This is a genomic window from Paenibacillus sp. GCM10023250 (genome assembly GCF_042653205.1).
Lineage (GTDB): Bacteria > Bacillota > Bacilli > Paenibacillales > Paenibacillaceae > Paenibacillus_Z.
In genome coordinates, this window is the sequence record NZ_JBHSHY010000038.1 from 1 (window position 1) to 45619 (window position 45619).

Genomic DNA, 45619 nt, shown 5'->3' on the forward strand with positions numbered 1-45619 from the left:
TCTGGGCCGTGTCTCAGTCCCAGTGTGGCCGATCACCCTCTCAGGTCGGCTATGCATCGTCGCCTTGGTGAGCCGTTACCCCACCAACTAGCTAATGCACCGCAGGCCCATCTGCAAGTGACAGCTTGCGCCGCCTTTCCCAGTCTCCCCATGCGAGGAAATTGCGTATCCGGTATTAGCATTCGTTTCCGAATGTTATCCCGGTCTTGCAGGCAGGTTGCCTACGTGTTACTCACCCGTCCGCCGCTAAGCTATCCCCGAAGGAATAACTCCGCTCGACTTGCATGTATTAGGCACGCCGCCAGCGTTCGTCCTGAGCCAGGATCAAACTCTCCATAAAAGTGATCGGCCGAAGCCAATCAGTTTCAGGATGGCTTGTTAGCTCATCGCTGACTTACTTGTTAAAACCTTTTGACAGGTCGCTCATTGTTCAGTTTTCAAGGAACAAATGTTTCTTGCTCGATCGCCCATGTCCCAGCGGCGACTTGATTAATATATCACATCTTATTAATCATTTGCAAGCACTTTTTTTAATTTCTTTCCGCAAACCAAGTTTGCTCTTGTGACGCGAAGATTAATTTAACACATCCGCTTCGCCGAGGTCAAGCCTGCTCCACAGATTTATTTCCCCACCGGTGCGGCCTCTAGAACAACGTCACTTGAAGCCCGAGCACGAGCGCGATGCCCGGCAGTCCCAGCAGCACGACGGTACCAATCGTCGCGGGGTTGAGCGGCACTTCGAACCCCGTCACGACGCCTGAATAATTAAGCAGGTATAAGACCAGCGCGGCCGCAACCAAATGAAGCGCGAACCTTCTTAACCACCTAAAGGACAGTCTGTTGCGCACCACGACGACCAGCAGCAGCATGGCGGAGGCGATCAGCGTAATCATCCATACCGACTTCATTGGGCGACACCGCCTTTCAACGCGGCCCATGGAGCGGACGTCCGTTTCGCCTTGCGGAGCAGCATGCCGTACCGCTTCTCCGCGGAAGCGACCGCAAAGATCGCATAATCGATCTGATCGCTGTCCAACGCATAGTCAAAAAAACGTTGCGCGTTCTCCCACTCCCGCCTCGCCGCGTGGATCTCCTCCAGCAGCTCCATATGCTCTTGACGTTCGCTCTTCTGCACCAGCTCTTTCGACGGTCTCCTCCGCGTCAACCATTTCCACATGTCCCGCTCATCCTCCCGTCCGTCCGCTCCTTGTCCAATCGAAGCGGCGTATAGTTGAATGTATGAGCGGCGTGCGGAATTAGAACAAGCTTCCGTCATCGGCAAGTCCCTTGAACGCAGCAAGCCCCGCAGGAGAAGTAGCTCCCGCGGGGCCAGCGTATTGTACGCCATTTCAATTGTGTCAGCCTAATTCTCTTCGGCCTTCCAGCGCCTTGGACAACGTCACCTCGTCGGCGTATTCCAAATCGCCGCCCACCGGCAGCCCATGGGCGATACGCGTGACTTTAATGCCGAACGGCTTGACGAGGCGCGATAGATACATCGCCGTCGCTTCGCCCTCGATATTCGGATTGGTGGCCAAAATCAGCTCTTGGACGGTTTCGTCACTCAACCTGCGCAGCAGCTCGGCAATTCGGATTTCGTCGGGACCGATGCCCTCCATCGGGGAAATCGCCCCCTGCAGGACATGGTACTGGCCTTCGTACTCCTTGGTCCGCTCCATCGCCACCAAATCCTTGGATTCCTGGACCACGCAGATGACGGACGGATCCCGGCTCTTGTCCTGGCAAATCCGGCACGGATCGCTATCGGTAATGTTGCAGCAGACCGAGCAATAATGCAAATTGCGCTTGACGCTCACGAGCGCCTTCGCGAAATCGATGACATCGTCTTCCTTCATCTTGAGCGTATGAAAAGCGAGCCTAGCCGCCGTCTTCGGACCGATGCCGGGCAAACGGCTGAAGGCATCTATCAGTTTGGCTATCGGTTCGGGATAATACAAGGCGCAGCTCCTCTACTTTAGTTGCGGATTTTAGAACAATCCGGGGATTTTCATGCCGCCGGTGAATTTGCCCATGTCTTTGTTCGCCAACTCGTCGGCTTTGTTCAGCGCGTCGTTGACGGCCGTCAGCACCAGATCCTGCAGCATTTCGATATCGTCCGGGTCGACCGCCTCCGGCTTGATGGAGATGCTTTGAAGGGTCTTGTGGCCCGTCACGGTGACGGTAACGACGCCGCCGCCCGCGGTGCCTTCGATCAATTTCGTGCCGAGCTCTTCTTGAGCCTTGAGCATCTGTTCCTGCATCTTCTTCACTTGCTTCATCATTTGGTTCATGTTGTTCATCGATTGACCACTCCTTAATTAAGTTAAGTATTTAAAGTGCATTGTCGATGCTTCATGGCGCTTGCCAATCAGTTATCTTCGACAACCACGAGATCCTCGCCGAACAGCTTCACGGCTTCCTCGACCCATTCCGGTTCCGGCGGCGGACCACCGCGCTCGTCCTCCTGCAGCATCGTCAGCTCTTCCGCGGGCGAAACTCCCTTCTCCGCCGCGGTCTGCCATTCCTTCAGCATCACGGTCGCGAGCCGGACGGGGCGGTTGTACACTTCGTTCAGCACGCGCTCGATCACCTCGCGATTCGCGGGTTTCTCCGTGGTCTCCCGGTGAATGGAGTTCTTGAACGCGACCAAGATGGTATTGTCCGCCGCGGCAACCGGCTCCCCGTTCACGAACCACGCATGCGTGGAGATGTTGTGGCTCTTCACGCGCTGCAAAATATCGGCCCACTTCATCCGAACCTGTCCCGATGCCGGGCTGTCCGCCGCCGCGAGGAACGGATCCAGCTTGACGCGGGCGATCGAGCCGCCAATGCCGCCCGAACCGGCGCGACTGAAGCTGTTGCCGCTCCGATTGCCGCCGCCGCGGGGCGCGCCTTGTTCCGGCGACGGGTTCCCGGGCCGGGTGCCGGACTGAAGCAGCTGCTCGATCTTGCGTTCGAGCGTATCGATCCGCTGCTGCAGCCTTTGGACTTCGCTGTCGGACGCCGCCGCTTCAAGCGTAGTGGAAACGGCCGCGCGTGCAACTGCCGAACCTTGGTCGTCCGCCTCCCGAAGCGTGCAAATCTTCATCAGCGCGACTTCGAATATCGTTTGCGGCAGCGCGGCCTGGCGAATCTCCAGCTGATTCTGGTTCAGGACGTCAATCATGCGAAACAGCAGCTCCGCGCTGAACGCCCCGGCCATCTCGGCGTATTTGTCCTGATCGACGATGCGTTCCGTGGCTGCTTTGCCCTTCGGCGCCAGCTTCAGCACGAGCAGGTCCCGGAAGTAATAAACCAGGTTTTCCAGGCATTTATCCGCGCTCTTACCGGCTTGCATCAGCCCTTCCACGAGCGGCAGAATCGCGCCCGCGTTCCGGTCCCGGATCGCCTCCGCCAGCTGCTCGAACTGCTCGGCGGCCAATCCCCCGGTCACGTCCACGGCGTCGTTCAGCGTGATGCGCTCGCCGCCGTAAGCCGATACTTGCTCCAGCAGGCTGATGGCGTCGCGCATGCCGCCGTCCGAGAGGCGCGCGATGTAAGCCAGCGCGTCCTCGTCCGCCGAGATGCCCTCTTCCTCGCAGATCTGCCGCAGCCGCTCCGTCTGCTCCGGCAGCGAAACCTGCCGGAAGTCGAAGCGCTGGCAGCGCGAGATGATCGTCGCGGGCAGCTTATGCGGCTCCGTCGTGGCCAAAATAAAGATCACATGCGCCGGCGGCTCTTCCAGCGTCTTCAACAGCGCGTTAAACGCTTCCGACGTCAGCATGTGGACCTCGTCGATAATATATACTTTAAACCGCACTTCAGACGGCGCATACCGTACTTTGTCTCGAATATCACGGATCTCATCGATCCCGCGGTTGGACGCGGCGTCGATCTCCACGACGTCCATCACGGTGCCTGCCGTTATGCCGCGGCACGCATCGCATTCGTTGCACGGTTCCGTCGCCGGCCCGCGCTCGCAGTTGATCGCTTTGGCCATGACCTTCGCCGTCGTCGTCTTGCCCGTTCCGCGCGGACCGTTGAATAAGTATGCATGCGATACGCGATTCTCGCGAATCGCGTTCTGAAGCGTTTGTATGATATGCTGCTGGCCGACCATATCCCGGAACGTCTGCGGACGCCAGGCACGGTATAAAGCGATATGTGACATCGGAGTCGTTCCTTTCGGCTTGCTGTGACCTGCCGAACCGGCTGGCGCCGGCCGTCTCTCTATTATACACGATGCCGTCACCCAACAAAACCGTCGCGCGCACAGATGTGCCGCAGCCGATTAGGCCCGGTTCTACTCTTTCGCCAAGGACACGCGTTCTCCTGCCGGATAAAATGAAAAAACACCCGGCCTGGCTTCTTCAAGCCATTCGGATGTTATCGTCGTTATCATCAAGGACCGTGCACCTAACCTCGATTAAAGCCGCATGGACGGTATTCCCGTTCCCAGCTCTGGCCAAGCACCCCTCCGGCACATGAACTAACCTGCTTATGGCTGCTTCCTTCCGGACCTGACCCGTTCACAAGCGTCCATTGCGGAGGACCCGGCCGTCAACACTGTTCCCGGGCACCAGCCCCACACGGCAAAAACCTACGTTAGGAATTCAACCCCGCTACAGCGGATTGCGAGTTACAGGGCACCGCTACCTCCCCGTCTAGCACGGCAGAGATAAGTATAGCTCGTTCAAACCAAAAGTGCAACTGTCGAATCGATGGAAGACATTCCAGCTCAGCGCGCCATCCTGACGTGGACGTTGTAACGGGGCATGTTCATGCGCAGCACGGAGATCGCTTTCGCCTTGACCTGCTTGCTGTCGTATCCCTTCTGCGGCGTGACCGTAACGTACATGTCGGGCGCCTGAAAGATGATCGTGGCTTTGGCTACGCCCGGAATTTGCTTCAGCTTGCTCTGCGCGAAATCGCCATCCGAGTCCTGGTTCGAAAACTCGCCGTTGCGGTTCGGCAAGTGCGGATTGCTGTTCGACAGACCCATGTAGCCGTCATGTCCGTACGATTTGGCGTTAAAATTGTTCGTCGCGTCCTTTTGCCCGCCGCAGCCGGCAAGCGAAATGGCCGCCGTTAGCGCCAGAATGCCCAGCAGAAGCCGTTTGCTCGACATAAAAAAACCTCCCTTTCACCAATTAGGATGGCTGAGGGAGGTCCTTGTATTCTGCTAATTTCCGCCAAACGCGGACGTATAAGCTTAAATACCGTATTTCTTCTTGAACTTGTCGACGCGACCGCCGGCATCCAGGAACTTTTGCTTACCCGTGAAGAATGGGTGGCAGTTGGAGCAAATCTCTACGCGCAGGTTCTGTTTGATCGAACCGGACTCGAAAGTATTGCCGCAAGCGCAAGTTACCGTCGTGACGTGGTAGTTCGGATGAATTCCTTGTTTCATCTCGTTCACCTCTTTCTGCCCTGGATCAACAGACGGACCCAGAGTTCTATAAAAGACAAAACCGATTATAACACGGCTCCGGCAAGGACGCAATGCCTATTCAAGGGCTCGTCCGTCCCCCGAAAGCCAGCCCCGTCAGGCGCGATTCATCGGCACGGGCGGCACGTGGGTGTACGAGCCGATCACGACGTCCGGCAGCTCCTCGGCGAAGATGCCCAGCATCTGCTTCATGCCGTACACCTCGCCTTGCGCCTTCGGAATAAGCGCCAGGTAGCTCTCGGGATCGATGTTCAGGTTGCGCATCTGGATCAGCTTCAAGCCCGTGCGCTTCGCGAAGCCGATCATCGCCTCGATCTCCTCCTCCCGGTCGGTGACGCCCGGGAAGATCAGGTAGTTGATCGACGTGTACACGCCCTTGTCGGACGCGTAACGGAGCGACTTCTCTACGTTAGCCAGCGTGTAGCCGCGCGGCTTGTAGTACGCGTTATAATGGTCGTCGAGCGCGCTGATGGTGCTCACGCGCATCAGGTCGAGGCCCGCGTCCACGATGCCGCGGATGTGGTCCGTCAAGCCCGCGTTGGTGTTGATGTTGATGTACCCCAGCGACGTGCGGCTGCGCACTTCGCGCAACGCGTCGATGATGATCCGGGCCTGCGTGGACGGCTCGCCTTCGCAGCCCTGGCCGAAGCTGATGATGGCATCCGGCGCGTTCAGATGCTCCATCATGACGTCGACGAGCTCCTGAACCGTTGGCTTGAAATTCATGCGCGTCTGCGGCGCCGGGAAGCCGCTGTCGTCCGGCTGTTCGGAAATGCAGCCGAAGCAGCCCGCGTTGCAGGAAAACGAGACCGGCACGGCCCCTTCCCACCGCTGCAGAAACGTATTGGATGCGGTCAGGCATTCGTACCCGAGCGCGCAGTTCGATAAATGCTGATACAGCCGGTTCTCCGGATACTTGAGCAGCAGCCGGTCCACGCCGGCTTTAAGCTCGTCCGGATCGCAGTTGTTCGGGTTCCAGCGCTCCGGATCGTCGCTCTTCTGCGCGGCGACGTAGAAGCCGCCGTCTTTCCAGACGACCGCCGAGTAGCCGAACAGCGGGAGCTTCTGTTCCTTGTCCGTCTTCATGTAGCCGGGGATGTTCAGCCGGGTGTAGCCCTGCGGCAGCAGCGCGCCGACGGCCTGATAGTCGCCGGGCAGCGGCCGCATCTCGCCCGAAGCGGCGTGAATGCCGATCGGTCGCGTGAAGGGCAGGCCGACCAGCGTCGCGCCTTCCGGCAGCGGGATCAGCTCGTCCTCCATCAGCTCCACGATCATGTCGCCGCTGCGGCCGAGGCCGATCCAATCGGGATGATCGAACAGGTTGCCCTGCTCGTCTGCATATACGAGATTCATGATGTACCTCCTGAAAGCCAAACGGCTTTGCTAAGCGAGAAACGCGAAACGCGAAATTAGGTGACCGTCGTCGAGCGCACGCCAGGTCTTCTGGAGGCGCCGCTGCTTGCCGAGCCGCTGCCCGAAGCGCTTCCGCCGCCGGAGCTTGCGGTCCTGCCGCGGGAAGGCGGCGTCACGCCCGACGTATCCAGAGACGCGAGGAACTCCACGTTGTTCTTCGTATCCGCCAGCTTCTTCAGGAAGCTGTCGACGAATTCCATCGAGTCGTTCATGGTCTTGCGGATCGCCCATACTTTATCCAGTTCTTCCTTGGTCAGCAGCATCTCTTCGCGGCGCGTGCCCGAACGGCGGATGTCGAGCGCCGGAAAGATGCGGCGGTCGGCCAGCTTCCGGTCGAGGTGCAGCTCCATGTTGCCGGTACCTTTAAATTCTTCATAAATGATGTCGTCCATACGGGAGCCGGTCTCCACGAGCGCCGTCGCCAAAATCGTCAGGCTTCCGCCTTCTTCCACGTTGCGGGCGGAGCCGAAAAACCGCTTCGGCCGATGGAACGCCGCCGGATCGATACCGCCGCTCAGCGTGCGGCCCGACGCCGGCACGACGAGGTTGTACGCCCGCGCGAGCCGCGTGATGCTGTCGAGCAGGATCACGACGTCCTTCTTGTGCTCCACGAGCCGCAGCGCGCGCTCTAGCACCAGCTCCGCCACTTTGACGTGGTGCTCGGGCAGCTCGTCGAACGTCGATGCGACCACCTCGCCTTTGACCGAACGCGACATGTCCGTGACTTCCTCCGGCCGCTCGTCGATCAGCAGCACGATCAGCTCGATCTCGGGATTGTTCGTCGAGATGCTGTTGGCGATCTCCTTGATGAGCTGCGTCTTGCCCGCTTTCGGCGGCGCGACGATCAAGCCCCGTTGTCCTAGACCGACAGGGGCGAGCAAATCCATGATGCGCGTAGAAAGTTTGGGCTGAGCGGTTTCGAGCACGAGTTTCTTCTCGGGATAGAGAGGAGTCAGGGCTGGGAAGTGTAGACGTTCGGCAGCGTGTTCGGGGCTTTCTCCATTAACGGCATTAACCTGCAGGAGTCCAAAATAACGTTCGTTTTCCTTGGGCGCCCGGCATTTGCCAGATACCAAGTCACCCGAACGCAGATCGAACTTGCGGATCTGCGAGGCGGAGATGTAAATGTCCTCGGGGCTTGGCAGGTAGTTGATCGGCCGCAGGAAGCCGAAGCCTTCCGGTAAAATTTCGAGTACGCCCTGCATAAACATGAGACCGCTTTGCTCCGCTTGGGCGCGGAGGATCGCGAAGATTAATTCGCGCTTCTTCAACTGGCCGTAGCCTTGGATTTGATGCTGTTTAGCCAGCTTGTACAGTTCCGTGAGCTTCATCGCTTCTAGATCGGCGATCTGAAGTTCGGACATAATATCACCACTTCTTATCAAGGTTCGATTGCCAAGCTTCTTCCATCATTGCCGGAATCAGCCCTCTCTATTCGGACCGACTCCGAAATTGATAGAAAACTAGAGAACTACTCGCGCCACACGTCCGCGCCGAGCATGCGCAGGTTCTCGACCAGGTTGTCGTATCCGCGGTCGATGTATTCCACGCCGGTGATTTCCGTCACGCCATCGTCCACCGTCAGGGCGGCCACGACGAGCGCGGCACCCGCGCGCAGATCGGCAGCGCGGACTTTGGCGGCGTTCAGCTTGCTGCCTTCGATGATGGCCGAACGGCCTTCCACCCGGATGTTCGCGCCCATGCGCGACAACTCCGGCACATGCTTGAAGCGGCTGCTATACACGTAGTCGCTTAAAATGCTGACGCCCTTCGTTTGCGTCAGGAGGCTGGTCATGGGAGATTGCAGGTCCGTGGCGAATCCGGGGTAAACGAGGGCCTTCACGTCGATGGCTTCGTAAGCGGGCTGGCCGACGATGCGAATGGATTCGTCCATCTCGTAGACATGGACGCCCATCTCTTGGAGCTTGGCCGTAATCGCTTCGAGATGCTTCGGAATGACGTTGTCGATCAAGATATCGCCGCGCGTCGCCGCGGCGGCAATCATGTATGTTCCTGCCTGAATCCGGTCGGGAATGATGGAGTGGCGGCATCCGTGCATCCGCTCGACGCCTTCGATGCGGATGGTTTCGGTGCCGGCGCCTTTGATTTTCGCGCCCATGGCGTTAAGAAGCGTAGCTACATCTATGATTTCAGGCTCTTTCGCCGCGTTTTCGATAATCGTGGAGCCTTTGGCCCTGGAGGCCGCCAGCATGATGTTGATCGTCGCCCCTACACTGACGACGTCGAGATAAATTTTCGCGCCGCGAAGCTCGCTCGCGACGATGCGGATGGACCCGTGGTCGTTGGTGACCGTGGCGCCCAGCGCCTCAAAGCCTTTAATATGCTGATCGATGGGACGCGGTTCGAAATTGCAGCCGCCCGGCAAGCCGATCGTCGCTTCCCCGAAGCGCCCGAGCATGGCCCCCATCAAATAATAGGATGCGCGAAGCAGCTTGACTTTGCCGTTTGGCATCGGCTTCGACGTCATGACCGACGGGTCAATCACGATCGAATCGCCGCTCCATTCGACTCTGCCTCCAAGCTCTTCGAGAATCTCGCTGTAGACCGCCACATCGCTCAAATGGGGCAGGTTGTCCAGCGTAACCGTCGTTTCCGCCAGAATCGAGGCGGGCAAAAGCGCGACGGCGCTATTCTTCGCACCGCTGATCTGCACGGTGCCGCGCAGCGGACGTCCGCCGCGAATCATCAATTTTTCCATCGGAATTCGTTATCCTCCCATCCGGTGAGAGCAAAGGACCGAAAAAGCCGGAGCAAGGCACGGCGAACCGCCGGCATCGGTCGCCCGAGGCGGTTCTCCTCCGCACCCTTGCTTCGTAGCACCGGGCCTTTAATGCCAGAAAGCAAGCGCTCCATCTTTCAACGCGAATCTTGAAGGACGGGGCGCCTGCTTATCTTGCGGATACGGCTGTTCGATTCCTTTGACTATTTCGGAAGTTACGCTTGGTTGCTGCTGCCGAACAAACGGATTTTCTCTTGAACGACGGCTTGCATCGCGTTGCGCGCAGGCGTCAGGTATTTACGCGGATCGTATACGGAACCGTTCGCGGCAAGCACTTCGCGGATCGCGTTCGTGCAAGCGACTTGGTTTTCCGTGTTCACGTTGATTTTGCCTACGCCGGCCGCGATGGACAGGCGAATCGCTTCGTCCGGCACGCCGGAACCGCCGTGCAGCACGACCGGAACCGGAATCGCGTCGGCAACCTTTTGAATGATATCGTAATGGATCTTCGGTTCGCCCTTGTACATGCCGTGCGCCGTGCCTACCGCGATGGCCAGGCAGTCTACGCCCGTCTCTTCGTAGAAACGGATCGCTTCTTCCGGTTTCGCCAGGGAAGCATGCTCCTCGTCAACGCTCAGGTCGTCTTCGACGCCGCCGATCGTGCCGAGCTCGCCCTCGACGGATACGCCCATCGCGTGCGCCGCTTTCACGACTTGCTTCGTCAACTCGATGTTCTCTTCGAGGCCGTAGTGGGAGCCGTCGAACATAACGGACGAGAAGCCCGCGCGGATGCATTTCATCGCGACTTCGAAGCTGCTGCCGTGGTCGAGGTGAAGCGCGATCGGCAAGCCGGATTTCTTAGCGGCCGCCTCGGCGATCGCTACCGTGTATTCGATGCCCATGTATTTCAGGGCGCCTTCGGATACGCCGAAAATGAACGGCGATTTCTCTGCGATTGCGGCGTCGGTGATCGCTTGCGCGAACTCCAGGTTGTTCATGTTGAATTGACCGACCGCGAACTTGCCTGCTTTGGCTTTCGGCAGGAATTCATTCATTGACACGAGTGGCATGATTCTCTACTCCTCCTAAAGTGGTATGGGTCGAACGAACGGCTCCATACATTGTCTTTACTATGCGACGCTTCGCCCGCCACCTCTGCCCGATGCAGACGACTGGGTGGGAAGACGTGCGCAGACGGATCTTGCATCACGCTTCGGTTATCGCACCCGGTCATTATACCACATACGCCCTGCGTTTGGTACAAGTCCCGGTAATCGCTCCCCGCAGGGCCCGAAGACAAAAAAGGCGGGATCCTGTTCAGGATCCCACCGCGTACCAGCCGCCGGAATCGCCTCCGCGAAGCTGGAGGTTGACCGCCATTCTCATCTCGTCGATATCGAACGGTTTCGTGAAGTGCATCAGGGCGCCGTGATCGGTCGCTTCCTTGATCATGTCGAGCTCGCCGTACGCCGTCATCATGATGACCTTGATGTCCTTGTTGATCGCCTTGACATGCTTCAAAATCTCGAGTCCGTCCATGCCCGGAATCTTCATGTCCAGCAGGACCAGGTCCGGCGATTCGCCGCGCACGATCTCCAGCGCGACCTTGCCGTTGGGCGCCTGGAACGTCGTGTAACCTTCGCTGCTGAACACTTCCATCAATAGAATTCGAATGCCGTTCTGATCGTCGACGATCAAGACTTTCTTGTTTTCCAACTCGAAACCCTCCCAGGTATGCATGACATGCGCGTGCCGTCCGTCATTAGAATTCCACTTAAAGGGATGATTTCGCGTCCGGACGCCCATTTCCTGCTACGGCTGGAAAAAAACTTTACCCTACCCCGTCCGCGTTACTTCTCGGCCAGCTCGAGCGCGGCCTTCACGAAGCCCCGGAACAGCGGCTGCGGCCGGTTCGGACGCGACGTGAATTCCGGATGGAACTGCACCGCCAGGAACCACGGATGCTCCGGCAGCTCCACCATCTCGACGAGGCGGCCGTCCGGCGACGTGCCGGTAATCTTGAGGCCCGCGGATTCGATCGTCTCGCGGTATTCGTTATTAAATTCGTACCGGTGGCGATGACGCTCGTACACGAGCTCGTCGTTGTATTCGCGCTCGGCCAGGGAACCCGGCTGCAGCTTGCACGGGTAGAGCCCGAGGCGCATCGTGCCGCCCATATCCTCGATATCCTTCTGCTCCGGCAGCAGGTCGATGACCGGGTACGGCGTGAGCGGGTTGATCTCCGAGCTGTTCGCGTCCTTCAGGCCGCTTACGTGGCGTGCGTATTCGATGACCGCTACCTGCATGCCGAGGCAGATGCCGAAGAACGGCACGTTGTTCTCGCGCGCGTGCTTGATCGCCACGATCTTGCCCTCGATGCCGCGGTCGCCGAAGCCGCCCGGCACCAGAATGCCGTGGACGCCCTGCAGCCTGTCCGCCACGTTCTGCTCCGACAGCTCCTCGGCGTTCACCCAGCGCACCTTCACGTCCGCGTCGGCGTCGAAGCCGGCGTGGCTGAGCGATTCGACGATGCTGAGGTACGCGTCGTGCAGCGCGACGTACTTGCCCACGATGGCGATCTCGGTCGTACGGCTCAGCTGCTTCACGCGGCGGACGAGGTCTTCCCATGCCGTCATATCCGGCGGCGGGGTCGTCAGCTTCAGGTGGTTGACGACGATCTCGTCGAGGCCTTCGTCGCGCAGATTAAGCGGCACTTCGTAGAGCGTGGACGCGTCGCGGCATTCCACGACCGCGTTCTCGTCGATGTCGCAGAAGAGGGCGATCTTGCGCTTCATGTCTTCGGCGAGCGGGTATTCCGTCCGGCAGACGATGACGTTCGGCTGGATGCCGATGCTCCGCAGCTCCTTCACGCTGTGCTGCGTCGGCTTCGTCTTCACTTCGCCGGCCGCTTTAATATATGGAATCAAGGTGACGTGGATGTACATGACGTTCTCGCGGCCGATGTCGCTCTTAATCTGGCGGATCGCCTCGAGGAACGGCAGGCTCTCGATGTCGCCGACCGTGCCGCCGATCTCGGTGATGACGACGTCCGAGCCGGTTTCCTTGCCCGCGCGGAACACGCGTTCCTTGATCTCGTTCGTAATATGGGGGATGACTTGCACCGTGCCGCCGAGGTATTCCCCGCGGCGTTCCTTCGTGATGACGGAAGAGTAGATTTTGCCCGTCGTGACGTTGCTGTTCTTGGACAGGTTGATGTCGATGAAGCGCTCGTAGTGGCCCAAGTCCAAATCCGTCTCCGCGCCGTCGTCCGTGACGAAAACTTCGCCGTGCTGGTAGGGGCTCATCGTGCCCGGGTCGACGTTAATGTACGGATCGAACTTCTGAATGGTCACTTTCAGCCCGCGGTTCTTAAGCAGACGCCCGAGCGAAGCCGCCGTGATGCCCTTGCCGAGCGATGACACCACACCGCCTGTTACGAAAATATACTTAGTCACTGATGATACCCTCCACGCCTGTATGGTATTGATTTAGGTTCTCCCAATTCCCGCAGAAAAATGGTCCATAAAAAAGAAAAAAGTGACACCCGCATTGCTACGGGGCACTTTCTAATTTTGGCTTATATCCTATGTCCGAACTTGAAGCCCAAACAATAGTTTACCCGTTGCGCTATCGCCTTGTCAAGGCAAAACGGCCGCCGCTTCTATACGGGCAATCGGTGCTTACTTGTCGTCTTCTTCGCCGTCGAAGTCATCCTCTTCGGCTTCCTCGGCGTCTTCTTCTTCGACTTCGGCTTCTTCGCCCAAATCTTCCTCTTCGATCTCTTCGTCGTCGATCACGACCTCTTCGTCCACTTCCGCTTCTTCCTCGGCGTCGTCGAAAATCTCTTGATCTTCGTCGTAGGAATCGAAATCGTCATCTTCGGCCGTGTACGTATCCTCTTCCTCGTCCGTGTAGATGTCGTCGTCGTCCTCTTCGTCGTTGATGATGCGGGAACGCTTCGCGTTGCCGACCGGATCTTCGTTCCGCTCGACCGGGTACCAGCGCTTTAGGCCCCACATGTTGCTGCCGACGCACGCGAACCGCCCGTCGATGTTGATTTCCGTATATACTTGCGCAATCACTTGGTTGATTTGTTCTTGGGACAGGCCCCGGATCTTCGCGATCTCGTTCATGATGTCGCGATAGTAAAACGGCGTGTTCGCCGCCTTAAGCAATTCGAATGCCAGGTCGACCATGGGCATTTCCCTGATGCGTTCCGGATCGATTTTCAAGACGATCTCGCTGCTCATTTCGGACACTTCCTCTCATGTCAAATCGCCCGCACGTGGCAGGCAATCCATATCAACCTATAGTAAAACCTATTTTTTCTCAAAAAGCAAGCACGCCGCCGGGCCAGGAAACAAAAAGAAAAAGCGAAGGAAACCCTTCGCTTCGACTGTATCCTTCCGGATCGGGCGGCGCGCGCCGGTTCCGGTATTCGAGCCCGGGAGGGACTCTTGGTTTATACTATGTCCCCGCACGGCGAATGACACGGTTTGCCGCCTAATTCCGCGAAAAAAGGCAAGTTGCTCATACGGCTTGTTGCCCTCCTTCATACAATACTTCAGCATGATTCGCCATGGAGGGGAGCCACCTTGGACAGATCCGCAATTCTCCGCCTGTTGCACAGCGCGACTTCGATCGACGCCCCCGCCGCCAAACGGCGAATCGTCCGCTTCCGGCACTACAGCGACTACGAGCGCTTCCTGCTCGAATGGTCCAACTTCGGCGCGGAAGAGGACGCACCCGACGCCGTACGGCACCTTCCCTTCATCGAGGCTTTCTCCCTTCCCGTGACGAGCGAGCTGCTGGCCGCGGCTCCCGCCCACGACTTATGGATCGAGAACGACCCGCAGGTCTCGGTGCACGCCATCGTGCACAAGCCGACCGTCCGCGAGAAGGGCATCCCGTGGGGCGTGCAGGAAATCAAGGCGCCGCTCGCCTGGAGCACGACGACGGGCCACCGGGTCAAGGTCGGCGTCATCGATACCGGCGTCGATTTCAGCCACCCCGACCTCAAGCAATCGATCGGCCGCGGCATCAACCTGCTGAACCGCGGCACGCTGCCGCACGACGACAACGGGCACGGCACGCACATCTGCGGCACGATCGCGGCCGCGAACCAGGTGCACGGCATGATCGGCGTCGCCCCCCGCGCCACGGTCCATCCGGTCAAGGCGTTCGACCATAACGGCAGCGCCTACGTCTCGGACATCGTGCTCGGCATCGATTGGTGCGTGCGCAGCGGCATGAACATCATCAACATGAGCTTCGGCATGAAGACGCGCAGCAAATCGCTGCTGACGGCCGTGACCAACGCGTTCAACGCCGGCGTCATCATCGTGGCGTCCTCCGGCAACGACGGCAAGCGCAAATCGATCGACTATCCCGCCCGCTATCCGCAGACGATCGCGGTGGGGGCGACGAACCGGCTGCGGCGGATCGCGCCGTTCAGCAACCGGGGCATGTATATCGACGTGTACGCGCCCGGGGAAAAGATTCTCTCCTCCTGGCTGCGAGGCAAATATAACGAAATGAGCGGCACCTCGATGGCCACGTCCCACGTCAGCGGCGCCATCGCGCTGCTGCTCGCGCATCGCCCCGGGTTAACGCCGACGGAAATCAAGGCGGTGCTCAAGCGGGCCATGCTGCCCTTAAGAGGCACGAAAGCCCCCCGGCAGACCGGGGAGCTCGATGTGATGCGGATGCTGCAGGCCGTGGAACGGTAGGTTCCCGGCCTTTCGTTATGCGCCGCCCGCCGGCGGCGCGTCCGCGAGGCGAGGCGAGGCGAGCCGCGCCGCGCGTCCGCGGGACAAGCCCGGCGGCGCCCGCCTACATGCGCTCCGGCGCGGAGACGCCGACGAGCTTCAGCACGTTCGCGATCGCGACGCGGGTCGCGCCGAGCAGCGCGAAGCGCGCTTGCGTCTGCGCGGCGTCCTCGGTGATGACGCGTTCCGCGCGGTAGTAGCTGTGCAGCTGGGACGCCAGCTCGTAGACGTAGCGGATCAGGCGGTGCGGGGCGTACTGCGCCGCGGCTTCCGCGATTTCGAGCGGGAGCTCGCCGATCTTGCGGAGCAGGTCGAACTCGTGCTCCGACGTCAATTGGCCGAGGTCGACTTCGGCCAGCGGCAGCACCGCGACGCCCTGCTCCTCCGCTTGGCGGAAGATGCTGCAGATGCGCGCGTGGGCGTACTGCACGTAGAAGACCGGATTCTCGTTTGAGGTCGAAATAGCGAGGTCCATGTCGAAGTCGAGGTGCGAATCCATGCTGCGCATCGTGAAGAAGTAGCGGATCGCGTCCGTGCCGACCTCCTCGGTCAAGTCCTCCATCGTGACGGCCTTGCCGGTACGCTTGGACATCTTGACCTTCTCGCCGTTCTGGAACAGGCTGACCATCTGCGCGATGAGGACGACCAGCTTCTGCGGATCGTTGCCGAGCGCCTCCATCGCCGCCTTCACGCGCGGGATGTAGCCGTGGTGATCGGCGCCCCAGATGTTGATCATTTTGTCGAAGCCGCGCGCGTACTTGTCGCGGTGGTAAGCGATGTCCGGCGTCAAATAAGTGTACGAACCGTCATTTTTCACGAGCACGCGGTTCTTGTCGTCGCCGTACGGCATCGTGTCGAGCCAAGTCGCGCCTTCTTCCTCATAGACCTGGCCGCGGTCGCGGAGCGCCTGCAGCGCCTGCTCGACCTGGCCCGTCTCGTAGAGCGACGTCTCGCTGAACCAGACGTCGAAGTCGACGCGGAACTCGCTCAGGTCGCGCTTGATCTTGGCCAGCTCGCGCGTCAGGCCGTATTCGCGGAAGAACGCGAAGCGCTCTTCGTCCGGCAGCGACAGCAGGCGGTCGCCCTCGGACACGGCCAGCTCCTTCGCGAAGCCGACGATATCTTCGCCGTGGTAGCCGTCCTCGGGCATGCTCGCGTCGAGCCCGAGTGCCTGCCTGTAGCGCGCTTCGATCGAACGCGCGAGGTTCGCCACCTGGTTGCCGGCGTCGTTGATGTAATATTCGCGCGTGACGTTGTAGCCGGCGAAATCGAGCAGGTTGCAGAGCGCGTCGCCGACGGCGGCGCCGCGGGCGTGGCCGAGGTGCAGGCTGCCGGTCGGGTTGGCGCTGACGAACTCGACCTGTACGCGCTGGCCGGCGCCGAGGCCGACGCGCCCGTAATCGGCGCCCTGCGCAGCGGTTTGCGCGATGACCGGGTACAGGTAACTGCGGTCCATGCGGAAATTAATGAAGCCGGGGCCGGCGATTTCGGCGCTTTGGATCGACGCTTTCGCCTTGTCCAGATGAGCCAAAATCGCTTCGGCGATTTGGCGCGGGTTCTTCTTCGCGAGCTTCGTCAGCTGCATCGCCGCGTTCGTGGCGAGATCGCCGTGCGCCTTCTCCTTCGGCACCTCGAGCACGAAGACCGGCAGGTCCTCGCGCGCCGCCAAGCCGGCGGCGACGACCGCGTCGGCGATGGCGTCCTTCACTTGCTGGTGAAGCTGTTCAATTACGTTGGACATATGGATTCCTCCTAAAGTTTTGTGAGGCCGAGCCGGTATTCGGCGAGTGAAAGCAAAACTAACTTCGTAAGCATTCGCTTAGTTTTGTGAAGCCGAGCCGGTATTCGGCGAGATAGAACAAAACTGGCTTCGTAAGCATTAGCTAAGTTTTGCGGGCGCAGCCCGATCCGGCCTAGCCGCCGCTCGCAGCCGCTTCCGCGCGGAGCCGGATGACGAAATCGCCGATCTGCCCGCCGTCGACGAGCAGCTTGTAATGCCACTCCAGCAGCATCGGCAAATTCGGCAGCAGCCGTTCCCCGTCCTGACCGGCGTCCATCAAGCCGCCGAACTGCGCCCAGAGCAGGCTCGTCTCCGTCTCCAGCGCGAACGACGCATGCCGGGAGGCGTACTCCCCGCTTCGCCGCACGCCGGCCACGAACGTCTGCTGCGACTCCACGTCGCCCCGCCGGGTGACGCTGAGCTCGCCGTCGCGCCAGCGGACGACCGTCCGCACCGCGCTGTCCGCTTCGGTCTCCTCGTAGCGCAGGAAGAACGTGCCGCCCTTGCGGTACCATTCCCCGTCCATGACGCTGATCTGCTTCTCGCCGTCGATGACGCTTTCCAGCGTGATGATCACCGCTGCCTTATCGTTCATGCCGGCGGTCTCCCGTCTTCTTCATATGCTGTCCTCCCAAGCGATCGGACGGACGGCCGCGTCCAAGCGGCCGCACAAGTCCCGAATAACAAGAAAACCCCCGTCTCAAAAGAGACGGAGGCTGATGTCCGCGGTACCACTCTTCTGGTCTCGCCCATCCGCCAGGGCCCAACAGGCGCGGCGAAGAAGCGAAAACCTCTCGAACACGATAACGGGGTGACCGGATCGGCCTAGTCCGGCGTCCAAGCGAAGGGCGCCCTGTTCAGTCGATCAACTCCCGGGTGCGCTTCCCCTGCATCGCTGCGCCGGCTTCCACCGTCCCGGCTCGCTGCTGCCAGCGTCTTGCAGGCTACTGTCCCGTTCATCGTATGTGGCTGTTATTTTCCCTATTATATGCGACCCGTTGAAAATTGCAAGCGGCAAATGTCAGGCCAGGTACGGAAGCAGCGCCCGCCACGCCTCGATGCGGTCTGCCGTCGTGCGCATCGTCCGCGTCGGAATCGGGCTCGTCGACGGCAGCTTGAGCTTCGCCACCTCCGCGAAGGCGGGGTGATCCTTGAAATATTTCATGAACGTATCGTGCGACTTCGCGCCGTTGAACGCCAGGCAGCGGATGCCCGGATGTTCCGCGATCAGGCCCGGCAGATCGTTCGGGACCTCGTCCCGGATATTGGCGTCGAGGCTGCCCGCGCGCTCGCAGGACGCGATCACGTCCCACATGGCGATGCCGCGGGACGCCGCGAAGGCCAATCGCTCCGCGTACGGCTCGTCCGGCTCGAGCCCGTACAGCCCGTACAGCACCCGCCACAGATGGTTGCGCGGATTGCCGTAATATTGGTTGGCCGCCAGAGACGCCTCGCCCGGCATGCTGCCGAGGACGAGCGCCGTCGCCCCGTCGCGGATCATCGGCGGAAACGAATGGACGCGCATGGACGGATCGCCTCCTCTGCTCTTTCCTTCGAGCTTACTCGGAGACGGCGGCCGATGCAAGCGGCCCCTGTCCGGCCTCCGGCGCGCAGCGGGCTTGTCCGCCGCGCGAGGCCGCAGGGCGAACCTGCGCTACAGCTGGGGCGAAGGCGGAAAGCCGCTCAGCTTCTCCAGCCGCTGGCAGATCTCGTGCTGCCACTCGACGTCGCCGGCCATCGACGCGGCCAGAGACAGATTGTGCAAATTGGCGAATTGCCGGACGTGCATGGCATTGACCGCCAGACAATGCTCGAGGTCCGCCTGCTCTTCCCCGGTCAGATTCCGGGCCCCGCGAATGGTCCACAGCTCCGCAAGCCGTTCGTGTATCGGCAAAATGGTCATGCTTTTACGCCTCCCTTAATCGTCTCACACTATTAGCCAGTATGACCAAAAAAGAAAGCTTCCAAGCGCCGTTCGAGCGACTTTCCGAGGCGACCGCGGATTTCTTCGGACGGGAAACTATCGCTTGCTTCTAATATACGGCGACCATTCGCGGACGGTACCTTGACCGGGAAAACGGAACGAGCCGCGATCGCCGACGCGGCGAGGAGGCCGGCGGACACGCCAAAAAGCCGTCCGGCGCCGATAGCGGCGCGGCCGGACGGCCTGCTGGGGCCAAGCGCCGCGGCAGGCTGCCGGGGCGCGGGGGCAAGCGCGGCGGGGCGGCGCGGCCCCGCAACGAGCGGACGCCGGGCCAGCCGCCGCTGCCTGCAGCACCGGCGCCCTCTCGCCCTACTTCGCCGAGCGTTCGATATAAAGCGGGTTCGTCAAGCAGGTCATGACGGACACGCTCGTGCCAGGCGCGGTTCGGCGGGCTTCCAGCCGGTAGAACAGCCGGTCGGCGGCGCCTTCGAAGCGCAGCTGGACGCGGCCGCCAGCCGCAGCCGCCGCCGGGACGCGCACCGCCGGCACTTCCGCGGCGGCGGCTGCGCCGGCCGGTGCCGGCGCGCAGTCCGCCCCGCCCGGCGCGCCAAGTTCGCGAAGCGCGGCGAGCCCGAGCTGCGCGGCCCAGCCGCCGGCCGCGGCGTCCGCCTCCCACGTCTTCGCCGGGGCATCCGCCGGCGCTTCAATGTCCCACGACGCTTCGAGGCCGCGGTCCGACCAGAGCGCGACGCGGTCGCCCCGCGCGCCGTGAACGTCGATGACGAGCGGGATCGCGCCGCCCGCCGCGTCCACGGCCGTCCGCGGCAGCAGATCGCCGACGCCGTAATCGCCGGACGTCAGCGTCAGGAACGTCTCGTCCGGATCGAAGGACAGGACGACGCGTCCCTGCCGGATCCCGTCCAGCACGCCCTGCGCCGTCGTCCGGTCCGTCCGCACGGCGGCCGTCGGCCGGCCGTGCTTCACGAGCCGGTCGTCGGCGTGCGCGTCGCTGCCGCCGAGCGCGACCAAGCGGCGTCCCGCCGCAAGCTGCTCCTGCCACCAGGCGACAGCGCGCTCGTTAAGCGCCCGCCACGGGCCGTTCCATACTTCGATCGCGTCATGCGGCAGGTCGAAACCGAACTCCCACGGGCAGGACGGGCACAATGGATGGTTCAGCGAGACGAAGCCGCCCTGCGCCCGGATCTCGCCCAGCGCCGCCCGCGCTTGCTCCGGCGTCGTGACGCGGAAATCGCGCAGCGCCTCCGGCACGCCGTAGACGTTGGCGTGGCCGAAATAGCTCGTCAGCTCCACGCCCGGCAGCACGAGCAGCCGTTCGTCCTGCCCGATCGCGGTCCGGTTCTGCGACAGCGTGTTGTGATCGGTCAGCGCCATGTAGTCCAGCCCGCGCGCCGCGCACGACGCTTTGGCCGCCTCGATCGTGTAGCGCCCGTCGCTGTGCACGCTGTGCATGTGCAGGTCGCCCTTGATCCACCGTTCGCGCGGCTCGGTCAGTACGATGTCGATCGTGACCTCCGTGCCATCGGCGGGAATCTTGTACGCGCCGAGCAGCACGGCCCACTCGCCTTCGGCGACCGGTCCCGCCAGATAGCCCGGCGTCGCCAGCTCCGTGCCGACGAAGAACGATTGCCGGGCGCCGCCGCTCCATCCGACGATCCGCTCCGGCGAGCGGAGGCCGATATCGACGACCGCCTCCCCGCCGCCGCGTTCGTAGCGGTACGCCGCCTCGATGCGCTCCACCCGCCCGTTCACGGCGAACGGCACCTCCAGGTAGGTGCGCTCTTCGTCCTTGCCGATCCGTCTGCGCAGCGTCATGCGCCGTTGTCCCGTCTCCATCTGTCGTCCTCCTATTCTTTGCTGGCGCCGAGCAGGATGCCCTTCATGAAATATTTCTGCACGAACGGGTAGACCGCGATCAGCGGAAGGATGCTGATGACGATGCCCGCCATCCGTACGTTCGTCGTGACCATATAAGTGCCGGAGTTGCTGCTCGTGTCGATGATCATCGCCTTCAAGGCGACCTGAAGCGTGTATTTCATGGAATCGCTGATGAACATGACCGGCGCCGTGAACATGTTCCATCGGCCGACGAACTCGAACAGCGTCACGGTCGCGAGGCCCGCGGCCGCGAGCCGCAGGTACATCGTGAGAAAGATGCGGAATTCGCCGGCGCCGTCGATCTTGGCCGACTCCGACATCTCGAACGGAATGTTCAGGAAGAAGTTGCGCATGAGCAGGATCGAGAAGCCGGAGACAAGCCCCGACAGCACGAGCGCGCTCAGCGTATTAATGAGGTGCAGGTCCTTGTTGACCACGTAGAGCGGAATCATGATCGCTTCCTGCGGCACCATCATCGTAATCAGAATGAACGTAATCAACAGCTTCCGCCCCGGCAGGCGGGGATAGATGAAGACATAGCCCGCCAGGCTGGACAGCAGCACATGCAGCGTCGTGCCGACCACGGTCACAATGACGCTGTTCAGCAGCGGCCGCCAAATATCGAGGCTCTTCCAGACGATCTTGTATCCTTCCACGCTGAACTGCTTCGGCCACAGCACGATATCCGGCTGCATGGACGCGACGCCCGACGAGAACGACAACGCCAGCACGTTCAAGAACGGGATGATCATGGTCAGCATCAGAAGCAGCAGAAACAGCGCGTTCAACGTATCGAATACTTTATTTTTCCAGCCTAGCCGTTCGAATCGATCGGACATTGTTTACACCTCATCAAATCGTGTCATTCGCCGCACGACGAGCGTCAGCGCGAGCGTGATAATCAGGACGAAGAAGCTGGCCGCCGCGGCAGGCCCGAGCTTGATCTCGAGAATGCCTCTCTGGAACGTGTACATCATCAGCACGTCCACCTTCGAGGCGACCGTGGGATTGCGCAGGATGAACACTTGGTCGAATATCCGCAGGACGCCGAGCGTGTTCAGCAGGAAGACGACCTTCATCGTGTTGCCGAGCTGCGGAATCGTCACGTACACCAGCTGCTTCCAGCGCGAAGCGCCGTCCATGCGCGCCGCCTCGTACAGCGACGGATTGATGGAGACGATGGCCGCCAGGAACAGAATGCAGGTGTAGCCCATCTCCTTCCAAGCGGAGAGGAGAATCATGATCCAGCGCGCCCAGGTCGGATTCGACAGGAAATTGATCGGCGACAGATGGAAGACATGCACGAGGATCATATTGACGAGGCCGCTGTCCGGCGACAGCAGGAAGATCCAGATGCCCCCGATGACGACCCACGACAGCAAGTGCGGTACGTACAGGATCATTTGCGTCAGCTTCTTGTACCAGGTCCGCAGCACTTCGTTCAGCGACAGCGCGAGAATGAGCGGCGCGACGAAGCTGAAGAAGAGGATGCCGCCCCCGATGACGAGCGTGTTGACCATGGCGGCCCAGAACGTCGAGTCGTGCAGCACGAACTCGTAATTCGCGAAGCCGACGTAAGGCCGGTCGCCCATCAGCTTGTAATCCTGGAAGCTGGTCTGCAATCCTTTCACGAGCGGGTAGTAGGCAAATACGAGAAAATAAGCAATGACCGGCACCATCATCAAATAGAGCGCGCCGTATCTCTTCAATACCTTCATGACCTTATTCACGTCCTTCTCTGGTAAACGAGACCAATTTCGGGAAGAAAAGCGGGCAAGCAGGGGATCCGTGCTCCCCTGCCTGTCTCAGCTTGCTATGCACGTCTTGGCGAATCCGCTCGCGCGGGCCGCGGACATTGACCGTCGATGCGTTTCGGGCGCGAGAACGCCCTATTCGTCGATCAGGTTTTTGCTCAGCAGCTCGTCGTGCATCTTTTTCACGGCTTCGGCAGCGTCCATTTGGCCGGACATCGCTTTGAGCGCGTAGTCGTTCACGATTTTTTCCGCATCCGGCCAGGTCGGCAGCGTCAGCTCGAGCGTCGCGTCCTTCGTGACGAGATCCTGCGCTTCCTGAACGCCCGGCAGCTTGCCGAACGGATACTTGACGTTGGTGTTGTACCAGAACGGCACGCCGTGGTCCATGTTGTGCTCCGTGCCGGTCGGCGTCAGCTTGTACGCGTCGCCTTCCTTGGTATAATCCTCGCCTTCGATGCCCAGGCTGCCCAGCGTGAGGCCCGGCTCCGAGTTCCAGAACTCGAGGAATTTCTTCGCGGCGTCCGGATGCTCGGCGTTGGCCGGAATGATCCAGAAGTCCGGGTCTCCGCGGCGCATGAGGATGGTGCCGTCCGCGCCCGGAATGCTTGCGAGCCCTTCCGCTTGGAACTTGGTGTTCGGGTCTTCCGTCTTCTTCATGTTGTTGAACATGCCGACCCAAGCGTCCCAATACGTGACCATGCCGACGCGGTCGGTCAGGAACAGGTTGCGCATCTTGCCGGTGTCGTTCGTGACGAAGTTCGGATCCATGATGCCTTCCTTCACCAGCTTCGCGAACCATTCGTACATCGGTACCGCCGCTTCCGTCGCGTACGGAATCGTGCGCTTGCCGTCCTTCATCACATAGCGGGCTTTCACGCCGGCCGCGCTCATGAAGCCTTGGATATCGTAGAGACCGGACGTGCTGAGGCCGTACGTGTCGTTCTTGCCGTTGCCGTCGGGATCCTTTTCTTTGAACGCTTTAAGCACGTTATAGTACTCGTCGAGCGTCTTCGGCTCTTTCAGGCCGAGCTTGTCGAGCCAGTCCTTGCGGACGATCGGCATCGTGCCGCCCTGGAACTTGCTGAATACGGCCACGATCTTGCCGTCCTTGCTCTTCAGCTGATCCCATTCGCCCGAAGGGATGACCGCCGGATCGGACAGCACCGCGGAGTTGGTGACGAAATCGGTCAAATCCGTTACGACGCCTTGGTCGACGAAGCTTGCCAGCTTGCCAAGGTCGCTGAGCTCGATCAGGTCGTATTTCTCCCCGGAGCCGAGCGCCGTGAGCACCTTCTGGTCGTAATCGCTCGCCGGCTTCTCGATGGTCGCGTCGATGCCCGTCAGGCGTTTGATCTCGTCTTGGAACTTCGCGTTCTCTTCCGGCGTCTTGCCGCCGACGTTGGCATCGAGGATGCGCAGCTTCATGTCGCCCGCAGGGGCGTTGGCCGGCGCACCCGAAGCGTTGCCGCCCGTGTTCGCCGCATTGCCCGCACCATTATTGCCGCTCTCCGAGCCGCAGCCCGACAGCAGCATTGTTCCCGCGACGGCGACCGTCGACATCGTCAACCATACTTTTTTGTTCATTTCGTTCGTTACCCTCCTGAACGCGTAAGCGTGTGGTGTGTGATCGATTCAGCCTGTCAACCTCGAGAATTACTATGCCTATTAATGATAGAGTCGAAGCCGGCGGCTTCGCTTGCATCCGCTGCGCGGCCGGCCGAATGGCGGGCGAGCTACGGGCGCGAAGCCGCCGGCGGCGCGCAGGAGCCGCGGATGACAAGCTCCGTCGGCACGAGCGTCCGCTTCGCGGTTCTCTCCGCCGTGCCGAGCTGCTCGAGCAGCAGCCGGGTCGCCTCGGCGCCCAGCCGGTCCGAATGGAGCCGTACGCCGGTGAGCGGCGGCGAGAACTCCGGCGAGAGCACGGAATCGTCGCTGAACGCGAATACCGACAGCTGCTCCGGAATGCGCAGCCCGAGCCGCTCCGCCGCCTTGTACACGCCGAGCGCCATCGTGTCGGTATCGGCGATGACCGCCGTCACGTCCGGCGAAGCCGACAGCGCGGCGAGCGCCGATTCGTAGCCGAAGGCGTGCGAAGACATGCCCTGCAGCGGCCTGTGCAGCATCCGGCCCGGCTTCGGCTCGAGGCCGGCCTGCCAGAATGCCGCGGCGTAGCCCGCGCCCCGGTCCGCCGATACGGTGCTTCCGGCGGGCGCGTTCAGAAACAAGATGTCCCGGTGCCCGAGCTCCAGCAAGTACCGCGTGACCTGGGTCGCCATGCCGACGTTGTCGTTATCGACGTAGCTGACCCGTCCTTCGTAGGAGCCCGGCGGACGGCCGACGATGACGACGGGCAGGCCGCTCTCGAACCGCTCCGCGATCCGCTCGTCCCCATCGATGGGGTCCAGCAGAATCTCGCCGTCGACCGGATCGGAGACGATGTGCTCGACCTGGCTCAGGTAGGCGGGCGACAGCGTGTTGACGAGGAGCCGGTAGCCGTGCTCGTAGCAGACGCGCAGCACCCCGTTCAACAGCGAGAGATGGAACTGCCCGAACTGGAACGATTCGCCGCGGATGTTCAGGCCGAGAATGCTCGTCGAACGGCTGGCGAGGCTTCTCGCCCAATAATTCGGCTTATAATGCAGCGATTTGGCCGCCGCGAGTACGCGCTCGGTCACTTCTTTGCTGATGGGCCGTTTCTTGCTGAATACGCTCGAAACCGTGCCCTTGGATACGCCGGATGCCTTCGCGACGTCGTCGATGGTAGCCAAAAATCGTCGTGCCTCTCTTTCTTCCGTTTGCATGCGGCCATGTGGGAACGGTACCATCCCGAAGACAAGCTTAAACCGGTTTTGTAAAATACGTTTCAAACTGATGCTTATTTATTGTAAATCCGGGATTTTCATTGGTTGTTCATTAATATACAGCTGTTTTTGGGCATATTTTCCCATTAATTAGTAGAAAAGAATCATTAAACCGCTTTAACAAAACCTTATCTTCATCGTATGCGCCTTCGTGCTACAATAGAAGCCATCTTGACCCGGAAAGGATGCGGTAACATGAAGAACATCACGATATTCAGCGGACTAGGCGGCATCGCCGTCGGGGCGCACCGCGGGGCTTCGGCTTATGCGCCGGAAAATACGATGGCGGCCTTCGAGCGCGGTTTGGCTTGCGGGGCAGAGCTCATCGAGCTCGACGTGCAGTTGACGAAGGACGGCGAAGTCGTTGTCTTTCACGATCTGACGGTGAACAAAACGACGAACGGACACGGTCCGTTGCACGACCATACATTAGCGGAGCTGCGCGCGCTGGATGCCGGCTCCTGGTTCTCGAACGACTACGCCGGCGAGCGCGTGCCGACGCTCGAGGAAGTGCTTGTCTGGGCGCGGGACCGGATCAAGCTCAGCATCGAATTGAAGCAGCCGTTGGACCGCCTGGAACCGGCGCTCGCCCACCGGACGGCCCGCCTCGTCGCGGAGCACGGCATGAACGGACAGGCGCAGCTGATGTCCTTCCGGCACGATCTCGTGAAGGCCGTGCGCGACGTCAATCAAGAGGTTCTGACGGCCGCGATCAGCGCGCACTTGATCGAACGGCCGATCGCGCTGCTCGAGGAGCTCGGGGCGCAGATCTTGAATACGCCGCTGCAGCATCTGTCCGAGGAGCGGGTCGCGGAGCTGCATGACCGCGGCTTCTACGTCTACGGCAGCATGTCGGACGATCCGGCCGTGTTCGAGCGGCTGATGGCGATGGGCGTCGACGCGATGGACACGAATGTGCCCGACGTCATGGTCGGGCTGCGCCGGAATTATCGCGCCGCGCTAAGCCGGGGCTTCGCCCCTGCCGGCTTGATCGCCGGCAGCACGCTCTGAGCAGCGCACCGACCCGCGCAACACCCGCCATACACGCAAAAAAACCGCTCCGGCCGTGCGCGATGCACGGACCGGAGCGGTTTTTATTATACGGCTTGCGGCGGCTCGGCCGAGTCCCCCGCCAGCGGGGCGGCCCGGGCCGCCGTTAAGCCGGCGTTAGTCCTTGATGAAGCCGAGCAGCATCTCGCGGATGACCTTCGCCGCGACGATCTGCGTTTGCTCCGTCGGGTCGTAGGCTGGGGCGACTTCCACGAGGTCGCAGCCGACGACGTTGATGCCCGCGCGCGCGATGGCGTGCACGGCGTCGATGAGCTCCTTCGAGGTGATGCCGCCGGCTTCCGCCGTGCCGGTGCCCGGCGCCGCGGACGGATCGAGCACGTCGATGTCGATCGTCAGGTAGACGGAACGGCCGGCCAGCTCGGGCAGCACTTTCTTGAGCGGCTCCAGCACTTCGAACGGGTAGAAATTGATGTTCTCGCGGGCGAACTGCCATTCCTCGCGCGAGCCGGAGCGGATGCCGAACTGGTACACGTTCTTGCCGCCGATCAGGTTCGCAGCCTTGCGCAGCGGCGTGGAGTGCGAGAGCGGCTCGCCCTCGTACTGCTCGCGCAGGTCGGCGTGCGCGTCGAAGTGGATGATCGCGAGATCCGGGTATTTCTTATAGACCGACTGGAAAATCGGCCACGAGCACAGATGCTCGCCGCCGAGCCCGACCGGCATCTTGCCGTCGGCCAGCACGCCGTCTACGAACTCGCCGATGATGTCGAGCGAGCGCGCCGCGTTGCCGAACGGCAGCAGCAGGTCGCCGGCGTCGAAGTACGAGATGTCCTCGAGGCTGCGGTCCAGGTACGGGCTGTACTCCTCCAGCCCGATCGAGACTTCGCGGATGCGCGGCGGGCCGAAGCGCGAGCCCGGGCGGAACGAGACGGTAAAATCCATCGGCATGCCGTAGATGACGGCCTTGGACGATTGGTAGTCTTCCGAGCTCAGGATGAACACGTTGCCGGAATATTTTTGATCGAGTTTCATAGTCGGTATCGGTCCTTCCTTATTTCACGAGATCTTCGACGAATTTCGGCAGCACGAACGCGGCCTTGTGCAGGCGCGGCGAATAGTACTTCGTGTCGATTTCCGGAATGGCGGACTCGTCGACCTCGAGCGGATCGTACTTCTTGCTGCCCATCGTGAACGTCCACAGGCCGCTCGGGTACGTCGGTACGTTCGCCCAGAACACGCGCACGATCGGGAACACTTCCTTCACGTCGCGGTTGACGTTCTTGATGAGGTCTGGCGTGAACCACGGGTTGTCCGTCTGCGCCACGAAGATGCCGTCTTCCTTCAAGGAATCGTAGATGCCTTGGTAGAAGCCGCGCGTGAACAGGTTGACCGCCGGGCCGACCGGCTCCGTGGAGTCGACCATGACGACGTCGTATTCGTTCTTGTGGTCGTGGATGTGCATGAAGCCGTCGTTCACGATGACTTCGACGCGCGGGTCGTCCAGGCCGCACGCGATGTTCGGCAGATATTTCTTCGAATATTCGATGACTTTGCCGTCGATGTCGACCAGCACCGCCTTCTCCACGTTCGGATGCTTCAGGATTTCGCGGATGACGCCGCCGTCGCCGCCGCCCACGACGAGCACCTTCTTCGGATTCGGGTGCGTGTACAGCACGGGATGCGCGACCATCTCATGGTAGACGAACTCGTCCTTGTCCGTCGTCATGACCATACCGTCGAGGACGAGCATCGTGCCGAATTCTTCGGTTTCGATCATATCGAGCTTCTGGAATTCCGTCTGCTCGCTCACGTACGTTTCTTTGATTTTGGCGGTAATGCCGTAGGTCGGGGTTTGCTTCTCCGTAAACCACAATTCCATCGGTTAAATCCCTGCTTTCTTGTATGTATGGTTGAGCCGTTGATTCATAAGGTCGCATGTTTCCTTTTGTATTATAAGTTAACGGAGGGAAAAAGCAACCTTCCGTCAACCCCGCCCAAAAATTTCATTCCCCCGGCTCCCGTCGCCTGAATACCATGCCCCAATGTTTTCCATACTAGTTGGATAGCTACGGAAAATGCAAGGAGGCATCGGGTATGAGCTGGTATCGCATGAAGCGGGGCGGCGGCGGGAAACGCCGGCTGCCGGCCGCCATTCAAGCCGAGCGGTGGATGCCGCTGCTGCGCCGGCTGCGCAAGGGGCTGTTGTACGCGGGCGGATCGCTGCTCGTGCTGTTCATGGCCGCGTTCGGCTTCCTCTATTACCTGCGCGTGCAGGCGCTGCCGGCTTCGTCCGTCAGCCAGACGTCGCAGATGCTGGACCTGCAAGGGCATATCATCGACACGTTCCACGCCGGCGAGAACCGGCAGTCGGTGCCGCTGAAGGAAATTTCGCCGTACCTCGTGGAGGCGACGCTCGCGATCGAGGACCGGCGCTTCTTCGATCATCTCGGCTTCGATCTGAAAGGAATGGCGCGCGCCGCCTCCGTCAATCTGGAGCATCTCTCGCGGGAGCAGGGCGCGAGCACGGTGACGCAGCAGCTCGCCCGCAATCTGTACCTCACGCACGAGCGGACCTGGTCGCGCAAGCTGAAGGAAGCGATGTACACGATTCAGCTGGAGATGCACTATTCGAAGGACGAGATTCTCTCGATGTACCTCAATCAGATCTATTACGGCCACGGCGCGTACGGGGCGGAAGCCGCCTCGCAGCTCTACTTCGGCAAGCACGCCTCCGATCTGACGCTCGCGGAGAGCGCCATGCTCGCGGGCATCCCGAAGGGCCCGAAATATTATTCGCCTTACATGGACATGAAGAACGCCAAGGACCGGCAGCGGACGATCCTGCAGACGATGGCCGATCAAGGCATCATCCTGCAGGCGGACGCCGAGGCCGCGGGCGCGCAGCTGCTGAGCTTCGTGCCGCTCGGCTCGAGCAAGCAGGCCGGCATCGCGCCGTACTTCCGGGACTACATCCGGTACGTGGCGGTCGACAAGCTCGGCATCGCCGAGCATCTGCTGAGCGAAGGCGGCATCCGCATCTATACGACGCTGGATCCCGAGGCGCAGCGCGCCGCGGAGGAAGCGGTCGCCTCCGGCATCCCGGCCGCCTCCGAGCAGCAGGCCGCGCTCGTGTCGATCGATCCGCGCACCGGCTACGTCAAGGCGATGGTCGGCGGACGGGATTACAAGACGAACCAGTATAACCGCGTGTTCGCCACGACGCGCCAGCCGGGCTCGTCGTTCAAGCCGATATTGTACTTAACGGCGCTGCAGCAGGGCGCGCTGACGCCGGTGTCCCAGTTCAAGAGCGCGCCGACCGTCTTCACCTACGACGACGGCCGCAAGACGTACGCGCCAAGCAACTACAACAACAAGTACACGAACGGGCTCATCGACATGCGGCAGGCGATCGCCTCGTCCGACAACATCTACGCGGTCAATTCGATTATGAAGGTCGGCCCGCAGAACGTCATCGACATGGCGCGCAAGCTCGGCATCGACAGCGCGATGAAGCCGCTGCCGTCGCTCGCGCTCGGCACGTTCCCGGTCAGCCCGTTCGAGATGGCTTCCGCGTTCGGCACGTTCGCGAACGGCGGCGTCCGGATCGAGCCGACCGCGATTCTGCGGATCGAGGACAGCAAGGGCGAGGTGCTGTACGAAGCGAAGCCAGCGGCCGTGCCGGTCGTCGACGCCGCGCATGCGTACGTGCTCACGAGCTTGATGGAGAGCGTCTTCGATGCCGGGGGCACGGGCAACCGCGTCTCCGCCATGATCAAGCGCCCGGTTGCCGGCAAGACCGGCACGACGGCGACCGATGCCTGGCTCGTCGGCTACACGCCGGAGCTGGCGACGGCCGTCTGGGTCGGCTACGACAAGGGACGCAAGCTGACGCCCGCCGAGGCGCACCGCGCGGCCCCGATCTTCGCCGCGTACACGGAGAAGGCGCTCGCGGCGGTGCCGCCGAAGATCTTCCCGCTGCCGGACGGCGTCGTCTCCGTCTACGTCGATCCCGAGACCGGCAAGCTGGCCGGCAAGACCTGCCCGAACCGGCGGCTCGAGACGTTCGTCAGCGGCACGCAGCCGGTCGAGGTGTGCGGCGCGCACGGCGATACGGGGGATGCGGCAGCCGGCGGGGATGAAGCGAAGCAGGCGCAGACGACACACTGGTGGAAGCAGCTCAAGCGCTGGTGGACCAATTAGGGCCGCGGCGCGGCGGCGGAGCTGGGCGCCGCCCCGGCCAGGACAAAGAAGGCTGCAAGCGGGATGACCCGCTTGCAGCCTTCTTCTTTGTATGGAGACCTATGGGGCCTGGTATGCGTGCGAACCTGGCATCTGGCAGTCGCATGGGGGCTGCACGCTCACTCCCTGCCCCGCTCGTCCCCGTACCACAGCTCCCGGAACGTCTCGCTCGACGCGAGCAGCTGCTCCACGGTGCCCTCTTCCTCGATCCGGCCGTCCTTCATGACGATGATCCGGTCGGCGTGCGCGAGCGCGGTCCGGCGGTGGGACACGACGAGGCATGTCGCGTCTCCCCGGCTCTCGAACAGCCGCTCCCACAGCTTCGCTTCCGTCTCGACGTCGAGCGCGCTCGAGACGTCGTCGAAGACGTACAGCTCCGCCTCCCGCACGAGCATCCGCGCCGCGGCGGTCCGCTGCATCTGCCCGCCCGACAGCTTGACGCCGCGCGGCCCGACCACCGTCTCGAGCCCCTGCTGCAGATGGGCGACGTCGTACTCCATAACGGCGTCGTGCACGGCCCGCCCGATCTTGTTCTCCTCGTTCGGCTGGCCGAGCAGGATATTGTTGCGCAGCGTGTCGCTGTACAGCCGCGGAATCTGCGCGGCGTACGCGCTGCGGGCCGGCGCGAAGAACGCGGCGGGATCCTCGACCGGCTCGCCGTTCCACGCGATCGTCCCTTCGTCCTTCGGCAGCAGGCCGAGCAGCGCCCGGACGAGCGTCGTCTTGCCGGCGCCGATGGCGCCCGTCACGACGGTGAACGAGCCGCCCTCGAGCCGCAGCGAGATGTCCGCGATGCCCCGGCCGGTGTCGGGGTACCGGTACGACAGCCCCGACACCTCCAGCGTCCGCAGCGGCTCGGGCACGTCGAGCGGCGCCGCGCCGCCGCCGGCTTCCGCCGCCTCGCGGGCGCCCTTGCGGAGCGGCAGCGCCGCCTTCCGCGTCAGAATGCGGGCCGGTGCGCCCTGCAGCAGCTCCAGCATCCGCGCCAGCGCGACGCTCATTTGCTTGAAGTAGGTCATGAACTTGCCCACGTTCGAGATGACCTGCGTGACGAACGTCAGGTAGTAGACGAAGAGAGAGAAATCCCCGACCGTAAAGCCGCCGCCGCGCATCTTCGAGCCCGCGAGCAGCAGGATGACCCCGATGCCGAGGTTGACGGCGTTCGTGAAGACGGCGTCGAGCGCCTCGCCGAGCAGCTTATCCCGCAGCATCGTCTTGCGGCGCGCCTCGCCGAGCCGGCGGAACCGCTCGATGACGCGCTCCTCCGCGCCGGCGACCTGGATCGCCTGGACGTTGCCGAACATCTCGCTGATCGCGCCGGTCACGCGCGCGGTCGCCTCGCGGCTCGCGGCCCGGTATTTCTGCAGCCGCGACGTGGCCAGCTGCGCCACCGTAACGACGAGAATCAGTGGCACGAACACGAGCAGCGTCATCTCCACGTCGATCTTGAGCAGTATGTAGCTCGAGACGATCGCGAAGCAGGTCAGGCCGAAGACGTCGACCGACCAGCTGACGGCTTCCTCCGTCTGGTCGACGTCGTCGCGGAAGTAGCTGATCGCTTCCCCCGGGGAGACCGGGATGGCCCGCGCGCCGGGCTGCTTCAGCACGTGGCCGAGCAGGTTGCGGCGCAGGATCATGGCGACGCGGAAGCGGAACTCCACGTCGGTGATGCAGCCGACGTAGATCATCGCGACCCGCGCGAGGGCCGCCGCGAGCAGCAGCGCGATGATGCCCCACGTGCCGACCTTCAGCGTGTCCTCGCCGGTCAGCGAATCGAAGAACTGCTGCGTGATGAGGCCGGGCGCGATCGGAATCAGGTAGATGACGGTCCAGGCGAGCGCGTTGGCCGCGTACAGCAGCGGCCGGAACGTGATCAGCCGGACCAGGAATTGAAAGGTCGTCATGCGAGCACCTCCTCGAGCCCCGTGGCCAGCATCGCGCTGAACCGCGACCGTGGATCGGCCGCCAGCGCCTCCCGGTCGCCGGCCTCGATGACGGCGCCGTTGTCGAGGATGGCGATTTTGTCCGCGCGCTGCACCGTGGCGAGGCGGTGGGCGATGATGATGCACGACCGGTTCGCGAGCAGCTTGCCGATCGCGTCCTCGATGCGCTGCTCGGTCAGCGGGTCGAGGCGGGACGAAGCTTCGTCCATGATGATGAGCCCGGGATCGGTCAGGAACACGCGGGCGAAGGCGAGCAGCTGCGCTTCGCCCGCGGACAGGCTGCCGCCCCCGGAGGCGAGCATCGTATCCAGCCCTTCCGGCATGGAAGCGTACCAGCTTCCCAGTCCGAGCTGCTCCAGCACCTCGACGATGCGTTCGTCGGGCACGGACGCGTCGTAGAACGTCAAGTTATCGCGGATCGTGCCCTCCATGATCTCGATGTTTTGCGTGACCAGGGCCACCCGCCGGCGCAGGCCGCTCACCTTGCACGCCCGGATGTCGGTGCCGCCGATCCGGATCGCGCCTTCCTGCGGATCGTAGAAGCGAAGCAGCAGCCGCGCGAGCGTCGACTTGCCACTGCCGGTGCGGCCGAGCAGGCCGAGCACCTCGCCGGGCGCGAGCGACAGCCGCAGCCCCTTCAGCGTCGGCTCGCCGGCATTGTCCTCGTACGAGAACGTCACGTCGTCGAACGCCACGGCGAGCGGACCGTCCGGCAGCGGCGCGCCCGGGCCGTCGGCGATGGCGGCGCGCGTCTCGAACAGCGCCCGGATGCGCGCGATGCTGGCGTCCGCCTTCTGCAGATCCTCCATCTGCGTGCGGATCTTCTCGATCGGCTTGGCGAGCAGCTCCGTGTAGAAGAAGATCAGGTACACCGTGCCGAGCGAGATCGCGTCCGTCTTCCATAGATACGCGCTGATCGCGAACGCCATCGCGTTGCCGAGCGTAAACACGACGATCGTCGTGTTCCACATCGAGGCGAAGCCGATGAACGCCCGCAGCCGCACGCGCAGCATATGGGGCATCATGGCGTAGAAACGGCCCATGACGAAGCCCGACGCGCCGTTCGCCCGGATGTCCTCCGTGCCTTCGAGCTGCTCGCCGATGAAGCCGTACAGCTCCGCGCTCGTCTGCCGCCACTCCTTCCAGAACGGCCCGTTGAACTTGCGGATCCGCTGGATGACGAAGATCGCGCCGACGACGAATACCGTCATGCCCGCGCCGATCATCCAGCTTTCGCGGAACAGCAGCACGATGATGCCGATCATGAGCAGGCAGTTGCCGAGGAGATGGATGATCATGCTGGAGAAGAAGTTCGCCAGCGCGTTCACGTCGCCGTCGACCCGCTCGATGAGCGCGCCCGACGTTTGCGACTTGTGGAACGGCATGTCGAGCGCGAGGCAGTGCGCCGCGAGGTCGGCACGCAGCTCGTTCGTCGTCTTCCAGCCGAGGTTCTCGCTATAATACGTCGCCAGCACGGACACGCCGCCCTGCAGCACCGAGAAGCCGATGAACAGCGCGGCGGCGGCGAGCAGCGGCTGCAGGCTGCCGCCCGCCTGCGCCTTGTCGATGAAGAAACGGATGATCTGCGGATTGGCGAGCTGCAGGCCGATCGTGAGGATCAGCAGCGCCGCCAGCATCCACAGCGTATGCTTCTGAGGCAGCAAGTAGCGCCGGAGCAGGTCGGCGTACTGCGTGCGTCCTTTCGGTTGCGGGTTCATGCCCTACCCTCCTGAATTAGAACGTCTGTTCTTGGCCCAACGACTATACCATAGAAGCCGGGCTTCCGAACAGGGGGAATCGCGTTTAATTTGCGTCTTGAACCGGAAACTCATGCCAGGGCGGCCGCCGCGATATCGAATCGGCTTCGCCCTCTGACAGCCGCGCCCGCGCACGACAAAAAACGCGTTCCGCCCAAAGGCGAAACGCGTCCTCTTCTCCGAGTCTTTCCCGGCTCATCTCCGCCGGCAGCGGCGCTAGACGTTCAGCGCGTCCTTAAGCTTATCCGGCGAACGGTCCCACCACTCGGGGTTGTGCGCCACGAGCAGGCTCTTCAGCGCCCGCTTCTCGTCCGCGCCCAGTTCGTCGAGGATGTACCGGCGCTTGATGGCGTAATCGAGGTTGTTCACGTGCTGCGCGAGAATCTTCCATCCTCTGCGCGCCTCCGTATCGATCAGCATCGGGCACGCCGTCGCGCCCGCGTAATAAGCGCCTTCCTCGCCCCGGTCCACCGCGACCCAGACGATCCAGCACAGGCGGCCGTTCGGGACGTCCTCCTTGTTCGTGCCGAACTTGATGCCCCGCTCGATCTTGCTCTTCGCGTGCATCGCGCCCACGTCGATGTACGCCTCGCCGTTATCAATCATGACGCAGGCGACGTCGCTGAGGTCGATCGTCCCCGCGCCGAAGCCCTTATGTTCCTTATTGCTCACCACGTTGAGCGAAAGAGACTTCTTCTCTTTCTTCTCCGGCGGCTGCTGTCCGTTGTTTTGTTCGCTCACGCGCTCCGTTCAACTCCTGTCCCAAGCCTTGTTCATATGCCTTGCATTCCGCGTCCGGCGCGGTTTCCCGAAGATATAAGGCCTTCTTATCTCTCCATTCCAGAAACGCGCATAACCGCCGCAAGGACGGCTCGGCCGCTTCTTCCAACCCGTCCACACTTTAATTCCATTTTAGCTAATAATCCCGGAAAAGCAAACATATACATGCCTTAGATGCTTGTCAACGGGAGGGAATCTTAGAATGAAGCCACACCTCGCCAAACGTTTACTGCTCTTTGCCCTCGCCGCCGCGCTGATCGGCGTAACGGCGCCGGAAGGGTTCGGACATGCCTGGATTTCGCAATATACGTACGCCTCCGCCCCCGCGAAGGACGCGCCTAGGCCGGCCGCGCCTCCGGCGACGCAGCAGCCGGACAGCGTCATGCAGCCGAAGCCCGTCGCGCTCAGCAAGCGCGTCGCGGAATACCACATCGACGTGAAGCTGCAGGCGGATACGCACATGCTGCAGGGCGAGCAGACCGTCACGTGGACGAACCCCGGCAGACAGCAGGTGTCCGAGCTTTATTTTCACCTCTATCCCAACGCCTTCCGCTCCAAGGAGACGACGTTCATGCGCGAATCCGGCGGCAAGCTGCGGGAGGACAAGGCTACCGCGGACAGCACGGGCTACATGAACCTGACGGCGCTCGAGACGACGGAAGGGTACAGCCTGCTCCCCCGCCTGCACTTCGTGCAGCCCGACGACGGCAACCCGAACGATCTGACGCTGGCCAAGTTCAAGCTCCCGAATCCCGTGGCCCCGGGCAAAAGCGTCACGCTGCGCATGAAATTCGAGGTGAAGCTGCCCGAGGTGTTCGCGCGCATGGGGTACTCCGGCGATTTCGTCATGGCGGGCCAATGGTTCCCGAAGCTGGCCGTCTACGAGACCGCGGGCACGCGGGGCCGGACGACGGAGGGCTGGAACGCGCACCAGTACCACGGCAATTCCGAGTTCTACAGCGATTTCGGCATCTACAGCGTGAAAATCAACGTGCCTTCGTCCTACAAGGTGGCCGCCACCGGCTTCCAGGCGAGAGCGTCCGTCGTCCAGGACGGCCGCAAGACGTACCAGTTTTACGCCGACGACGTGCATGACTTCGGCTGGTCGGCCTCCCCCGACTTCGTCTATTCGGAGGAGCCGTACTCCACCGAAGGCGTGCCGGGCGTGCGCATCAAGCTGTACCTCGATCCGCTGCACGCCAAATACAAGGACCGTTACCTGCACGCCGCCAAGTCCGCGCTCGCCAAGTATGCCCAGTGGTACGGCGCCTACCCGTACGCGACGCTCTCCGTCGTCGTCCCGCCCAAAGGCGGCAACGGCGCGGGCGGCATGGAATACCCGACACTCGTCACGGCGTTCTCGGCGGAGAACGACAATCCCGGGTACGACCTCGAGCGGACCGTCGTGCACGAGATCGGCCATCAATATTGGTACGGCATGGTCGCCTCCAACGAGTTCGAGGAAGCATGGCTCGACGAAGGCTTCACCTCCTACGCGGAGGACAAGGTCATGGAAAGCGAATACGGCGTGGCGCCGAACCTGCCCGTGGAGTCCAGCTACATGACCGACCCCGCGCCGCTGAAGCAGTTGTCCTGGTCGTACCACGACAACAACCACTACGCCGAGAACGTCTACATCCGCGCCAAGCTCGTGCTCGTCGGCATCGAGAAGCAGGTCGGCGACGCGACGATGCGCAAGATCCTGCGGACGTACTTCCAGAAGTACAAGTTCAAGCATCCGTCCACCGCCGACTTCCAGCGGGTCGTGGAATCGGTGACGAAGACGAAGTGGAACGACTACTTCAGCCATTTCGTGTACGGGAACGCGATGTCCGATTATTCGGTCGCCGCCATCCGCGTCGCGCCGGTCCAGCAGGACGGCAAGGCGGCGTACGAGAACGTCGTGCTCGTCAAGAAGACCGGCGGCTCGAACGGGCCGGTGTCGATCGTGCTCCATTTCGCCGACGGCACGGTCATGCCCAGGGTCTGGGACGGCCAGGACGCCAGCGTCCAGTACAAGGTCGTCCATGGCGCCAAGCTGCTCTGGGCCGCGGTCGACCCGCAGAACGACAACGTGCTCGACAACAAGCACATCAACAACTTCATGAAGGCCGACCTCGATGAGAAAACCCGCACGCGCTGGAGCGTCGGACTATCGAAGCTGGCCGAGACGCTCTTCGCTTCCCTCGCCTGGTAACGCCCGCCACGATTAATGAAGGAGGTGATTGACGGATGAGGACGCATATCAAGCAAGGCTGGAAGCTGACGACGAAGCACTTCTATATCATTATCCTGCTGTTCCTGTACGAACTGCTGTGGGGCTTCTTCCTCTACCGGACGATCGAGGGCATCGCGGTGCCGCTGCTCAAGCGGTTTCCCGATTCGTACGCGGCCAGCAGCAGCGCCGTCTCACTGTTCTTGACGGAATCGCAGTTCCAGCTCATGAAGACCGACGCGTTCCGGCCGTACGCCCTGCTCTTCTGCGGGCTGCTGGCGGGGCGGATGCTCGTGACGCCGTTCCTGAACGCCGGCTTGTTCCACTCCCTGCACCGCGCGAGCGACGAGCAAGGGACCAAGTTCCTGAGCGGCATTCGCGCGGCCTGGAAGCCGGTCGCCCTGCTCTACCTCGCGGAGACGACGCTGACGCTCGCGCCGGCCGCCTGGCTCCTGCCCAAAGGGCTCGACCTGCTGCTGACGAGCGGCACGCTGACGGAATTCGCGAAGCAGGCCGGGCCTTGGGCCGGCGGATGGCTGCTCTGGGCGGTGCTGCTCCACCTGCTCTTCCTCGCGATGCAATTCGGCGCCGTCGCCGGGAGCGGCTCCATGCGCGGCCTCTGGCAATGCCTCGCGAACTTCCTGCCCTTCGCCGGCGTGTCGCTCGCGATGTGGGGCATCGGCGCCCTGGCGAGCATGACGATCGCCTCCGTGTCGATGCTGTGGGCCGGGCTGCTCGCGCTGGTGCTCCACCAAGGCTATCAGCTGATTCGCACGATCATGAAGGTGTGGACGGCGGCCTCCCAGTTCGACGTCTGGCAGTCCAAGCAGCCGTAACGCCGGGCGCGGCGGCCCCCCGCCTGCCCGTTAGGCGCCGACAGGCGAGCAGCCGCGCAGGAGACTGCGCGAATCGCATATCCTAGGACTTTCGCCCTGCCCCGTACGCGTCCGCGACGGGGCTTTTCGACGTCTGCCGAGCCGGGCGAAGCGCGCTGGCAGAGCCCGATCCTTTCGTAATCCGACAACGCCCGTTAACGCCGCTTCCGGCCCTGAAAACGGCGCTAATATACGAAAATGAGAGACAAAAGGTTGCATTCTAATAATTTTAATGTGTGAACAAAGGATGAACCTGGAAGGAGATGCGACAAAATGATCGAATAGTTAGCCGTGAGAAATGAAAATTTTGCCGAATTCCCTTGCAAGAGGGAAACGGGGGAACCATCCTGGGTGAATTGATCCCGACAGCCGGTCTGCCGAAGACCGCGCCTGCCAGAGGCGATCATAGGGAGCCTTCAACCGAACCCCACAGCTAACCTCGTAGGCACCGGAAGGAGTTTCCCGTTTTGAAGAAGCTTTACGCGCTAGTGATCGGTATCGCGATGCTGTTCGTCTTCCAAGCCGGCAGCGTGTCCGCGCAGTCGAAAATGGACGGCGTCATCGACGATCTGATCGGAACACCCTATGTTTACTCCGGCACGACTACGAAAGGGTTCGACTGCTCGGGATTCACGATGTACGTGTTCAAGAAACTCGGCGTCGACATTCCGCACGCATCCCGTTCGCAGGCCGCGCTGGGCAAGAAAATCGCCAAGGACGACCTGATCCCCGGGGATCTCGTATTCTTCAATACGACGGGTAACGGCATCTCGCACGTGGGCATCTACATCGGCGACGGCAAGTTCGCGCACGCGTCCACCAGCAGAGGCGTCGCGATCAACGGACTGAGCGATTCCTATTACGTGAAGCGCTACGTAACGGCGCGCCGCGTCATGAACCAGTCCACGTTCGAGAAATACGCGAACGACCCTGCCGACGAGCCGGGCGATAACGACGATTGATCCTAGCAAGACGCACGTATAATGCCGGCGAGGCGGGACGACCGCCCCGCAATGGCATTGCAGGCAAAGCCGCAGCTGCTTCTCTTCCCGAGACAAGCAGCCGCGGCTTTGTTTGTGTCGGCGGGAACGCGCGCGGTTACTCCCGTACGTAGCGGACCCACCAGAAGGTCGGGCCGACCTCGACGTTCAGCGCCTGGGCATGCGGACCGAACAGGTCCGCCAGCTCCGCGGGCGTCTCGCAGCCCTCGCCGCGGCGGTCGGCCAGCACGACGGTCGCCCCGGCCTCGAGCCGATCATGCCAGGCCCGCAGGAACGCGGCGCGCCCCTCCGCCGTCAGTTCCCCGAGACAGAAGCAGGCCAGCCCCGCCGGGAACGTCTCCGCCACAGCGCCCAGCTCCTCCCGTCTGACCGACACCGATACGGCCGTGGTGAGCCGCGGCGTCCGCGGTCCCGCGACGCGCAGCACGCGCCGGCCCGCCAGCGCGCACTCCACCGCATACTCCAGCCGCCGCCATTCCATGAAGCGCCGCTCCAAGCTGTCCCGCCATTTCGACATACCGGTCCCTCCTACCGCAGATGCACCGAAGCCTTTTTCCGTAGGCCTATATGTATGCGACTTAAGCTTGTCGATTGACCTGCCTAATAGTTCGAAAGATTCAATTATTTAAATTATTAAATAATTTAGCAAAATCTTTATTGACTTTCCCATCGCCTTAATTAATTGTAAATAATAGGTTACTGGCGTTTACAAGATTTATAGATTCGCATCTCATACCTCAAGCTTGGAAAGGGCGTGCATGTTCTTTGCGTAACCGTACCACAACCCGGAAACTGCTCTCGATTTCCCTGGCGGCAGCATTGACCGCGGGGATGAGTCTCCCGTATCAAGTCAGCGCTTCCGGCGAAAGCACCGGCTCCGTCACTCTCAAGGGCGGACCGAAACACCCGGCCTCGCCGATCCGCGGCTTCATCTCTCCCCGCATCGACACCGCCTCCTCCGCCAAAACGCGCGTCATCGTGACGCTCTCGGGCCAGCCCGGCGCCGTCGGCAGCTTCGCCAGCGCGAACGGCATCACGACGCTGACCGAGGAATCGGCCCGGCAGGCCGCCGACAAACAGCAGGCATCCTTCATCCAAACGGCCCGGAGCATCGGCCTCGACATGGCCGTCAACCATCAATTCAACACCGTGCTGAACGGCCTCGAAGTCACGATCGCGGCCAACAAGATTCCGGCGCTCGCCGCGCTGCCGGGCGTCACGTCCGTGTTCGAGAACAGCACGTATTACAGCGTGCCGGACGTCGCGCCGGCCGGCGATCCGACCAAGCCGCTCTACTACGACAACCTGCCGCTGGAGCAAATCGGGGCGGACAAGGCGTGGGAGGAAGGCTACACCGGAGCAGGGCTGAAGGTCGGCGTCATCGATACCGGCGTCGACTACACGCATCCCGATCTGGCCGGCGCCTATAAGGGCGGGTACGACGCCTACTTCGACGATAACGACCCGTACGAGGAAATCCCGGACGCGGAAACCGGAAATCTCGGCACCAGCCACGGCACGCACGTCTCCGGCACGATCTCCGGCCAGGCGAACAGCGAGAACGCGGAATACGCGCAGAAGGGCGTCGCGTACGGCGCCGAGCTCCACGTGTACAAGGTGCTGGGGTTCGATATGGAGACCGGCAAGTCCAGCGGCTCCTCCGCGCAGGTCATCGAAGGCATCGAACGGGCGGTCGAGGACGGCATGGACGTCATCAACCTGTCGCTCGGCTCGGACATCGATAAAGACGTGAACACGCCGGATGCCGCCGCCATCAACAACGCGGTGCTCGCCGGCGTCGTGGCGGTCATCGCCAACGGCAACGCCGGACCGGACTACTACACGATGGGATCGCCGGCCAGCTCCCAGCTCGCCATCTCGGTCGGAGCGGCGACGACGGAAGCGCCGTACTTCACGGGCACCGTCGCCAGCTCGTTCGATGCCGAGCATCCGGTCGGCACCCAAGCGATGGGCTGGCAGACCGGACAGGAGGATCTGGCCGCTTACTTGGGCACGGACCCGATCGGCGCGGTCTATGCGGGACTCGGCTACGACACGGACTACGCCGGCAAGGACGTCACGGACAAGGTCGTCCTCCTCTCCCGCGGCGACCTCGCGTTCGTCGACAAGGTCGCCATCGCCAAGGCGCACGGCGCGAAGGCGGTCATCGTATTCAACGGCATCAACGACGGGAAGCAGCCGAACCTGTCCGATGACATTAAGGACCGCAACGGTTTCTGCAACGTCCTGCTCGGTGATTTTACGTCGTTCATCCCGACCTTCGACATGGAGGGCGCTTACGGACGCAAGCTGGCCAAGCAGGTGCTGGCCCATCCGGAAACGGAGCTTACCTTCTCGTTTGGCGGCGTATTCGAACGGGGAGTGGGCATTGAGGGCGACAAGATAGCCGATTTCAGCTCCAAAGGCCCGAACTCCGACCCCGACTGGAGCATCAAACCGGACATCGTCGCGCCGGGCAACCAGATTTTCTCGACGTGGCCGGCCTACGGCAAGGACAATCCGAGCATCTCTTACGAGGACGCGTACAACCGCATCAGCGGAACGAGCATGGCAACCCCGCACGTCGCGGGCCTCGCGCTGCTGCTGAAGGAGAAGCACCCGGAATGGACGCCGTTCGACGTCCGCGCGGCGCTCGCCAATACGGCGGTCGAGATCACGGACTACGAAGGGCTTGCGTACGACGCCTATACGCAGGGCGCCGGTCGCGTCGACGTCTCCAAGGCGCTCGACACCCCGGCCCTGCTGGAGTCGATCGAGCACATCTCGATCATGGACGCTTACATGCACGAGCACGAGGTCGTCAACTACGGCTCCTCGACCAGCTTCGGGCTGATGCAGCCCGGCGAGACGAAGTCGGAGCAGCTGACGCTGAAGAACTTCTCCGGCGAGCCTGTGACATACACGGCCTCCGTCGTCCTGCACGACGATCTGTCGGATAACGGCGGCACGTTCGTGGAAGGCGACCCAAGCAAGCTCGGCCTCGCGCTGACCGGTCTCGGGGCGGACGGCACGATCACCGCCGGCGCTTCGCAGGCTGCCGACTTCGGGCTGACGGCCACACTGGCCGCTAACGCGCCGGACGGCCTGTACGAAGGCGAAGTGCTGCTAGAGAGCGCCGACGGCCAGCCGGCGCTGCATCTGCCGTTCGTCTTGCACGTAGGCGACGAGCGCGCGGACAACGGCTTCGGCGTTCAGGACGTCGTCGCCGCTCCGCCGACCGTCTCGCCGAACGGAGATGACTATCAGGATTCGACGTCGGTCTCCTTCAAGCTGACGGCGGAGGATGCGAATACGCTGATCATCGACGTCTACGACATGAACGACGATTGGGTTGGCAACATGTTCTATGAAGAAAACCTGGACAATAACGGAAAGCTGCAGCCGTTCGAACCGGATGACTACACCGTCGAAGACATCGTTGACGAATACGTTGACGACGAAGTCGACAATCAAGGGAACCCGGTCGTCAAGCATCTGAAGCCGGGCACCTACAAGCTGGATGTGGTCGCCGTTAATTTCGACAACGCGGGCAAGCCGAAAGCCGTCTACGAAGCTCTCGGAAACTACCGCATCCAAAGCGAGGACGAAGCCGCCCTGTCGCTCGTCGCGAAAGACTTCGCGCCGCAGGCCGTCAACGTCACTTCCGTTGGCGCCAAGGTGCTGACGCTTCCGGAGACAGAGGGCTACACGTACGCCGTCTCGGCCAGCAGCGACGAGAGCTACGTCAAGGACAACGTCCTGCTGAAGCGTCCTGGCAGCGGCGCGGCGGACGCGAAGCTCGACCTGACGGTCCGCATCGCGCTGACCGCGAACCCCGACAACAACATGACGGTCAAGGTACCCGTCACGATTCCGGCGGAGACCACCGTCTACATTCCGCCGGTCACGATGCCGTCGGCTCCGCCGGCCGCGGACGCGCCGAGCCCGTCGATCACGGCCATTGTGGCCCAGGGACAAAAGCAAGTCAACGTAACGCCGTCGGCGACTGATGCGAACGGCGGCATCCGCGCCGCGATCGGCGACGCCGGCCTGAGCACGGCGCTCGACCAATCGGGCAGCTCGCCGGCAGCGATCGTCGTGCCGGTCGCGAATCCCGACCGCAAAGCCGCAACCTTCGTTATCACCGGCGCGCAAGCGGCGCTGATCGCCAAAGCGCCGGCCGGCAGCACGCTGATCGTCGGCAGCGGAGACGCCGCGATCGCGATTCCGGCCGCTCTGCTGGCGAACGTCCCGGCGGACGCATCGCTCGAGATCAACATCGCGCCGCAGGATGCAGGCGCCTTCTCCGCCGATGCGGACGGCGTCCTGATCGGCAAGCCCGTCGCCTATACGGCGAACGTCGTGAGCGGTACCGGCTCGACGCCGCTCGAAGTCTCGGCCGGACAGCGGATCGCCCGCTCGTTCACGGTGCCGGGCAGCATCGCGGCCAACACGGCCGGCGTGCGCTACGAGGAGAACGGCGAGGTCTTCGCGGTCGCGTCGGTATTCGCGCCGCAGACGGACGGAACGACGGTCGTCACCGTCAGCCGTCCGGGCTTCTCGACCTACGCCGCAGTCAGCCGCGAAGCGAGCTTCGCGGATATCAAGGGCAGCTGGGCACAGCCGCACATCGAGGCCATGGCCCGCAAGCTGCTCGTGAACGGTACGTCGGCGACGGCGTTCTCGCCGAAGAAGACCGTCACGCGCGCCGAATTCGCGGCGATGCTGACGCGCGCGCTCGGCCTGAGCGCGCCGGCAAACGCGACATTCGCCGACGTGAAGCCGTCGGACTGGTTCGCGAAGGACGTCGAAGCCGCCTATAGCGCGGGCATCGTTACGGGCTACGGCGCCGACAGCTTCCGGCCGAACGACGCCGTCACGCGCGAACAGCTCGGCGTCATGCTGGCCCGCGCGATCGACCTGCTCGGCGTCAAGCCAGCCGGCACACCGTCGCGCGTCGCGTACGGCGACGGCGCCGACATCGCCGGCTATGCCAAGGACGCAATCGCGAAGGTAACGGACGCAGGCATCATGCAGGGCATGACCGCCGGCGGCGTCTCGTACTTCCACCCGAACGAGCCGACGACCCGCGACATGGCCACCGTCGCGCTTCGCCAGCTGCTGAAGCAAGCGAAGCTGATCGAGTAGCGCGCAAGCGCCCCGATCGCACCTGATATAAGCGACTTACAAGAAAGACCGTTCCTCGGACTTGTCCGGGGGACGGTCTTTTTTATGCCTGCATCGGCGGACCGCAGGGCGGATTTTCGCCCGTGCCGCGATTATGTTATCGTGGAAGGAAAGCGCTGCCGGAATTTTCCCGTCAGCCGAGACGTATCCCAAAGGAGCTGCTGACGCATGTCCCTTTCCTCTTCCCCGCTCGCGGGCTTTCATCCGACGCTCGCCGGCTGGTTCGGCCGCGCGTTCGGCGAGCCGACGCCCGTGCAGCGCGACGCCTGGTCGGCGATCGCCGCCGGCCGTCATACGCTGATCGCCGCACCGACCGGCTCCGGCAAGACGCTGGCCGCGCTGCTGCCCTGCCTAAGCCGCGTCGCGCTGGCCAAGGAGGCCGCCATGGCGCGCGGCACGGGCTGGCCGGCCGGCGTGCGCGTGCTGTACGTCACGCCTCTCAAGGCGCTCAACAATGACATCCAGCATCACCTGGTCGGCTTCCTCGGCGAGATCGAGACGTACGGCGCCGAGGCCGGCCATGGCGCCTGGCCGGGCATCCGCACCGCGGTCCGCACCGGTGACACGCTCCCGGCGGAGCGGGCGCGCATGGCGAACCGGCCGCCCGACGTGCTCGTGACGACGCCGGAGTCGCTTTATTTGCTGCTGACGTCGGACAAGGGCCGCCGGATGCTGCGCCTGGCCGAGGCGATCGTCGTCGACGAGATCCACAGCCTCGCCGGCGACAAGCGCGGCGCGCACCTGTCGCTGTCGCTGGAGCGGCTGGCGGCGCTGGCGCCCCGCGCCCTGCAGCGCATCGGCGTGTCGGCGACGCAGAAGCCGCTCAGCCGGGTCGCGCGGTTTCTGGGCGGCTGGGCGCCGGCCGGCGAAGGCGAAGCGGGCGCGGAGCCAGCAGGCGGCGCGCAGGCGGATGGCGGAGCCGGCGCGGACGGCCGCGATGCGGGCGGCGAGCGCGGGCAGACGGCCGCCCGCATCGGCACGGCCGGCAGCGGGCACGCGAAGCGCGCAGGCGATGCGGCTGCGGGCGCCGAGGCTGGGCCGCCCGGCGGC

Annotated in this window: 37 protein-coding genes, 1 rRNA gene, 1 other RNA gene and 1 riboswitch; of the genes, 8 read left to right on the forward strand and 31 right to left on the reverse strand. The window is 62.4% G+C overall.

Features of this window, described 5'->3' with window-relative positions:
* The 16 genes from ACFPB1_RS21975 to rpoE form a co-directional block, all read right to left on the reverse strand.
* Positions 1 to 340: ribosomal RNA gene (locus ACFPB1_RS21975) — 16S ribosomal RNA — on the reverse strand; the annotation flags it as partial.
* A gap of 304 nt (positions 341 to 644) precedes the next feature.
* Positions 645 to 908, reverse strand: a complete 264-nt coding sequence (locus tag ACFPB1_RS21980) for a pro-sigmaK processing inhibitor BofA family protein (RefSeq protein WP_379228259.1) — start codon at positions 906 to 908, stop codon at positions 645 to 647.
* Entirely contained in the window at positions 905 to 1177 is a 273-nt protein-coding gene (locus ACFPB1_RS21985) for a YaaL family protein (protein ID WP_379228261.1), read from the reverse strand. The genes ACFPB1_RS21980 and ACFPB1_RS21985 overlap by 4 nt, the downstream gene beginning before the upstream one ends.
* A gap of 181 nt (positions 1178 to 1358) precedes the next feature.
* A complete protein-coding gene (gene recR / locus ACFPB1_RS21990; protein WP_379228263.1) occupies positions 1359 to 1958 on the reverse strand; it encodes a recombination mediator RecR in 600 nt (199 codons plus the stop codon).
* Positions 1959 to 1988: 30 nt separating this feature from the next.
* Positions 1989 to 2300, reverse strand: coding sequence for a YbaB/EbfC family nucleoid-associated protein (locus ACFPB1_RS21995; protein WP_379228264.1), 312 nt, complete (start codon positions 2298 to 2300; stop codon positions 1989 to 1991).
* 68 nt (positions 2301 to 2368) lie between these two features.
* On the reverse strand, positions 2369 to 4150 hold the full coding sequence (gene dnaX / locus ACFPB1_RS22000) for a DNA polymerase III subunit gamma/tau (RefSeq protein ID WP_379228267.1): 1782 nt from the start codon (positions 4148 to 4150) through the stop codon (positions 2369 to 2371).
* Between the two features lie 237 nt (positions 4151 to 4387).
* Positions 4388 to 4652: signal recognition particle sRNA large type (gene ffs / locus ACFPB1_RS22005), an RNA gene on the reverse strand.
* Positions 4653 to 4717: 65 nt separating this feature from the next.
* Positions 4718 to 5107, reverse strand: coding sequence for a hypothetical protein (locus tag ACFPB1_RS22010; protein ID WP_379228268.1), 390 nt, complete (start codon positions 5105 to 5107; stop codon positions 4718 to 4720).
* Between the two features lie 84 nt (positions 5108 to 5191).
* Entirely contained in the window at positions 5192 to 5389 is a 198-nt protein-coding gene (gene rpmE / locus ACFPB1_RS22015; RefSeq protein WP_090647069.1) for a 50S ribosomal protein L31, read from the reverse strand.
* Positions 5390 to 5524: 135 nt separating this feature from the next.
* On the reverse strand, positions 5525 to 6781 hold the full coding sequence (locus tag ACFPB1_RS22020) for a radical SAM protein (RefSeq protein ID WP_379228269.1): 1257 nt from the start codon (positions 6779 to 6781) through the stop codon (positions 5525 to 5527).
* Between the two features lie 56 nt (positions 6782 to 6837).
* Positions 6838 to 8205 (reverse strand): transcription termination factor Rho, encoded by a 1368-nt coding sequence (gene rho / locus ACFPB1_RS22025; protein WP_379228270.1) that lies wholly within the window; start codon positions 8203 to 8205, stop codon positions 6838 to 6840.
* 107 nt (positions 8206 to 8312) lie between these two features.
* Positions 8313 to 9560 carry a UDP-N-acetylglucosamine 1-carboxyvinyltransferase gene (locus ACFPB1_RS22030; RefSeq protein WP_379228271.1) on the reverse strand — a complete coding sequence of 416 codons (1248 nt, stop codon included), beginning with the start codon at positions 9558 to 9560 and terminating at the stop codon, positions 8313 to 8315.
* Between the two features lie 236 nt (positions 9561 to 9796).
* The gene (gene fba, locus ACFPB1_RS22035) at positions 9797 to 10651 is read right to left on the reverse strand and encodes a class II fructose-1,6-bisphosphate aldolase (protein WP_379228272.1); all 855 of its coding nucleotides are present in this window, start codon (positions 10649 to 10651) and stop codon (positions 9797 to 9799) included.
* A gap of 247 nt (positions 10652 to 10898) precedes the next feature.
* On the reverse strand, positions 10899 to 11297 hold the full coding sequence (locus ACFPB1_RS22040; RefSeq protein ID WP_090647082.1) for a response regulator: 399 nt from the start codon (positions 11295 to 11297) through the stop codon (positions 10899 to 10901).
* Positions 11298 to 11431: 134 nt separating this feature from the next.
* Positions 11432 to 13036, reverse strand: coding sequence for a CTP synthase (locus ACFPB1_RS22045; RefSeq protein WP_379228273.1), 1605 nt, complete (start codon positions 13034 to 13036; stop codon positions 11432 to 11434).
* Positions 13037 to 13261: 225 nt separating this feature from the next.
* Entirely contained in the window at positions 13262 to 13831 is a 570-nt protein-coding gene (gene rpoE, locus ACFPB1_RS22050) for a DNA-directed RNA polymerase subunit delta (protein WP_379228274.1), read from the reverse strand.
* A 345-nt stretch (positions 13832 to 14176) separates the two neighbouring features.
* On the opposite strand from rpoE, the gene ACFPB1_RS22055 reads away from it, so the two are divergent.
* Complete coding sequence (locus ACFPB1_RS22055; RefSeq protein WP_379228275.1) at positions 14177 to 15310, forward strand: S8 family peptidase; 1134 nt, start codon at positions 14177 to 14179, stop codon at positions 15308 to 15310.
* A 103-nt stretch (positions 15311 to 15413) separates the two neighbouring features.
* On the opposite strand, the gene argS is transcribed toward ACFPB1_RS22055, so the two are convergent.
* The 9 genes from argS to ACFPB1_RS22100 form a co-directional block, all read right to left on the reverse strand.
* On the reverse strand, positions 15414 to 17090 hold the full coding sequence (gene argS, locus ACFPB1_RS22060) for an arginine--tRNA ligase (protein WP_379228276.1): 1677 nt from the start codon (positions 17088 to 17090) through the stop codon (positions 15414 to 15416).
* A 172-nt stretch (positions 17091 to 17262) separates the two neighbouring features.
* Positions 17263 to 17724, reverse strand: a complete 462-nt coding sequence (locus tag ACFPB1_RS22065; protein ID WP_379228277.1) for a DUF1934 domain-containing protein — start codon at positions 17722 to 17724, stop codon at positions 17263 to 17265.
* A gap of 426 nt (positions 17725 to 18150) precedes the next feature.
* Positions 18151 to 18654, reverse strand: a complete 504-nt coding sequence (locus ACFPB1_RS22070; RefSeq protein WP_379228278.1) for a DNA-deoxyinosine glycosylase — start codon at positions 18652 to 18654, stop codon at positions 18151 to 18153.
* Positions 18655 to 18783: 129 nt separating this feature from the next.
* Positions 18784 to 19032, reverse strand: coding sequence for a DUF7667 family protein (locus ACFPB1_RS22075; RefSeq protein ID WP_177222388.1), 249 nt, complete (start codon positions 19030 to 19032; stop codon positions 18784 to 18786).
* Positions 19033 to 19422: 390 nt separating this feature from the next.
* Positions 19423 to 20907 (reverse strand): CehA/McbA family metallohydrolase, encoded by a 1485-nt coding sequence (locus ACFPB1_RS22080; protein ID WP_379228279.1) that lies wholly within the window; start codon positions 20905 to 20907, stop codon positions 19423 to 19425.
* 11 nt (positions 20908 to 20918) lie between these two features.
* Complete coding sequence (locus tag ACFPB1_RS22085; RefSeq protein WP_379228280.1) at positions 20919 to 21788, reverse strand: carbohydrate ABC transporter permease; 870 nt, start codon at positions 21786 to 21788, stop codon at positions 20919 to 20921.
* 3 nt (positions 21789 to 21791) lie between these two features.
* On the reverse strand, positions 21792 to 22667 hold the full coding sequence (locus ACFPB1_RS22090) for an ABC transporter permease subunit (RefSeq protein WP_379228281.1): 876 nt from the start codon (positions 22665 to 22667) through the stop codon (positions 21792 to 21794).
* Between the two features lie 171 nt (positions 22668 to 22838).
* Entirely contained in the window at positions 22839 to 24287 is a 1449-nt protein-coding gene (locus ACFPB1_RS22095) for an extracellular solute-binding protein (protein ID WP_379228282.1), read from the reverse strand.
* Between the two features lie 149 nt (positions 24288 to 24436).
* A complete protein-coding gene (locus tag ACFPB1_RS22100) occupies positions 24437 to 25471 on the reverse strand; it encodes a LacI family DNA-binding transcriptional regulator (RefSeq protein WP_379228283.1) in 1035 nt (344 codons plus the stop codon).
* A 288-nt stretch (positions 25472 to 25759) separates the two neighbouring features.
* Between ACFPB1_RS22100 and ACFPB1_RS22105 the strand changes: the two genes are divergently transcribed.
* Positions 25760 to 26575: a glycerophosphodiester phosphodiesterase gene (locus ACFPB1_RS22105; RefSeq protein WP_379228284.1), complete on the forward strand. Its 816-nt coding sequence runs from the start codon at positions 25760 to 25762 to the stop codon at positions 26573 to 26575.
* Positions 26576 to 26731: 156 nt separating this feature from the next.
* Here ACFPB1_RS22105 and speB read toward each other — a convergent pair whose 3' ends face one another.
* Complete coding sequence (gene speB, locus ACFPB1_RS22110) at positions 26732 to 27604, reverse strand: agmatinase (protein WP_379228286.1); 873 nt, start codon at positions 27602 to 27604, stop codon at positions 26732 to 26734.
* Between the two features lie 19 nt (positions 27605 to 27623).
* A complete protein-coding gene (speE, locus tag ACFPB1_RS22115; protein WP_379228287.1) occupies positions 27624 to 28451 on the reverse strand; it encodes a polyamine aminopropyltransferase in 828 nt (275 codons plus the stop codon).
* A gap of 215 nt (positions 28452 to 28666) precedes the next feature.
* Here speE and ACFPB1_RS22120 point away from each other — a divergent pair, with 215 nt between their 5' ends.
* Complete coding sequence (locus tag ACFPB1_RS22120) at positions 28667 to 30772, forward strand: transglycosylase domain-containing protein (RefSeq protein ID WP_379228288.1); 2106 nt, start codon at positions 28667 to 28669, stop codon at positions 30770 to 30772.
* 158 nt (positions 30773 to 30930) lie between these two features.
* On the opposite strand, the gene ACFPB1_RS22125 is transcribed toward ACFPB1_RS22120, so the two are convergent.
* The 3 genes from ACFPB1_RS22125 to ACFPB1_RS22135 form a co-directional block, all read right to left on the reverse strand.
* On the reverse strand, positions 30931 to 32715 hold the full coding sequence (locus tag ACFPB1_RS22125) for an ABC transporter ATP-binding protein (RefSeq protein WP_379228289.1): 1785 nt from the start codon (positions 32713 to 32715) through the stop codon (positions 30931 to 30933).
* Complete coding sequence (locus tag ACFPB1_RS22130; protein ID WP_379228290.1) at positions 32712 to 34472, reverse strand: ABC transporter ATP-binding protein; 1761 nt, start codon at positions 34470 to 34472, stop codon at positions 32712 to 32714. Before ACFPB1_RS22130 ends, ACFPB1_RS22125 begins: the two co-directional genes overlap by 4 nt.
* A 255-nt stretch (positions 34473 to 34727) precedes the next feature.
* Positions 34728 to 35252: a YwhD family protein gene (locus ACFPB1_RS22135; RefSeq protein ID WP_379228291.1), complete on the reverse strand. Its 525-nt coding sequence runs from the start codon at positions 35250 to 35252 to the stop codon at positions 34728 to 34730.
* 241 nt (positions 35253 to 35493) lie between these two features.
* Here ACFPB1_RS22135 and ACFPB1_RS22140 point away from each other — a divergent pair, with 241 nt between their 5' ends.
* The 3 genes from ACFPB1_RS22140 to ACFPB1_RS22150 all read left to right on the forward strand — a co-directional run bounded on the left by ACFPB1_RS22140 (position 35494) and on the right by ACFPB1_RS22150 (position 39343).
* On the forward strand, positions 35494 to 37488 hold the full coding sequence (locus ACFPB1_RS22140) for a M1 family metallopeptidase (RefSeq protein WP_379228292.1): 1995 nt from the start codon (positions 35494 to 35496) through the stop codon (positions 37486 to 37488).
* 35 nt (positions 37489 to 37523) lie between these two features.
* A complete protein-coding gene (locus ACFPB1_RS22145; RefSeq protein WP_379228293.1) occupies positions 37524 to 38342 on the forward strand; it encodes a hypothetical protein in 819 nt (272 codons plus the stop codon).
* Between the two features lie 337 nt (positions 38343 to 38679).
* Positions 38680 to 38844, forward strand: a riboswitch (cyclic di-AMP (ydaO/yuaA leader).
* A 4-nt stretch (positions 38845 to 38848) separates the two neighbouring features.
* Positions 38849 to 39343: a C40 family peptidase gene (locus ACFPB1_RS22150; RefSeq protein ID WP_379228294.1), complete on the forward strand. Its 495-nt coding sequence runs from the start codon at positions 38849 to 38851 to the stop codon at positions 39341 to 39343.
* Positions 39344 to 39479: 136 nt separating this feature from the next.
* Here the strand turns inward: ACFPB1_RS22150 and ACFPB1_RS22155 are convergent, their stop codons facing one another.
* Entirely contained in the window at positions 39480 to 39899 is a 420-nt protein-coding gene (locus ACFPB1_RS22155; protein ID WP_379228295.1) for a hypothetical protein, read from the reverse strand.
* 314 nt (positions 39900 to 40213) lie between these two features.
* Here ACFPB1_RS22155 and ACFPB1_RS22160 point away from each other — a divergent pair, with 314 nt between their 5' ends.
* Entirely contained in the window at positions 40214 to 44530 is a 4317-nt protein-coding gene (locus ACFPB1_RS22160) for a S8 family serine peptidase (RefSeq protein ID WP_379228297.1), read from the forward strand.
* A 207-nt stretch (positions 44531 to 44737) separates the two neighbouring features.
* The coding region (locus tag ACFPB1_RS22165; protein ID WP_379228298.1) for a DEAD/DEAH box helicase at positions 44738 to 45619 on the forward strand (882 nt) is incomplete at its 3' end.

What these genes read in the sequence shown, in the direction of transcription:
- ACFPB1_RS21980 (WP_379228259.1), bottom strand. Translation starts at nt 908, where the DNA reads ATGAAGTCGGTATGGATGATTACGCTGATCGCCTCCGCCATGCTGCTG.
- ACFPB1_RS21985 (WP_379228261.1), bottom strand. Translation starts at nt 1,177, where the DNA reads ATGTGGAAATGGTTGACGCGGAGGAGACCGTCGAAAGAGCTGGTGCAG.
- ACFPB1_RS21995 (WP_379228264.1), bottom strand. Translation starts at nt 2,300, where the DNA reads ATGAACAACATGAACCAAATGATGAAGCAAGTGAAGAAGATGCAGGAA.
- dnaX (WP_379228267.1), bottom strand. Translation starts at nt 4,150, where the DNA reads ATGTCACATATCGCTTTATACCGTGCCTGGCGTCCGCAGACGTTCCGG.
- ACFPB1_RS22010 (WP_379228268.1), bottom strand. Translation starts at nt 5,107, where the DNA reads ATGTCGAGCAAACGGCTTCTGCTGGGCATTCTGGCGCTAACGGCGGCC.
- rpmE (WP_090647069.1), bottom strand. Translation starts at nt 5,389, where the DNA reads ATGAAACAAGGAATTCATCCGAACTACCACGTCACGACGGTAACTTGC.
- ACFPB1_RS22020 (WP_379228269.1), bottom strand. Translation starts at nt 6,781, where the DNA reads ATGAATCTCGTATATGCAGACGAGCAGGGCAACCTGTTCGATCATCCC.
- rho (WP_379228270.1), bottom strand. Translation starts at nt 8,205, where the DNA reads ATGTCCGAACTTCAGATCGCCGATCTAGAAGCGATGAAGCTCACGGAA.
- ACFPB1_RS22030 (WP_379228271.1), bottom strand. Translation starts at nt 9,560, where the DNA reads ATGGAAAAATTGATGATTCGCGGCGGACGTCCGCTGCGCGGCACCGTG.
- fba (WP_379228272.1), bottom strand. Translation starts at nt 10,651, where the DNA reads ATGCCACTCGTGTCAATGAATGAATTCCTGCCGAAAGCCAAAGCAGGC.
- rpoE (WP_379228274.1), bottom strand. Translation starts at nt 13,831, where the DNA reads ATGAGCAGCGAGATCGTCTTGAAAATCGATCCGGAACGCATCAGGGAA.
- argS (WP_379228276.1), bottom strand. Translation starts at nt 17,090, where the DNA reads ATGTCCAACGTAATTGAACAGCTTCACCAGCAAGTGAAGGACGCCATC.
- ACFPB1_RS22065 (WP_379228277.1), bottom strand. Translation starts at nt 17,724, where the DNA reads ATGAACGATAAGGCAGCGGTGATCATCACGCTGGAAAGCGTCATCGAC.
- ACFPB1_RS22070 (WP_379228278.1), bottom strand. Translation starts at nt 18,654, where the DNA reads ATGCGCGTCCATTCGTTTCCGCCGATGATCCGCGACGGGGCGACGGCG.
- ACFPB1_RS22075 (WP_177222388.1), bottom strand. Translation starts at nt 19,032, where the DNA reads ATGACCATTTTGCCGATACACGAACGGCTTGCGGAGCTGTGGACCATT.
- ACFPB1_RS22080 (WP_379228279.1), bottom strand. Translation starts at nt 20,907, where the DNA reads ATGGAGACGGGACAACGGCGCATGACGCTGCGCAGACGGATCGGCAAG.
- ACFPB1_RS22085 (WP_379228280.1), bottom strand. Translation starts at nt 21,788, where the DNA reads ATGTCCGATCGATTCGAACGGCTAGGCTGGAAAAATAAAGTATTCGAT.
- ACFPB1_RS22090 (WP_379228281.1), bottom strand. Translation starts at nt 22,667, where the DNA reads ATGAAGGTATTGAAGAGATACGGCGCGCTCTATTTGATGATGGTGCCG.
- ACFPB1_RS22095 (WP_379228282.1), bottom strand. Translation starts at nt 24,287, where the DNA reads ATGAACAAAAAAGTATGGTTGACGATGTCGACGGTCGCCGTCGCGGGA.
- ACFPB1_RS22105 (WP_379228284.1), top strand. Translation starts at nt 25,760, where the DNA reads ATGAAGAACATCACGATATTCAGCGGACTAGGCGGCATCGCCGTCGGG.
- speB (WP_379228286.1), bottom strand. Translation starts at nt 27,604, where the DNA reads ATGAAACTCGATCAAAAATATTCCGGCAACGTGTTCATCCTGAGCTCG.
- speE (WP_379228287.1), bottom strand. Translation starts at nt 28,451, where the DNA reads ATGGAATTGTGGTTTACGGAGAAGCAAACCCCGACCTACGGCATTACC.
- ACFPB1_RS22120 (WP_379228288.1), top strand. Translation starts at nt 28,667, where the DNA reads ATGAGCTGGTATCGCATGAAGCGGGGCGGCGGCGGGAAACGCCGGCTG.
- ACFPB1_RS22125 (WP_379228289.1), bottom strand. Translation starts at nt 32,715, where the DNA reads ATGACGACCTTTCAATTCCTGGTCCGGCTGATCACGTTCCGGCCGCTG.
- ACFPB1_RS22130 (WP_379228290.1), bottom strand. Translation starts at nt 34,472, where the DNA reads ATGAACCCGCAACCGAAAGGACGCACGCAGTACGCCGACCTGCTCCGG.
- ACFPB1_RS22140 (WP_379228292.1), top strand. Translation starts at nt 35,494, where the DNA reads ATGAAGCCACACCTCGCCAAACGTTTACTGCTCTTTGCCCTCGCCGCC.
- ACFPB1_RS22145 (WP_379228293.1), top strand. Translation starts at nt 37,524, where the DNA reads ATGAGGACGCATATCAAGCAAGGCTGGAAGCTGACGACGAAGCACTTC.
- ACFPB1_RS22155 (WP_379228295.1), bottom strand. Translation starts at nt 39,899, where the DNA reads ATGTCGAAATGGCGGGACAGCTTGGAGCGGCGCTTCATGGAATGGCGG.
- ACFPB1_RS22160 (WP_379228297.1), top strand. Translation starts at nt 40,214, where the DNA reads ATGAGTCTCCCGTATCAAGTCAGCGCTTCCGGCGAAAGCACCGGCTCC.